The following is a 54,915-nucleotide window of genomic DNA, read 5'->3' as shown; positions in this document are numbered from 1 at the left end:
CCGGGGAACGCGACGGTCACGGTGTCGGCCGATGTCGCGAACTCGACCTCTGAGCGCATGGACGAGACGTACTCCGCGCCCGAGGGAGACCTGAGCGCGTCGGAGCAGACCAAGACCGAGACGTACACCGGCGGTCAGGGCGGGGGCACCGGAGTGCTCGGACCCGACAACATCGCGGTGCCCAACGGTGCCGACGGGAACGGCGCCTACGAGTTCGAGGAGACCTCGCGCAGCAACGCCGTGAACAAGTCGACCGAGAAGACGATCACCCCGGCCGGTGAAGTGACCCGACAGACGGTCAGCATCGCGCTGAACCGTGGAACGGTCACGGGCGTGACCGCGAACCAGATCGAGTCGCTCGTCGCATCGGCCGCCGGGATCGACGTCGAACGCGGCGACGAGATCGCGGTCGAGTTCGTCGAGTTCAGCGAGACCGGAGCCACAGCTGCGCAGACCGCTCTCGCGGCTGCGGAGGCCGAGCGCGACTCGCAGTTCCAGCAGGAGCTGCTGAAGTCGGCGATCATCGGCGGCTCTGTGCTTCTCGCCGTGATCATCCTGATCGTCTTCCTGGTCGTGCGTCGTCGGATGAAGCGCCGTGTGCTGTACACGGACGAAGGTCCGATCGAGTACTTCGCCACGGTCACGGAGAGCGAGGAGCAGAAGCTCAAGTCGCTCCGCGGGCTGAAGGATGCCGATGCGATCGTGCCGACGGCACCGACGAAGCTGCTTCCGTCGGCGATGGTCGACCTCGACGACGAGCCGGAGCCGGACAAGGTGCTCGTCGAGCGTCGGCGGCGCGAGATCGACGATCTTGCCAAGCGCGAGCCCGACGCGATCGCCACCGCCCTGGCCGACCTGATGGATGAGGCGAGGGTATGAGCCTGCTCACGGATGTGCTGGACGCTCAGGCCGACACGGTCGAGGTGTCGACCGCCGCCGTCGCCGCTGCCGCACCGGTTGCCGAGATGAGCGGCCTGCGCAAGGCCGCGATCGTGCTGATGAACATGGACCGCGCCGCCAGCGCTGAGGTGCTGCGTCATCTCGGCGAGGAGCGCGCCGAGATGCTGGCCGCGGAACTCACCCAGCTCGGCGGGGTGGACGTCGCCTCGACCGCGCGCGCACTCGGTGAGTTCCGCCGCATCGCCATCGGCGGAGCGGTGCCGTCCCGCGGCGGGCAGGAGTTCGCGACCGGCCTGCTGGAGACCGCCTTCGGGCGTGAGAAGGCCGTCGGGATGGTCGGACGCGTGATGTCCCAGGGGTCGGTCTCGTTCGACTTCCTGAACGCCGCTGACCCCGCACAGCTCGCCACGATCATCGAGGGCGAGCTCCCGACCACGGTCGCGGTCGTGCTGGCGAACCTTCGCGCCGATCGTGCGGCGGCAGTTCTCGCCGCCCTGCAGGATCCGCTGCGCACCGACGTCGCCCAGGCGATCGCCACGATGGGCACGGCCACGCAGGAGGCGATCTCGATCGTCGCCGACTCGCTGCGTTCGCGCACCGGTGTGTTCGCCATGCGCGACAACCACGAGTCGATCGGGGGCGTGCAGCCCCTGGTCGAGATCATCAACCGCTCGGACACCGCACTCGAGAAGTCTCTGCTCGCGAGCCTCGAGGGGCGGGACCTGGCACTGGCTGAGGACATCCGCAGCCGCATGGTGACGTTCGCCGACATCGCCCGCCTCGAGGATCGCGATGCCCAGCGAGTGCTGCGCGGCATCGACCTGCGCATGCTCGCGCTCGCTCTGAAGGGCGCGGACGAGCAGATCACCGACAAGGTGAAGGGCAATATGACCGAGCGCAACCAGGAGAACCTGGCGGAGGAGACGCGCGTGCTGGGCCCTGTGCGGATGCGTCAGGTCGACGAGGCCCGCGCCGAGATCGTACGCATCATCCGCGAGCTCGAAGCCGCGGAGGAGATCACGATCTCACGCGAGGACGAGGATGAGCTCATCGAGTGAGCCCGCGCACCCGCGTGATTCGGTGCACATGGTTACGGCCGCACACCACTGTCGCGATAGTCGGCAGAGAGCACGGATAGCTCGCCCTTCGGGCCACGGACAGGCCTCGTCATCTGACCCCGAGGTGTCCACCGTGCTCGATTCCGCCTTCACGCCCCTCGTGGTGCCGCGCGTGGGCGAGACTCCGATCGACATCCGCAGCGAGGCCGATCGCGCACGCACCCGCGGATACGCCGACGGGTTCGCGGAGGGGCGGCGGCTCGCGCTCGACGAGGCCGATCTGGCGCAGCACGCGCAGCAGCAGCGGATGCAGGAGCTCCAGGAGCTGTACCTGCACGAGCGCGGCTCCGCGCTGCGCGCGCTGGAAGCCGCGCAGTCGCTTCTCGACCAGCGGATCGATGAGCTGAGCATGCTCACGACGGATCGGATCGAGGAGCTCGCCGTCGGTCTCGCGACGACCATCCTCGGAGCAGAGCTCTCGGACCCGGCGCGATCGGCGGCACACGCCGTGCGACGCGCCATCGCGGAGATGCCCGTGGACCGATGGACCCGGGTGTCGTTCAGCGAGCAGGACGCGCGGATCCTCCGGTCGGACGCTCCGTCGATCGACCCGCTGCGGGGGATCGACATCGTCGCCTCCCACGCCGTGGACGCGGGAGGCGCGATCGTCGAGATCGAGGACGGCGCCGTCGACACGAGGATCACCGAAGCGCTCGCCCGCGCCGCGGCAGCGCATCGCGGAGACGGCGAACTCAGCGCCGAGGTGATCGTGTGACCGTCGCGACGAGCTCCTGGCAGCGGGTCCTCGACGCCGCGAAGCCCGAACGCTCCGGCACCGTCAAGGCCGTACGAGGACTGGGTGTCGAGGTGCTCGGCATCGATGCCGCCGTCGGCGACCGGATCCGCATCGATGCGGCGCACGGTCGGTCGGTCGATGCCGAGATCGTCGCCGTGGACGGGGCCTCCGCACGGTGCATGCCGCTCGGCCGCCTCGACGGAATCACGGCCCGCGCCCGCGTGCGTCACGGGGGAGCGCCGCTGCTGGTGCCGACCGGACGAGGTCTGCTCGGACGCGTGCTGGACGGTCTCGGTCGCCCGATCGACGGCAAGGGATCGTTGGACTCGTCCACGACGCTCGTCCCCCTCGACCACGACGCTCCGAGCATCATGGATCGTCAGCGCATCGACAGCCAGCTCGGCCTCGGCGTGCGGGTGCTCGACACCATGACGCCCGTGGGCACCGGACAGCGTCTCGGCCTCTTCGCCGGTTCCGGTGTGGGAAAGTCGTCGCTCATGTCGATGATCGCGCGCGGCTCGACGGCAGACGTCAACGTCATCGCGCTGGTGGGCGAGCGAGGCCGCGAGGTGCGGGAGTTCCTCGAAGACGATCTGGGCCCTGCAGGGCTCGCCCGCTCGGTCGTGGTGGTGGCGACGTCGGACCAGCCGGCCATGGCGCGACTGCGTTCCGCGTTCGTCGCGACGCGTATCGCCGAGGGGTTCCGAGACGACGGGCTCGACGTCGTCCTCATGATGGATTCCTTGACCCGCGTCGCGATGGCGCAGCGCGAGATCGGGCTGAGCGCCGGCGAACCGCCCGCGACCCGCGGCTACCCGCCGTCGACGTTCTCGGTCCTCGCCCGTCTGCTGGAGCGCGCCGGAACAGGGCCCGTGGGCTCCATCACCGGTCTCTACACGGTGCTCGTCGACGGCGACGACCACAACGAGCCGATCGCTGACGCCGCGAGGGGAATCCTCGACGGACACGTCGTGCTCGACCGAGCGCTGGCCATCCGCGGACACTTCCCGGCCGTCGACGTGCTCGGCTCCGTGTCGCGTGTGGTCTCGAAGATCACCACCGCCGAGCAGCGGCAGGACGCCGTGACCCTGCGGAGCGTGCTGGCCGCTCGTCGCAGCGCGAACGACCTGATCGACATCGGCGCCTATCGGCCCGGCGCGAATCCCCTGGTGGATGCCGCGCTCACGCACGAAGCCGCCATCGCGAGGTTCCTCATGCAGCGGATGGACGACCTCACGGCATCCGACGACTCCTGGCGGCAGCTCGCCGCCCTCACCACCGATTTCGGAGGACTCACCCCATGACCTTCCCCCTGGCCGGTCTTCTCCGGGTACGCGGCGCCCAGGAGCGTGTCGCCGCTGAGATGCTCTCCCGCGCGAGCGCCGAGCGCGCGCAGGCCGAGGCTGCCGAGCAGACCGCGATCTCGAGCCTCGCCGACATCAGCGCGCAGATCGATGACCCCCGCGCACTGATGGCCATGGCAGCTGCCAGAGCCGCCGGCCGCAGCACCCTCAGCGACCTGCAGGCCCTCGTCGACATGCGGCGGGGCGCGGAGTCCGACGCGAAGTCCGCGCACGTCGATGCCCGCCGTGAGCTCAAGGGCCTCGAGCGCCTCGAGAGCACTCACCGGGTCGAGTCCGCGAAGGCGGAGCTCGCCGCGGAGCAGACGGCTCTCGACGAGATCGCCGTGGTGCGCACCTCACGCCGAGAGGGGAGCGCCGCATGAGCGGCCTCGCATCCGTGATCGCGCGCGTCGACGCGATCGAGAGTCAGATCGTCTCACTCGATCCGGTGGCTCGGGCAGCGGCGGCGACCGCGACCGCGTCGACTGCTGAGGCAGGCGCGACGAGTGCGGCCAGCGCGGCGACGTTCTCGGGCGTGCTCGAGGCCGCGAAGGCGGCCGCATCCACCGAGACCACGACCCTCGCTTCTGCGGCGGGCGCGGCGGCGGATGCCACCACGAGCGCGAAGAACGCCGAGCTCGTCTCGGCTCTGCAGACGCTGTTCTCGGCGAACACGTCGGGCTCGGCAGGATCCGCTGCGTCTATGCAGAAGCTCATCGAGATGCTCGGATGACCGCGGTGAGCCTGTTCGCAGTGTCGCTCGGCACCTCGACCGACGGGGATGCCGCCGGGCGCACGTCCGGACACTCGGGATCGTTGTTCGGAGAAGCGCTGACCACCGCGGGGCAGATGCTCGCCGCTCCTGATGGCGAATCCGCGACGTCGCCCGGTGCAGAGGGGGAGAGCGAAGCCGGTGCCGTCGACGGGCGACCCGGCTCGGCAGCCGTCGCCGACCTCGAAGGGGATGCCGCGTCCACCGCTCTGATCCAGCTCGCGGCGCACCTGCGTCCCGCGGCGCCGGGCGAAGAGCCGACTGCGGATTCCGATGTGACGGAGGGCGGCTCCGACGATGCACCGCTCGCAGTGGTCGGCAGCGTCGGGATCTCGGCGACAGCGACAGAGACAGAGACAGTGGCACCGGAGTCGGCAGACGCCTCGGCCATCGTCTCAGCGCAGCCGGAGGGCGAGCGCGTTCCCATGGCAGCGGGCACGATGCTTCCCGCAGCCGCCGCGCCGGTCGACGGGTCGGACGGCGACGCGGCCTCCTCGGCTCCGGCACTCGCCTCCTCGGCATCGGCAGTCGCATCCTCGGCATCGGTCGCATCGGGGGCTCAGCTCTCGTCCGGACCGGAGTCCCCGGGCGTCGAGTCCGCCGGGCGACCTGCTCCGGTCTCAGCCTCCGGCACCACGGCTTCGTCTTCCGGGCTCGCCCTCGGTGCGTCGCACACGAACCCGTCGTCGAACGAGACAGCGGTACGGGTCGAGTCCGGCGAGCGGGCACCGAGCGCGTCGACCCCTCAGACCTCGCCGAGCGCCGCGCCCGTCGCTCCACCCCAGAACTCCGTCACACCTGCGGCGCCCGTGTCGGCCCCGGAGACCGCACCCGCCAATCGTGCCGTCGCGGCCCAGGTCTCGCCGGTGGTCGTGAGCGTCGCCCAGCGACCGATGGGCACCCACCACCTCACCATGACGGTGAACCCCGACAGCCTCGGGCCGGTCACCGTGCGCGCGCACATCAGCGCGAGCGGCGAGGTGCAGGTCGAGCTCAGCGGTGCCACGGATGCCGGACGCGATGCCCTGCGCGGCATCCTCGTCGACCTCCGCCGAGACCTCGCCGCAGTGATGCCGCACGCCACGCTGAGCGTCACCCAGAGCTCCGCGGCGGATGCGAACGGTGACCGCAGCGGCCAGACGGCGGGCGATGCCGCCGCGCGGGAGCAGGGCAGCGGCGACCGCGACGCGAGTCGCGGGCGTTCGGAACAGCGCCCCGGTGCCGAGCGCGCCTCCGACCTTCCCCGCCTCATCCAGACCACACCCCACGCCGGCATCGGCGCGGGGCTCGACATCTTCGCCTGAGAGGACGACCGCATGACCGTCGATGCAGTGAGCGCTCCGAGCTCGATCTACACAGGAGGCACGACCGACCCCGCCGCGCGCAAGCAGGTGCTGGACGGCGAGGTCTTCCTCAAGCTCCTGGTGACCCAGCTGACCCACCAGGATCCGTCGAGCCCGATGGACACCAACGAGATGATCTCGCAGACGACCCAGCTCGCCATGATGGAGCAGCTCACCGCTCTCGCCGACAACGGTGCCGAGGCGTTCGCGCTGAACATGCGCCAGGCGGCGAGCGCCCTCATCGGCCAGGAGGCGAGCTACAAGGATGCCGACGGCAAGACCCTCTCCGGCGTCGTGACCAAGGTGTCGTTCGACGGCCCCGTCCCCCAGGTGACGATCGGCGACAAGACCATCGCCCTCGACGCCATCACCGGCGTCACCTCCAAGACCACCACTGCCGTGCCGAACCCGGCCGCAGCCTGACCTCCGTCTCACACAGGAAGAGAGAATCACATGCTTCGCTCGCTCTACTCCGGCATCTCCGGACTCCGCTCGCACCAGACCATGCTGGATGTGACCGGCAACAACATCGCCAACGTCAACACGGCGGGCTTCAAGGGCTCGTCCGTGCTGTTCCAGGACTCGCTGTCCCAGCTCATCGGCAACCCGGGCATCCCGGACGACGAGGTCGGCGGACGCAACCCCGCTCAGGTCGGCCTCGGGGTGCAGGTCGCCGGAGTGCGCACGAACTTCGCACAGGGCTCTGCTCAGGCGACTGGGCGCGGGGGAGACCTGATGATCTCGGGCGACGGTTTCTTCGCGGTCCGTTCGGGCGGAGAGACGCTGTACACGCGTGCAGGCGGCTTCTCGTTCGATCCGACGGGCAAGATGGTCACCGCCGACGGTGCTGTCGTGCAGGGCTGGTCGGCGCAGAACGGCGTCGTCAACACTGGTCAGGCGACGGGGAACATCGTGCTGCCGCTCGACGCGGTCTCGCCGGCGAAGGCGACGACCGGTGCCACGGTCACCGGCAACCTGCCCTCGACCGCGGCCGACGGTGACGAGCTCGTCCGCGACGTGACCGTGTACGACGCGCAGGGCACTCCGTCGACCCTGAGCCTGACGTTCACGAAGACCGCGACCGGCTGGGACGTCACAGAGCCGGTGAGTGGAGCGACCGGCTCGCTGACCTTCACCGACGGCAAGCAGGCGGGAGCCGGTCTCACGCTCGCGGCGGGGGCCGTGAGCGTGAACCTCGGTGCGGTCACCGGCTACGCGAACATGTCGACCGTCGCCGTCTCGGAGCAGAACGGCTCGGCGGCGGGCTCACTGAAGTCGTACAGCATCACGGGTGACGGATCGATCGTCGGCACGTTCAGCAACGGTGCCACCCAGACGCTCGGCAAGATCGCGATGGCGACGTTCGCGAACCCCGAGGGACTCGAGAAGGCCGGCGGCACCGCCTACCGGGTCTCGGTGAACTCGGGTGCTGCCCGCATGGGCGAGCCCGGTCAGGCGGGCTTCGGCAACCTGGTGTCCGGCGCGCTGGAGATGAGCAACGTGGATCTCTCGCAGGAGTTCACGAACCTCATCGTCGCGCAGCGCGGCTTCCAGGCCAACGCGCGCATCATCACCACCAGCGACGAGGTCCTGCAGGAGCTCACCCAGCTGAAGCGCTGATCGGAGGCTCGAGTTCGAGCGCATCCGCCCGTCGACGCGGCCCGCCCCTGGTTACCGGGGGTGGGCCGCGTCGCGATAGTCGGGGCAGACTTCCCCCTCTCGTCCGAAGCCCGGAGACCCCGCGATGATCATCGTCACCCGCCTCGACCGCACCCGGTTCGCGGTGAACCCCGACCTGATCGAGCGCATCCTCTCTTCGCCGGACACGACTCTGCACATGGTCGACGGCAAGGTCTATGTGATCGAGGAGACGCTGGACGCCGTCATCGACCTGGTCGTCGCCTACCGGGCGCGCGTCCTCGGCGCCGCCCATGCACTGACCCCGCAGACGGGGGCGTGAGCGTGGATCCCGCATTCATCATCGGCGTCATCCTGGCGTTCGGTGCTCTCGTCGCGATGATCACCATGGAGGGCGCGAGCTTCGAGGCTCTGCTCATCCCCGCTCCGATGATTCTCGTGCTCGGCTCGACCATCGGCGTCGGTATCGCGAGCCACACGCTGCGCGACACGATCCTCGCCGTGAAGAGCCTCGGACGCATGGTGCGAGGGCCGAAGATGACTCCCGAGGCGGTGATCCCGTTCCTGGTCGGCTACGCCGAGAAGGCACGTGGTGAGGGCCTCCTCGCGCTCGAACAGGAGCTCGACAGCGCACCTGACGCGTTCACCCGCCAGGCGCTGCAGGCGCTCGCTGACGGCACGGATGCCGAGGACCTGCAGATGGTGATGGACGACGAGATCGCCGCCACCTCCTCGCGCAACCGCGTCGCCTCCAAGTTCTTCGGCTCCCTGGGCGGCTACGCGCCGACGATCGGCATCGTCGGCACGGTCGTCTCCCTCACGCACGTGCTCGAGAAGCTCGACGAGCCCGACCACCTCGGCCCCATGATCGCCGCCGCGTTCGTGGCCACGCTGTGGGGTCTGCTGTCGGCGAACTTCATCTGGAACCCGATCGCCGGTCGCCTCAACCGCATCGGAGCCGTCGAGCTCGAGCGGATGACACTCGTCTCGGAGGGCATGCTGGCCATCCAGGCGGGAAGCGCGCCGCACCTGTTGCAGGAGCGCCTCGAGGCGCTTTCGGGCGTGAAGACGAAGGCCAAGAAGCAGAAGCGGGAGCAGGAGTCTTCCGTGGAGGACATCCTGTGAGCCCGGCCCGCCGCGCCCGCGGCCGAGGACACGAGGACGACTCGCACGACGAGCCGGACGAGCGCTGGGCCGTGTCGTACGCCGACATGGTGACGGTGCTGATGTGTCTGTTCATCGTGCTGTTCGCCGTGTCGAACGTCGACAAGACGAAGTTCGAGCTGCTCGCCAACAGCCTTGCGACGGGCTTCGGCCAGGAGAGCACCGAGGGCGGGGCGGACAGCGCTGAGGGCCTGATCGTGCCGCCCGAGCTGCAGGATGACGACGGCGTGGTGGATCTCGCCGCCCGCGCCGAGGCCGAGTACGAGTCCTTGGAGGAGCTGCGTGATCGCATGAGCGCCGCGCTCGCCTCCCAGGGACTCCAGGACACCGTCTCGTTCGTCATCGACGACCGAGGCCTGCAGGTCGGGCTGGTCGGCGCCGAGACGTTCTTCGCCGACAACAGCACCGAGCTCTCGGCGAAGGCGGATGCCGTGCTCAACGCGATCGGCGACGTGCTCGTCACCGTCGACAACCAGGTCAGCGTCGAAGGACATGCCGATCACCGCGTGTCGGCCTCCCCGTTCCCCACCAACTGGGAGCTCTCCGGAGGGCGTGCCACCCAGGTGGCCCGTTTCCTCGTCGAGCACGAGGGCATCGTCGGGCCGAGGGTGAAGGCGACCGCGTTCTCGGACACGCGCCCGATCGTGCAGGGCGACAGCCCGCAGGCGCTGGCCAGCAACAGACGCGTCGACATCGTCGTCGAGTCCACAGAAGAAGAGCAGGTGCGAGCGCTGATCCCGGCCCTCGCAGCCGCCGCACCAGCGAGCTGAGCACACGTGAACACCACCGTCGAGGAGACCCCCATGACCGCATCAGCCGTGCTCGAGGACCCGGTCGCGCGCTACCCCGCCTACGACTTCGGCCGCCCCGCGCAGCTGGGACGGGAGAGCACGCGTCATCTGGAGGCGGCGTTCGAGTCGTTCGCGCGCCTGTGGTCGTCGCAGCTGACGGCGAAGATCCGCGTGCGCGCCCACCTGACGCTCGAGTCCGTCGACCTGGTGTCGTACGAGGAGTACGCCGATACGCTGCCCGGCACGACCGCCATGGTGGTGGGCGCCTTCGCGGATCGCGAAGAGCCCTGTGTGGTGCAGTTCGGTCTCGACAGCGCGCTCCTGTGGGTCGTGCAGATGATGGGAGGTCGCAGCACCTCACTGCCGGAGGCGCGCACATTCACTCCCATCGAGCTGGCTCTCGTGCGCAACCTGATGGAGGGCACGTTCGAGCACCTCCATGCGAGCCTCGACGCGCTGCTCCCCGGGGCGCCGCGATTCAGCGCCGTGCACTACAACCCGCAGTACATGCAGGTGATCGCAGCGACCGCCGCGGTGATCGTCGCTCGATACACGATGCGTCTGGGTGACGCCGAGACGACGGCGACGGTCATGCTCCCCGCCTCCGCGGTCGTCGACCGCCTCGCCGCGACGGGCTCGGATGCGGGTGCCGCTCACACGGCGGAGCAGACCCTGGAGCAGCTGCGCAGCACTCCGATGGAGATCACACTGCGCCTGGCGCCCATCACGATCGGCACGGGTGAGGTGCTCGACCTCGCGCCCGGCGATCTTCTGCGTCTGCCGCATCCGGAGACCAGACCGTACGAACTCGTGGCAGGGGAGACTCCGATCGCCCTCGCCACCCCTGGGAGCAGAGGCTCACGCCTCACCTGCAAGATCACGACCACACCTGAGGAGACCCACTGATGAGCACTTTCCACGAGACCGCCATCGCCGCGGCTATCGCCGGCAAGCTGCCGTTCGGATACCCCGTCATCCCCGCGCCGTCCACAGACCCTGGGGCTTCCGGGGAGGCCGTCGCGGTCACGTTCGCTGGCAGCCCGGGTGCCCGCCTCGCGATCCAGGTCGCCGATCCGTCGCAGCTCGAGGACGGCTCGAAGAACGCACTCCTGGCCGATCGACTGCATCCGATCTTCGAGGCGGCAGTCGCCGTGCTCGGCAGCGGTGCCCTCGGCGACGGTGAGCTGGTCGCCGCCGCCGACGTCTTCACCGACGCCGGCACCCAGGTGTTCGACATGGTCGACGCGGCGGGCACCGTCGTCGCGCGGGCGGCGGTGCGCATCGACGGCGCACGGGCAGCGGCAAGCTCCGGACCGCAGCGTCTGAGCCGTATCGCCGGCGTCGAGATGGAGCTCGTGGTCGAGATCGGTCGCACACGGATGCCGGTGCGCGACGTGCTGTCCCTCGAACCCGGCCGTGTCGTCGAACTCGACCGTGCGGCGGGCTCGCCTGCCGACATCAAGCTCAACGGCCGCCTGATCGGGCACGGCACCGTCGTGGTCGCGGAGGGCGACTTCGCCATCCGCGTCGAGCGCATCCTCGACGGCGCAGAGGCCGTCTGACCCATGGACGACATCCTCGTCGCGCTGCGTGCGATCGTCGCCCTGGGGGCGGTGCTCGGCCTGCTGCTGTTCCTCAGCCGTCGACTGCAGAAGTCGCAGGCGAAGGGCGTGAGCCCGCTCGCGGGGCTGATGCCGAAGAGACTCGCGCGACTCACCGAGATCAGGCCGTCGCGCCCGGCGGCGGGTCCGAAGCCGCGCCCCGAGAAGATCACGGTCGTCGCGCGGTCGGGCATCGGCGGGAAGGCACAGCTCGTGGTCGCCGAGTTCGGGGGCATCCGTTACGTCCTCGGTGTGACCGAGCACGGGATCAACGTCGTCGACACCCAGGAGGCACCTCCCGTCGAGGAGGAATCGACGACGGAGGAGTCGCCGGTCACGGACGACCTGTCGAACGACATCGTCGACCGGGCACTGAAGTCCGTCGCCTGACGCCGACGGGCTCTGCGCGACCGCACCACGGTTACGCGCACGCTGTCGTGTCGCGATAGTCGACTTCGAGCACGGATCGCTCGCCCCCCTGGCTACGGATCGGCCACGTCACCCATCTTCGGAGTGCCGCCGTGCCCGTATCCGCCGCCGCTGCCACCGCGCCGCTCGCGCGTGTGCCGCGCCTCCCGCGGCGTGCCTGGATCCTGATCGCGGCAGCCCTCGGCGTCGCGGCCGTGCTGGTGGTGCTCGACGCGACGGGCGCGCACGCGGCATCCGCTCTGCTCCCCACGGAGACGGGTGACGGTGAGGGCGTGACCATCAACGGCATCAACGGCACGCCGTCCGACAGCATCATGACGCTGCTCGGGATCACGGTCCTCAGCGTCGCTCCCGCGCTGCTGCTGATGATGTCGAGCTTCACGAAGATCTTCGTGGTGCTGGCTCTCACCCGCAATGCGCTCTCGCTGCCCTCGATCCCCCCGAACCAGGTGCTGGCAGGACTCAGCCTCTTCCTGACCCTGTTCATCATGTGGCCGGTGCTGACCGACATCAACGTGGTGGCCGTCAGCCCGTTCACCGAGGGGCAGATCGACTTCGGCCGCGCGTTCGAGCTCGCCCAGGAACCGCTGCGCGAGTGGATGCTCTCCTACACGCGCGAAGAGGACATCGCCCTGATGTACCGGGCCGCGCAGATGGACAACCCCACCGACCCTGCCAGCATCCCGCTGCAGACCCTCGTGCCGGCCTTCATGATCAGCGAGCTGCGGGCCGCCTTCCTGATCGGGTTCATCATCTTCGTGCCGTTCCTCGTCATCGATCTGGTCGTCGCCAGTGCGCTCATGTCGATGGGCATGATGATGCTCCCGCCGGTGATGATCTCGCTGCCGTTCAAGATCCTGCTGTTCCTGCTCATCGACGGCTGGGGCATGGTCATCACCGCCCTCGTGCAGTCCTACAACGGGGGTGGCTGATGAACCCGGAAGCGGTCATCGACATCGGACAGGCGGCGCTCATCGTCGGCGCCAAGCTCTGCGCCCCCCTGTTGATCACGGCGCTCGTGGTCGGGTTCGCGATCTCGCTGCTGCAGTCGATCACCCAGGTGCAGGAGATGACCATCTCGTTCGTGCCCAAGCTCGTCGCCGTGGGCATCGCGCTGCTGATCAGCGGGCACTGGATGATCGCCGAGATGATCGCCTTCTCGAACGAGATGTTCGCCCGGATACCGTCGCTGCTGAACGGCGGCGGATGAACATCCCCATCGACTTCACCTGGCTCGAGGCCACGTCGCTCGCGTGCGTGCGCATCACGGCCTTCTTGGTGCTCGCGCCGCCGTTCAGCCACGGCACGATCCCGATGCGGGTCAGGGCGATGCTGGGCGTCGGGCTCGCCTTGGCCGTCTCGCCCGTGGTGACCGTGGGCTACGAGCGTCTCGACACCGGCGGATTCATGCTCGCTCTGGCAGGGCAGGCGCTCACGGGTGCGCTGCTCGGATTCCTCGTGATGGTGCTCTTCAGCGCCATTCAGGGCGCCGGCCACCTGGTCGACACGTTCGGCGGATTCCAGATGGCTCAGGCGTTCGATCCGGGGATGGCGATCAACGGTGCCCAGTTCACGCGCCTCTTCCAGATGACCGCGATCATGCTGCTGTTCGCGTCCGACGGCTACCAGCTCGTGCTCGGCGGTCTGTTCCGCTCGTTCGACGCCGTGCCGGTGACCGGCATGATCGACCTGGGCAAGCCCGCGGAGGCGCTGGTGGGAGCAGCCGGGCAGATGATGCTCAGCGCCGTGCAGATCGCGGGGCCGCTGCTGATCGTGCTGTTCCTCGCCGACGTCGGGCTCGGTCTCGTCAGCCGGGTCGCACCGGCCCTGAACGCGTTCGCGATGGGCTTCCCCATCAAGATCGGCCTGACCCTGCTGCTCGTGGGCTTCGTCTACGCCGCGCTTCCCAGCGTCGTCGCGGTCATCGCCGAGGACGCGGCACGGCTCTTGCTGGGGGTGACCCGATGAGCGAGACCGACAGCGGCGAACGCACCGAGAAGGCGACCGAGCGCCGCCTCAAGGAGGCGCGCAGGAAGGGTCAGATCGGCCGCAGCCAGGACTTCACGGCGTGGGTGTGCATCGCCGCTGCCGCCGTGATGATGGTGCCGACGATCGCGTCGGGCACCCAGGTGCTCACCGAGCTGTTCCTGGCCGTCACCCCGGTGGCGAAGAATCCCACCGACGGTGCCGCGCTGGATGTTCTGGGGTCTGCGATCTCGTCACTCGGGGGTGTTCTGCTGCCGATGCTGGTGGTCGTGCTGCTCGCCACCACCGCGACGGCGGTGGCCCAGGGCGGCATCCATCTGCGGGGTGTGACGATGCGCACCGAGCAGTTCAACATCGTGTCGGGGCTCAAGCGCGTGTTCGGGCAGCAGGCGCTGTGGGAGGGCGCGAAGGCGCTGCTCAAGACGGCCGCCATCGGCGTCGCTCTGTGGATCGTGGTGTCGGGTCTCGTGCCCGTGCTGATGGCGAGCGGCAGCCACAACATCACCTGGCTTCTCGAACAGGCCGCCGGGGGAGCCGTCGCGCTGCTGCAGGTCGCCGTGGCCGTGGGCATCCTGCTGGCGGCGATCGATGTGGCCGTGGTCATGCGACGCAATCGCAAGCACACGCACATGACCAAGAACGAGGCGAAAGACGAGCACAAGAAGAGCGAGGGCGACCCGCTCGTGCGTTCCCAGCGCCGTTCGCGGCAGCTCGCCATGAGCCGCAACCGGATGATCGCCGCGGTCGGTGACAGCGACGTCGTGCTCGTGAACCCCACGCACGTGGCTGTCGCGCTGCGCTACGAGCCGGGCAAGTCCGCGCCGAGGGTCGTGGCGAAGGGCGCCGGCGTCGTGGCGCAGAAGATCCGTGAGAAGGCCGAGGAGACAGGAGTCCCAATGGTCCGAGACATCCCGCTCGCTCGCGCGCTGCACTCGGCGTGCGACATCGGCCGCGAGATCCCCGAGGAGCTCTACACCGCCGTGGCGCAGGTGCTCGCGTTCATCGAGCACCTGAAGCGCCGCGGTTCGGCGCGGGGCACCCACACGATGCCTTTCGACAGCACCAGGGATCGCGGCCTCTGAGCCGCCGGATCCGCACCTGAACGAGTAGAGAGAACGAGAAGGCGAGACGCATGTTCGGTCAGATCCTGTCCAAGGGCGCGGTGCCCGTCGGCGTGGTGGGCATCATCCTGCTCCTCATCGTCCCGATCCCCACGCCGCTGCTCGACGTGCTCATCGTTCTGAACATCTCGTTCGCACTCCTGATCCTCCTCACCGCGATGTTCGTGAAGAAGCCGCTCGACTTCTCGGTCTTCCCCAGCCTGCTGCTGGTCGCGACCCTGTTCCGACTCGGCCTCAACGTCGCCTCCACCCGCCTCGTGCTCAGCGAGGCGCATGCGGGTCAGGTGATCCAGGCGTTCGGGCAGATCACGATCAGCGGGTCGCTCGTCATCGGTGCCGTGATCTTCCTCATCCTCACCGTCATCCAGTTCGTCGTGGTGACGAAGGGCGCCGAGCGAGTCGCCGAGGTCGGCGCGCGGTTCACCCTCGATGCCATGCCGGGCAAGCAGATGGCGATCGACGCCGACCTCAATGCCGGGCTCATCACCGACACCGAGGCGCGCAGGCGCCGCGCCGAGGTCGCAGCCGAGGCCGACTTCTACGGCGCCATGGACGGTGCATCGAAGTTCGTCAAGGGTGACGCGATCGCCGGCATCGTGATCGTCGTCATCAACTTCGTCGGCGGCATCATCATCGGCATGGTTCAACACGGCATGGAGATGGGGGATGCGCTCGAGACCTACAGCATCCTCACGATCGGCGACGGCCTGGTCACGCAGATCCCCGCGCTGCTGATGGCCGTGTCCACCGGCATGATCGTGACCCGCGAGAACGCCGAGACCGAGATGGGGCAGGCGGCAGGCCGCCAGCTCATGCAGTCGCGCAACGCGCTCGTGATCACGGGACTCGCAGCGATCGCGATGGGATTCATCCCGGGGATGCCGCTGCTGGTGTTCCTGGTGATCGGTTCGATCCTGCTGTTCGCCGCATCCCGGGTCAAGGCGAACGAGGACCGCGACGCCGCGCTCGAGGCCGATGCGCTGCAGCAGGAGGCCGTCGAGGCGGGTGTCGAGGGGCCCGAAGAGCTGATGGACCGGATGCGGGTGCACGCCCTCGAGATCTCGCTCTCGCCCGACATCGTCGATCTGGCTTCCGGGGGAGCGGGTGACCTGCTCACCAGGGTGAAGTCGCTGCGGCGAAAGCTCGCCCTCGACATCGGCATCCTGATGCCTCCGGTGCGCACGAGGGACAACATCGACCTGCCCGCTCAGACCTACTCGATCCTGATCGCCGGGGTCGAGGCGGGGCGCGGATCCGTGCCGCGGGGCCACGTGCTCGCGATCGGCACGGGGTTGGAGCAGCTCCCCGGGTCTGCGGTGGTCGATCCGGTCTTCGGTCTCGAGGGCAAATGGGTGCCCGCCGAGATGTCGCACGCCGCCGACATGGCCGGCGCCACCGTGATCGACCGTGCGAGCGTGATCATCACCCACCTCTCCGACATCGTGCAGAGTCAGGCCGACCGGCTGCTCTCGCTCGAGGACGTGCGTCAGCTGACCGAGCACCTCAAGCAGTCGAGCCCTGCGACCGTCGAGGAGCTGACGCCGGCCGTGCTGTCGCTCGCCGGCATCCAGCGGGTCCTCGCAGGCCTTCTGGCAGAGCGGGTGCCGATCAACGACCTCGCCCGCATCTATGAGGCTCTCGCTCTGCGCGGAAAGACATCGACCGAGACGGCGGGCCTGATCGATGCGGCGCGAGCAGCTCTGGGCCCCGCGATCGCCGCACGATTCGCCGAGGACGGACGCATTCGCGTGGTGATGTTCGAGCCGATGCTCGAGCAGCAGATGCTCGAGGGGATGCGCGTGATCGACGGGAACCCGCAGATCGTGCTGACGCCGGAGGCGACGATGCACGTGCTCGAGAACGTCCGCCGAACGGTCGCAGACCTCGAGCAGGTCGGGCCGGAACCGGTGCTCGTGTGCGCGCAGTCGCTGCGCCAGGCCGTGCGCCGGATGGTCTCTTCGCAGGTGAGTGGACTCCCGGTGCTCTCCTACGACGAGGCTGCAGCCGGAGGACTCGCGACCGACGTGGTCGGGGTGGTCCGGATGACGCAGTCCGCTCTGCCCAGCCCCGCGGTGTAGCGCCAGGATCTGCTCATTTACGAGTCGAGTGCGATACGTTTGTGAGCAGAGGGCGCATCGGCGCTCACGCCATGGAAGGCAGACGACGCATGCTGGTACTCACGAGACGCGCCAATGAGAGCATCGTGATCGGCGATGACATCACCGTGACGATCCTGGCGGTGACGCCGAGCGGAGTCCGCGTCGGCATCGACGCCCCGCGAGACAAGCGCATCAATCGTGCCGAGATCGTCATCGCGGTGAGCGACGCGAACCAGGAAGCCGTCCAGGCGTCGTCGGACGAGTCGGCCGAGTCACAGCTGTTGGGCGCGCTAGGGCGCGCCGGCACCGCGTCCTGAGCCGTACTCTCGCCGTTCTCCCTCGCGCTCGGAGTTACTGTCCTGGGGGTTGTCGCGATAGTCGTGGATGTGACGGGCGATCCCGTCACGGAAACCGTGACATGACGAGGTGACGAATCGTGGCCGCTCACGACCTGAGCATGCAACTGATGCGAGAGCGCGATCTGCTGGAGGTGCTGCTCTTCAAGCTCGACGAACAGCAGATGCTGCTGGCGACCGGGCGCAACCGCTGGATCCACCATGCGGCGAACGAGATCGAGCGCGTGCTCGCTGCGATGCCGACGGTGGCCCTCTCGCGCGACACACTCGTCATCTCGGTGGCGGACGAATGGGGAGTGCCCGAGGCGACGACGCTTCGTGAGCTGATCGACGCCGCGCCGACCGATGCCTGGCGCGAGGTCCTCTCCGGCCATCTGGATGCCATGACCGCCCTCGCCGACGAGATCGGCGACATGAAGAAGGTCAACGAGCAGCGCCTGCGCACCGCAATCCGGGTCACACAGGAGACCATCGCAGGCCTCGGCGTGCCCACCGGCGAATACGACCCCCAGGGCGGCGTCGTCCGCGACGGTGACGCCCGACTCCTCGACACGAGGGTGTGAGACGCCATGTCTTCGTTCGCAGGGCTCCGTCTCGCCGAATCCGCTCTCTCCGCCGCCCGCGCGGGGATGACCGTCACCGGTCAGAACATAGCCAACCAGACCACCCCCGGCTACACCCGTCAGCGGGTCGACCAGGTTCCGATCTCGGCTCCCGGTCAGACCGGACTGTGGCCCTCAGGGCTCGGCATCGGCGGCGGTGTCGGCGTCACCGGCATCGCCCGGCTCGGCGACGACATCCTCGACGCCCGAGTGCGCGACGCGCTGTCGACCTCCGGTTTCTGGGCGGCAAGGGCGACGGCCGCCGGCCAGGCGGAGGCCGTGATGGCCGAACCGACGAAAGACGGTCTCGCTGCGAACCTGAACCGGTTCTGGGCGGGCTGGTCGGACCTCACCAACACCCCGGATTCGGCGGCTGCGCAGGTCGTGCTCACCAACGCGAACGTCCTGATCGGGCAGATCGCGGCTGGGTACCAGTCGATCGCAGGGCAGTGGACCGACCTCCGTGGTCAGGTCGACAGCCAGATCGCCGACGTCAACGCCATGGCGGGGCAGGTGGCCACACTCAACGGGCAGATCCGAGACGCCCTGCAGTCGGGCCGCAACGCCAATGAGCTGATCGATCAGCGCAACGTCCTCGCTCAGCAGCTGTCGAGCGCGGTCGGAGCCAAGGGCAACGTCGAAGCCGATGGGACCCTCACGCTCCGCGTCGACGGGAACGCGCTCGTCACCGCCGACAGCAGCCGTGCCCTCGTCGCGAGCGGACCGCGGGACATCGCGGACGCCGGACGCATCAGGGTCGCGTGGGCGGACCGTCCCGGCCTGCCCGTGACGATCACCGGCGGGCTGGTAGGCGGCACCATCAGCGCGCTGGCGCCCGCCGCCGACGGTGGGACTCTGGCCGGAGTCGCCGCCGCCTACAACGAGACTGCGACCGCTCTCGCGACAGCCGTCAACGACGTCCACCGCACGGGTGTCACACCGTCGGGCGCTGTAGGCGGAGACTTCTTCTCGATGAGCGGCACCGGGCCGGCAGCCCTCGGGCTGGGCGTCGTTCCCACGGGACTGGACGACCTCGCTCTCGCCGCACCGGGCGCGGGCGCCAAGGACACCACGATCGCCGATCGCATCAGCGCGCTGGGTGCATCGGCGACGGGGCCGAGCAAGACGTGGTCGAGCTTCGTCACGGGCTTCGCGGTCGCGGTCGCCGGTGACGTGCAGCGCGCCGACATCGCCGACATGGGGGCCGTGGCCGCCGTCACCGCGCAGCAGTCGAACGCCTCGGTCGACGGCGACGAGGAGACGATCAACCTCCTGACCTACCAGACCGCCTACCAGGCAGCGGCGCGCGTGCTGACCGCCGTGGATGAGGCGCTGGACGTTCTGATCAACCGCACCGGCCTCGTCGGCCGCTGACTCTGGGGAGAGCCATCATGATCGGCCGCATCACGAGCAACACCATGACGCAGCAGTCGCTGCGGACGCTGCAGACGAACCTCGCGGATCGCGAGCGGCTGCAGAACCAGGCCGCCTCGCAGCGTGCCTTCCGCTCGCCGAGCGAGGACCCGGCCGCGGCCGCGACAGCGCTCGGCGTGCACGGCGACCAGTCGCGCGTCGCGCAGTTCGCGCGCAACCTCAGCGACGGGATGGCGTGGGTGACCACGGTCGACACCGCTCTCGGGGCGAGCGTCGACCTGCTCAACCGCGCCAGGGATCTCACCGCCCAGGGCGCGAACTCGGGTGCGCTCAGCCCCACGGCCCGCGAGTCCATCGCGCAGGAGCTGGAGTCGATCAGCGCCGAGCTGCTGGCGAAGGCCGACACCACCGTCCTCGGTCGCAGTGTCTTCGCCGGCACCAGTGATTCGGGCGCGGCGTTCGATCCGGGAACCTTCACCTTCAACGGCAGCCCGGGAGCCGGAGTGCAGCGCCGCATCAGCGACAATGAGACGGTTCGCGTCGACTTCGACGGCTCGCAGGCGTTCGGCGACGGGGCGAACAGCGCGTTCGCGCTGCTCAACGACATCGCTGCCGAGCTGCGCGGCGGCGGCGAGGTCGGTGCCCGCATCGCCGACATCGACGGGCGTCTGAAGGATGTCATCGCGGCGCGGGGCGCGACCGGCGCGCGCCAGGTGCAGCTCGAGCGGGCCTCGTCTCAGAACCTCTCGACCTCGATCGATCTCGAAGCGCGACGCGCGGAGGTCGAGAACGTGGACAGCCTCGAGGTTCTCGTGCGTCTGCAGTCGGCCGAGCTCGTCTTCCAATCCGCTCTGCAGGTGACCGCGAAGTCTCTGCAGACCAACCTCCTGGAGTTCATCCGATGACCGCGACGTCCGCTGAGACGACGGGTTTCGCCGTCGAGTTCACCACGCCGATGCTCGGCCTGAGCCCGCACAGGAAGTTCACGCTCGAGCAGATCGCTGGCGCGGAAGGGCTGTACGCGCTGCGTGCCGCGGATGCCGACGTGCGGCTGTTCCTCCTGGATCCGCTCTCGGGCGACTACGGCTATGCGCCTGCCCTGCCTGCGGACGTGCGGTCCGAGCTCGGCGCTTCCGAGGAGTCGGAGGTCCGTGTGTTCGTGGTGGCGAATCCCGCCGACGACGGCGTGTACATCAATCTCCGCGCCCCCGTCCTGGTCCATCGCGAGACCGGTCGGGCCGTGCAGGTCATCCTGGACGACCAGGCGTACCCGATCCGCGCGCTTCTCGGCAGCTGAGACCGACGCAGCGCGAACACCCAGTGATCGGCGTGCCACGACGAGCCGCTGACCAGAACGCACAGGAGAGATGACGTGGTCGATCTGCGATCGAAGATCCATGGTGCCGGCGCGACCCAGGCGGTGAACCTCGTGGTGATGGCCTATCACGACCGCGTCGCCTCCGACGCCGACGGCGTGGTCACCACGCACTATCTCGACGCCCGGGTGCATCCGGGCGATCGGCGGGCACCAGGGCAGACGAGTCTCGCGCTCGTGTCGAAGAAGGAGGCGAGGTCGACGACGGGCTTCGCGAACTCGGCACGGTACACACCGGTGCAGCTGGCGTCGATCGAGCAGGCGGCGGCCGACAACGTCACCGATCTGACCGATGAATCGGGGAGGGTGGTCGGGCGAGCGTTCGGTGTCAGGGCGGACCTGCTCATCAACAGCGGAGAGGTCGTCGTGAACACCAGGACGTTGGCGCCCACCGAGCTCTCCGTCGGCGAGGACACGGACGGTCGCGACATCCGCGCGCAGATCGTCGAGTCGGTGACGGCAGCGAGGCGGGCGCGCGACGCGGCGCGCGCCCTCGTGAGCGAGACCGTGGGCAGCGCGGTCCCGCGGGGATAGCCGGGAGCGCAGTGAGCTGGTGAAAAGCAAAGAAAACCGAGATTCACCGCATATACCAAGGAAGAGCCTCTAGGCTCTGAGAGCACAGGCTGGGGTACTGGCAGATCCCGGCGTCGTCGCAGGAGATGGGAAACCTGCGCGCGCTGCGGATGCGGCTGGTAGGGGTACAGCGCAAAGAAGCCCGGTGACGGGCGACATTCCATGGGACGGAAGACGACATGAGCACATCAAGGACGCTCGAGACGAACAGGGTGAGCAAGCGCGAGTTCGTGCAGCGATTCGCGCGACGAGGGGGCATCTCGGTCCCGGCCGCGCAGACGGCCTACAACGCGATGATCGACGAGCTGCTCGACCTGGTCGGCCGGGGGAACACGGTGACTCTCACCAACTTCGGCAAGTTCTACCCGCAGACGCACAAGGGACATCGCGTGCAGTTCGCGAAGGATGAGGGCGACGCCGAGGTCAACGACTACACGGTGCTGAAGTTCTCCGCGACGCGCGAAGTGAACCGACGCGTGAAGGTGAACGATTAGCCATCGTTATCTGAACGTAAACGAGAATCCCCGAAGGTTTCGACCTTCGGGGATCTTTCTTGCCCGTTGCGCCCCTAGCATGTAGTTGAATGTAGTTCTGGCCGCTGGGGAGGGGCCTCGCTGTGAGTCGCTGGGGAGGGCTTGCACTTACAGTGAAAGAGACGGAACTCGATGCCGATGCGCGCACGGAACCAGCTCGTGGTCGAACACCTGCACATCGTCGGTGCGGCGACGGCGTATGTGGCGTCCCGCCTCACACAGGTCTCCCGCGATGACCTCGCCTCGGCGGGTGCGTTCGCGCTGGTCCGCGCGGCCGAGAAGTTCGATGCGACTCTCGGTGTGCCCTTCGGAGCCTTCGCGCGCGGACGCATCAACTGGGCGCTGAAGGACGAGCTGCGGTCGATGGACTGGGCCCCTCGCGACATCCGGGTGCGGGCCAGGGAGACGACGAAGGTGCGGCAGACGTTGTCGGCGGCTCTCGGGCGCACTCCCACCGTCGCCGAGATCGCGGCGGCGATGGGGGTCGACACCGGATCTGTGCGGGAGGGGCTGGCCGATGCCGAGCGTATGCTCCTGAGCCTCGACGCCCCGGATGCGCCCGAGATCGTCTGGACCGGATATCTCCCCGAGGAGCAGGCGATCGCATCCGAGCGTGACGAGTTCCTCCGCCGAGCCGTCGACGCGCTCCCGGAGCGCAAGCGCGAGATCATCCGCGCGATCTACTTCGAGGACCGCAGCGTGAAGGAGCTGGCGGACGAGTTCGGCGTCTCGCACGCTGCCGTGTCGCAGCAGCGCGCCGAGGCGGTGCGGATGCTCCGCGATGCCCTCGACCGTCACTACGCCGATGCGCCTCTCGGTGAGACCGCGCCGACGTCGCGCTCCTCCGCATCCGCTCTCGAGGCGTACTTCGAGCGGCTCGCGAGCGGAGGTCAGCGTTTCACGCGGGCGATCCTGTCGCACGCTGTCGGCGCCTGACCGCACGCGCCGCGCGGCCCTCGGCATCGGCCCTTCGGTACCCGCTCAGAGACCGAAGCCGTAGCTGGCCTGCCCGACCAGGATCAGGCTGACCGTGGTGGGGTAGACCTCCGGCTCTTCGTCTTCGTCATCGAGCAGGTCGAGCTTGTGGATCGGCACGAAGATGCTGCCGTCCGGCTCGAAGATGAGATCCTTCGGCACGAACGAGGCGAAGATCGAGCGCGTCGAATTGCGCAGCTCGTAGGTGCGCCCCACATCGCCGCGCTCGAAGAGGTTCATCTCGACCTCGTCCGACCAGACCTTGCCGTCGGGGAACCGGGCCTCGATGCGGTAGGTGCTCGGCTCGACCGACTTGATGTTCAGGTCTTCGACGATCTCCGAGAACAGCGTGTCCGGCTGCTCGAGCTCGAACGCGATGGCGCGGAGGTGGTCGTAGTTCAGTCGCGCGCGTCGTGAGAACAGCGCCACGTTCTCGATCTCGTCCGGGTTGGCGTTCGGCGCCTGGTCGATCAGGTACTGCCTGACCTCGTCCGGCCCCGGGTACTCGAAGCGCATGTGGTAGTGGAATCGTCCTGGCCGGTTGACGATATAGGTGCTGACGTCGGCGATGTCGTTCACCGTGAGGCAGTAGATGCGCTTCACGGACGAGAGTCCATCGAACAGCGACAGGAACTGGTTCTGCCGGTTGCTTCCGTCTCCGCCGCCGCGGCGGCCGGCGGGGAAGATCTTCTCGAACTCGTCGAAGATGATCAGGCACTCGTCGAGCGTGTCGAGGAACTCGACGATGCCGTCGTTGTCCTCCGAGACGATCACGACCGGAAGGCACTGCTCACGGGCCTCCTCGGCGACCATGCGCAGGAAGAGCGTCTTGCCGATGCCCTTGTCGCCTGACAGCATCACGCCCAGACTGCGGTCGGTGAGGGCATAGGAGCGGAAGATCTTGTCGACCTTCCTGTCGCGACCGCCGTAGATGCGCTCAGTGCCGACGGTGAGGTCGTCGATCTTGATGAGGCTGAAGCCCTCTTTCGAGGTGAAATGCACCCGGTAGGTGCCGAGAGGGAACACCTGATGCGTGCGGACGGCGTCGTCGTAGACACGGACGTGTCCACCCGTCTCGATGTAGGTGCTGGTCAAGGTCCTCCTCCTTCGCTCCCCGTTGTAGATATCGGTCGAGATCTGCGCGCCGTAAGTCGATCGTGAAGGGATTTTCGCAGTAACCTGAGCGGATAACGGGCGTGGGGACGTCCGGGGTCTGGGGGCCGTCATGGGTGGGTACGCAGGTGTGGAGCAGCCGGTCGACGGTTCGATCGTCATCATGGTCGAGGCGGCGCCTCAGGGGCTGATGCAGTACACGCTCGATCCGGACGCCAGACAACCCGTGTGGCGCGCCGTCCTCATCGCGCACGACGACGCGGTGATCGGTACCGCGACGTCTCCCGAGCAGACCGCCGATCTGCTCGTGCGCGGCAGTGTCGAGTGCATCCGGCGGAGCATTCCCAGCCTGGATGTGGGCGGGCTGACGATGCGCCCCGAGGTCGGACCGAACGACAACGCCCAGATCGTGGCCGCGGGGGACGCGAGGTTCCTGCGATCCGAGTGGGATGCGGTCGTCCGCGAGGCGGAGCAAGAGCTCGACGGGGCGTAGCGGGCGCCCCTCAGCCGTCGACGAGGTAGGCGTCGACCATCAGTGATCCGCGGACGTCACGCAGAGCCTCGATCACGCGGTCGATGCCGCGCGCCGTGACGGACGGCATCTGCAGATCGTGTGGCCCCAGCGGTTCGAGCGTGCCCGTGCGGATGCGGATGACCTCCCAGCCGGCGGCTCGCAGGGCCCGATCCTTGCGCAGGTCGGCGTCCTGGCGCTTGCCGACGTGCTCGAGTCCGTATCGGCCCACCGTGTCGTACTCGAGCGCGACCCGGAGCTCGGGCACGAGGATGTCGGGCCAGACCTCGGTGTGGCGGAAGAACGGCCGCGAGACCTTGACGGCATTGACGCCTGTGGTGAAGCGGAGCCGGGACTCGAGCGCCGCGCGCAGCTTCGCCTCGGCGGCGGACGCCGGTGCCGGTGCGCACACGCTCAGAAACGCCTCGCCGACGGGGAGGTCGGGGGTCTTCGCGCACAGCGTCGTGGGCGGCTTGGGGCGCCTCGGGATCGCGCGGGCTTCGCCGAGGATCACGGGCTGCGGTCGCGCGAGAGACGAGCACTCCGGGCACCAGGATGACTGTCTGCGCACCCGCCCAGGGCGCTCGCGCTGTTCGGTGGGCGTGGCAGCGAAGCGGTGACCCATCCGGCATTCCCAGCACAGCAGCACGTCGGCCGCGAGCGGCACCTGCGACAGCGCGATCCCATGGTTGAGCTCAGGGTGGTACTGGCGGACCAGCTCGGGATACGCGGCCCAGGCCGCACGGTAGGTGCCCTTCGCATAGGGCACGTCGCGTCCGCGCGAGAACTGGCGTCTCGCCCACCACGACTGCACGGGTTCGGTCACGCGAGGACGCTACCTGCGGCCGCCGACATCGCGGGGAGGCACCGGACATGACAGACTCGCGGAGACGGACGAGTCCGGGACACGGACAGAGGGAGCAGCAGTCATGGCGCAGCGGATCGTGATCAGCGGTGCATCGGGTCTGATCGGAACGGCGCTCGCTTCATCGCTGCGCGCCGACGGCGTGGAGGTGACGACTCTCGTGCGCCGGACGCCTCGGGTGCCGTCCGAGGTCGAGTGGTCGCCCGGTGAGCGTGAGCTCGACCCCGACGTGCTCGCGGGCGCTGACGCCGTCGTCTCTCTCAGCGGCGCGAGTGTCGGCCGGCTTCCGTGGACCCGCCGGTATCGCCGCGAGCTCGTCGAGTCCCGCCTCACGACGACCCGCACCCTCGCGACGGCCGTGCGCACGCTGCGCGACGACGCACCGGCGTTCATCTCGGCCTCCGCGGTCGGCTATTACGGCTCGGCGCCGGGGGAGACCCTGACCGAGGAATCGCTCGCAGGAGACACCTTCCTCGCGCAGCTCTGCGTCCGCTGGGAGCAGGAGGCGCAGCGCGCGGGAGAGCAGACCAGGGTCGCGCTGCTGCGCACCGCGCCGATCATCCACCGTGAGGGGGTGCTCAAGCCGATGATCCAACTGACCCGGTTCGGGCTGGCAGGGCCCCTGGGCCCCGGTACCCAGATCTGGCCCTGGATCTCCCTCGACGACGAGGTCCGCGGCATCCGTCATGTGATCGACGCCCGTCTCGAGGGCCCCGTCAACTTCACCGGTCCCACGCGGGCGTCGGCGAATGACATCGGTCGGGCGCTCGCGAAGAGGATGCGTCGCCCGTTCTGGATCCCCGCGCCCGGTTTCGCGCTCCGTCTCGCGCTCAGCAGATCCGCCGCCGACTCGCTGCTCCTGTCGGATGCGGATGTGCGACCGACGGCGCTCGAGAGGTCGGGCTTCGAGTTCACGCATACGACTGCGCAGCAGGCGGTCGACGCGGCGATCTGATCGCGTCCGATCGACCGCCCTGCCCGGTCAGTTCCCGTGCGGGTCGCGTCGGTTGAGTGTCTCCACGACCTGGGCGTAGTCGCCCCGCGCTTCGCCGTAGCGCAGGAACTTCACGTTCTCGACCTGGATCTCGGTCGCGTCGGGCTGGGTCTCGATCAGCCCGACGACCTCGTCGACGAAGTCGTCGAGAGGCATCGCGAAATCACTCGACTCCTGGCCGGGCATGAGAGACGTGCGCACGGCCGGCGGCTCGAGCTCGAGCACCTTCACGGTGCTGCCCTCGAGCTGCAGGCGCAGCGACTCGCTGAGCATGTGGATCGCCGCCTTCGTGGCGTTGTACGTCGGCGTCACCCGCAGCGGCGCGAAGGCCAGGCCTGACGAGACTGTCATGATCGTCGCGTCGGGAACGGTGCGCAGGTGCTCGATGAATGCCGCGATCAGACGGATCGGGCCGAGCAGATTGGTGCTGACCGTCGCCTCTGCGGTCTCGAGGAACCCTGCTGGCGTCGTCCAGTCCTCGGCACGCATGATGCCCGCCATGGTGATCACGACGTTGAGGTCGGGATGAGCGGCGATCACGGTCTGCGCCGCGGCACGGATGCTGTCGGCATCCGTCGTATCGATCGTGACCGTGTCGATACCGGGGTTCTCGGCGGCGATCCGATCGAGCAGCTCGGTGCGGCGTCCGCCGACGATGACCGTGTTGCCGCGCTCGGCGAACTTCTGGGCGAGAGCGAGCCCGATGCCGCTGGTCGCCCCGGGGATGAAGATGGTGTTTCCGCTGATGTTCATGCCTCCACTCTTCGTCCGACGGGGTCGGCCCACCAGAGAGCGCTCATCCAGGGAGCCGCGATCCCTGGATCGCCCCCGTCGCGCACGGGATACTCGAGAGGTGGACAGAGAAGCACTGGCAGAATTCCTCGTGCGTCGCAGAGAGCAGCTGAAGCCGTCGGACGTCGGTCTCGGCGCCGGAGCGCGGCGCCGCACACCCGGCCTCCGCCGAGAAGAGGTCGCGCAGTTGGCGGCGATGTCGACCGACTACTACGCCCGTCTCGAACAGCAGCGAGGGCCGCAGCCGAGTGTGCAGATCCTCGCGTCACTGGCGAGGGCGCTGCGACTGACCCCCGATGAGCGGGACTACCTGCATCGCATCTGCGGGCACAGTGCACCCGACCGCACGATGTTCACCGACTACGTGCACCCCGGCATGCTTCGGGTGCTGGACCGCCTCGACGACACACCGGCCTTCGTGGTGTCGGTGCTCGACGAGGTGCTCATCCAGAACGACGCCGCGCGTGCTCTGCTCGGCGACTCGAGCGGACTGGAGGGACTCGAGCGCAGCGGCATCTACCGCTGGTTCGCGCGCCCCGACGACGAGCGCGGGCGATACCCGCTGGCCGACCATGCGCGGCATGGCCGCGCGCTCGTCGCCTCGCTGCGCGCCGCCCACGGAGCGCTCGGCGAGCACTCGCGGGCAGGGGACATCGTGCGGGAGCTCTCCTCCCGGAGCGCGGAGTTCGCGGAGCTCTGGGACGTGCACGAGGTCCGCAGGCGCTTCGAGGATCACAAGGTGCTCATCCACCCGGAGATCGGACCCATCGAGGTCGACTGCCAGGCATTGTTCACCGAGGACGAGTCGCAGGCTCTCATCGTGCTGACCGCCGCGCCGGGCAGCGATGCCGAGAGTAAGCTCGAACTTCTCAGAGTGCTCGGGACTCAACGGGTCTGACGGGCACCCAGCACGCCACGCGGCTGCGGTAGGCGGCGAACTCGGATCCGAAACGGGACTCCAGGCCGGCCTCCTCGAGCGGTCGGACGACCGTGTTCCAGAGGATCGAGCCGAACATCGAGTAGGCGACGACCATCCACGATCCGAGCAGCAGACCGACAGCCACCCCCTGAGCGATGCCGGCCACGGCCATCGGGTTGCGCACGTAGCGGTAGGGGCCGGTGATCACGAGTCGGTGGGCCATCTGCGACGGAAGCGGCGTTCCCTCGCCCTTCACCGACATCGACACGGCCGACCAGATCCCGAGTGCCGTCGCGCAGACGAGCAGCACACACCCGGCGATCCGCACGCCGAGGGGGACCTCGATGCGGAGCATCCAGCGCGCCTCGACCAGCGAGACCACGACGGGGATCACCAGCAGGAACGTTCCCCAGAAGAAGAGCGTCTGCAGGCCGGTGCGGGCGAGCAGCCGCCCTGTACCGACGCGATCGGCGGACCGGAACGCGAGCGGGCCGATGACCATCCACTCCACCGGAGCCCTGCCGAGGAGCAGGATGATCGCCGACACGATGCTCGCTCCGGCGGCGACGACCATCAGCAGGGCGCCCCACCCGGCGAGCGAGGTGAGCGTGGCATAGACGCACATCGCCGCCGCCACCAGTGCCGTCCAGGGTGCGACCACCCAGAGCGCCCAGCGGAACCCGGCGGCCACCAAAGCGGACGCGACGACGAAGAGCGGGATGTCGAGCATCGCCACGGGTGCGACCGGAAGGTCTCCGAGCGTGGCACGACGGACCGCGTCCGACAGCGGGACCGCGATCCACCAGAGCGCTCCGGCGAGGGCCTGGAGGGCGAAATACACCCGTGCCGTCACCGGAGTGATGCGGATACCTGCGATGACGGGCATGGCTGCCAGTCTACGAGCGAGAGCCGATCACGACTCCTCATGCGTGGCCGGGTCGGCGTCGAAGAGGCGCCCGTCGGGGCGTCCGAGCGCGGTGATCGCCTCGACCTCGGCGGCGGAGAGCACGACCTCGCCGGCCGCGAGGTTCGATGCCTGATGCTCGAGCGTCGACGCCTTGGGGATCGCGACCGTCTCGCGGGCGACGTGCCACGCGAGCACGGTCTGCGCGGGGGAGATTCCGTGCGCGGCGGCGACCTCGCCGATCACTCGCTCCTGGATCAGCTCCTTCGCTCGGCCCAGCGGGCTCCAGGCCTCGGTGATGATCCCGTGTTCGCGGTGATACGCGAGCTGCTCGTCCTGCGGGAAGTACGGGTGGACCTCGATCTGGTTCACGACCGGGCGCACTCCGGTCTCGCGTTCGATGCGCTCCAGATGCTCGGGGAGGAAGTTCGAGACGCCGATCTGAGTGACCGTCCCGCGCTGCTGTGCCTCGACCAGCGCCTCCCAGGCCTGCACGTACTCGTCCTGGCGAGGGTTCGGCCAGTGGATCAGGTGCAGATCGATCGCGTCGACGCCGAGACGCGAGCGGCTCTCCTCGATGCTCGTGCGCGCCTTCTCGCGCGGGTGATGGCGACCGGGGAGTTTCGTCGTGATGATGATCTCCGCACGGTCGACCTCGGCCGCGCGCACTCCGCGGCCGACGGATCCCTCGTTCTCGTAGTTGAAGGCCGAATCGAGAAGGCGGTAGCCCGCACCGATCGCCGTGGCCACGGAGTCTGCCCCCGCATCGCCGTTGAGGGCGTAGGTGCCGAAGCCGAGCGCGGGAAGAGCGAAGCCGTTATGTGCGGTGAACCGAGGAAGAGCCGTCATGCCGCCAGCGTACGCTTGTGGCATGACGGGAGCGCGAAGTATGGCGGTCGATGACGGCGGTGTCCCGGGTGACGCGAGCCGGTGTCCGTGCGGGTCGGGTGACGTCTTCGGCGGATGCTGCGGGCCGCTGCTCGCCGGGTCTTCCGCCCCGACGGCCGAGCGTCTGATGCGGTCGCGATTCACGGCCTTCGCGCTGCACGATGCGTCGTATCTCCGTGCCAGTTGGCATCCGTCGACACGCCCGGCGACGATCGACGTCGACGACGACCTGGTCTGGACGCGGCTCGTGATCGTCGATCGTGTCGCAGGCGGCCCCTTCGACCGCGAGGGCGTCGTCGAGTTCGAGGCGTTCTTCCGAGAGGGCGCGGAGCGCGGTTCGCTGCGTGAGCGCAGCCGCTTCGTGCGGGAGGGGCGATCGTGGCTGTACCTCGACGGGCAGGTCGGGTGATGCACGCGACCGGGCAGCGACTAGATTTGAGAGTGTGAACGCCAGCCCAGAACACCAGCGCATCCTGCTCGACGTCGCCGACCTGGACCGGCGCATCGCGCAGGCGGAGCGCGCACGCACCAAACCCGCGCAGGCGGCTCGGATCACCGAACTCGTCGCCATCCGCCAGGAGCAGCTCCGCGAGCTGACCAGCCTGACCGGCACGCGTGACGACGTCCGCACCGAGCTGACTCGACTCGAGTCCGACGTCAAGCTCGTCGAGCAGCGCCGCGCCCGCGACGCGGACCGTCTCGCCGTCGCGACCAACCCCAAGGACGCGCAGGCGCTCGAGCACGAGATCGCCAGCCTCACGAAGCGTCAGAGCGACCTCGAGGACATCGAGCTCGACGTGATGGGACGGGTCGAGGATGCCGATGCGGCAGTCGCCGCCCAGCAGGCGCTGCTCGCGACGACCACTGCCGAGGGCTCGGAACTCACCGCGCAGGCCAAGGCCGACGTCGCGGCGGCCACCGAGCTCGGTGCCCAGCTGACGCGCGACCGTGAGGCCGTGACAGCGGTTCTCCCCGCACCGCTGCTCGCCGAATACACGCGCCGTGCCGCCAACAGCGCGGGCGCCGCTCGTCTCTCGCGCGGCACTTGCGAGGGCTGCCGCATGCTTCTTCCCGGCACCGACCTGAACGACATCCGCAACGCGGCGGACGACCTCGTGGTCTCGTGCCCCGAGTGCGGCTGCATTCTCGTCCGCACAGAGGAATCCGGGCTGTGATCTCCGCGCCGCGTGCGCGCCGGCGGTGAGCTCGCGGCAGCAGACCGAACGCCGTGTCGCGTTGCTGGCCCGGGCCGGCGGGTACACGGCGGTGGAACTCGCCGCAGACGATTCCGAGGCCGGACGAGTCGAGCTCACCGCTGCCGAGATGCCGGCGTGGGTGTCTGAGCAGGAGGCGTCGAACGCGCCGCGCTGGGTGATCCGCAGCGCGCGGGAGATCTATCCCGCGCTGCTCGATGCGGGTGTGCTGCTCGGCCGCTCGCATGACCTGCTGCTCTGCCACGCCATCCTCCGCGACACCGACAAGGTGGCGAGGCCGCTCGCGCCCTCCCCATCGTGGGTGCGACGTGAACCCGTCGACGAAGCGCCGGCTCTCTTCGACGTCGTCGAGGAGAGCGAATCCGGCGACCCCGTGGGCGACGCGCTCGAGCAGTATCGAGAGCAGCGCCGCGTGCTCCGAGACGGCAAGGACGGGCGGCTGACGCTGCTCACCTCCGCGGAATCGGCGGGGGGACTGATCGCTGAGGAGATGCGGGCCGCGGGAGTACCGTGGAACGAGGCGGTGCACGACGCGATCCTCACCGAGATTCTCGGCACGCGCCCCGCCGCAGGGGGTCTGCCCAGCCGGATGGTGGCGCAGGGTGAGCGGGTGCGTGCCATCCTCAGCGACCCGACGTTGAACCTCGAGAGCCAGCCGAAGCTCCTCCGTGCACTGCACCGGGTGGGGGTGCAGGTCGAGTCCACCGGCCGATGGGAGCTCGGCCAGCACAGCCACGCGGTCGTCGAACCTCTGCTGGCGTACAAGAAGCTGTCGCGCCTGCTCAGCGCCAACGGGTGGGCGTGGCTCGCCGAGTGGGTGCACGAGGGGCGCTTCCGACCGATCTACATCACCGGCGGCGTCGTGACCGGACGCTGGGCGTCCGCGGGCGGCGGTGCACTCCAGCTGCCGCGCAACCTGCGCGCGGCCGTGCGTGCGGACGAGGGGTGGACGCTCGTCGTCGCCGACGTCGCGCAGCTGGAACCGCGGATGCTGGCGGGCATGGCGGGCGACCGGGCGATGGCCAAGGCCGCCCAGGGCAAAGACCTCTATGCCGGCGTCGTGGAGTCCGGGGCCGTCGCCACCCGCGAAGAGGCGAAGTACGCGGTGCTCGGCGCGATGTACGGAGCGACCACCGGCGACAGCGGCCGCCTCGTTCCACGGCTGCGCAAGGTGTATCCACGGGCGATGGCACTCGTCGACAAGGCCGCGCGCTTCGGAGAGGACGGGGGAGTCGTCTCGACCTGGCTCGGACGCTCCTCTCCTCGTCCATCCACCGAGTGGGAGGAGATGCAAGCGCGGGCGAGCGATGCCGACGCCGATCCCGCAGACGTCGCCCTCGCGCGGCGACGAGCGAGGGACTGGGGCCGGTTCACCCGCAACTTCGTGGTGCAGGGGACGGCTGCGGAGTGGTCGCTGATCTGGCTGGCCGAGATCAGGCACCGCCTGCAGGCGCTGCCCGATGCGGAACGGCCGGCGACGGCATCCGGAGTATTCCGCTCCCGCGCGCACCTCGCCTTCTTCCTGCACGACGAGGTGATCCTGCATGTTCCGGCCGATCAGGCGGAGGCGGCGGCGGATGCCGTTCGCGACGCCGCAGCGGTCGCGACCCGGCGGCTCTTCGGCGGCTTTCCGATCGACGTGCCGCTGGATCTGCGCATCGCGGAGTCGGCCGAGAAGTAGTCGCGCGCCGACGTAGACTGGGAGAGCGAATGGGTCGGCTGGACGGCCGCGTGGCGGGCAACCGCACCGAGGAACGTCCGGGCTCCTCAGGGCAGGACGGTGGGTAACGCCCACCCGGAGCAATCCGCGAGAAAGTGCCACAGAGAGCAGACCGCCCCGCAAGGGGTAAGGGTGAAAGGGTGGTGTAAGAGACCACCGGGGGCCATGGTGACATGGCCCGCCAGGTAAACCTCGTCCGGAGCAAGGTCAGACAGAGGATGTTGACGCGGCTCGCCGAGTCCTCGGGTAGACCGCTAGAGTGCCACGGCAACGTGTCGCCGAGAGAGATGGCCGTCGAAGGGGCGAAGAACCCCGGAACAGAACCCGGCGTACAGGTCGGCCCATTCGCCCAGACATGCAGAAGGCCCCGCTGATCCAGCGGGGCCTTCTCTGTGGTGTCGAAGGAGTGTGATCAGTCGCCGGCGAGGGACGCCGCGCCGATGATGCCCGAGTTGTTGCGGTGGATCGCCGGGACGATCGGGGTCTTGAGGTCGAGCAGTGGCAGGAAGTCTCCTGCGTTCTTCGACACGCCGCCGCCGACCACGAACAGGTCGGGGCTGAACAGGAACTCGATGTGCGAGTAGAACGCCTGCAGACGCTCGGCCCAGTCGGCCCAGCTGAGACCTTCACGCTCGCGTGCCGAGGTCGCCGCGAACGTCTCGACCGACTCGTACTTGCCGAAGTTCAGGTGGCCGAGCTCGGTGTTCGGAAGAAGAACGCCGTCGTAGAGGAAGGCCGATCCGATGCCCGTGCCGAGGGTCGTGAGGAGGGTGAAGCCGCGCACGTCGCGCGCCGCGCCGTGGCGAGCCTCGGCGACGCCGGCGGCATCCGCGTCGTTCACGAAGACGATGTTGCGCCCGAGACCGTCGCGGAAGAACCGCTCGGCGTCGAAGTCGATCCACTCCTTCGAGACGTTGGCGGCCGAGAGCGTCTTGCCGCGCTTGACGATCGCCGGGAACGCCACGCCGAGGGGGAGAGTCGTGTCCTTCACGTCGAGCGTCTTCAGAACCGTCTGCACGGCCTGCAGGACGTCCTGCGGTGATGCGCCCTCAGGAGTGGGCACACGCACCCTGTCCGAGGCCATGGTGCCGTGCTCGAGGTCGACCAGACCTGCCTTGATACCCGTGCCGCCGATGTCGACGCCGATCGCTTTTGCCATGGTGGTTAGCTTAGCGACCGCGCTCAGCGCCAGTAGGATCGATGACACCACGTGATGAAGGGGATCTGCCATGTCGAACGGCGATGAGAAGTACTGGTACAACCTGGAGACCGGTCAGGTGGAGTTCGGCATGATCTCCGCATCCGCCGATCGTGTCGGGCCCTTCGACACGGAGGCCGAGGCCTCCCGTGCTCCTGAGAAGCTCAAGGAGCGCTCGCGCGCCTGGGCCGACGAGGAAGCAGCCGAGAGCGGCTGGGACTCCGGCATCGGCAAGGGCGCAGAGTAACCGTGGACAAGCAGAGGGATTTCGTCCTCCGGACGATCGAGGAGCGCGGCGTCAAGTTCGTGCGTCTGTGGTTCACCGATGTCATCGGCACGCTCAAGTCGGTCGCGATCGCTCCGGCCGAGGTCGAGGGAGCATTCGCCGAGGGGATCGGCTTCGACGGCTCTGCGATCGAGGGCCTCACCCGCAGCTACGAGTCCGACCTGCTGGCGCAGCCCGACCCCACCACTTTCCAGACCCTGCCGTGGCGCGGCGAGATCGACCCCACCGCGCGCATGTTCTGCGACATCACCACGCCCGACGGTCGTCCGGCGGTCTCCGACCCCCGCCACGTCCTCAAGCGCACGCTCGCCAAGGCGGCGGACGCCGGGTTCACGTTCTACACGCATCCCGAGATCGAGTTCTACCTGCTGAAGTCCTCGTCGTTCGGCCCTGAGGGGCCCGTGCCCGTCGACTCGGCCGGCTACTTCGACAACGTCCCCGGCGGCACGGCGCACGACTTCCGTCGTCGCTCGGTGCGGATGCTCGAGGACCTCGGCATCTCGGTCGAGTTCAGCCACCACGAGGGCGGCCCCGGCCAGAACGAGATCGATCTCCGTTACGCGGACGCGCTGACCATGGCCGACAACGTGATGACGTTCCGCACCGTCATCAAAGAGGTCGCGATCGAGCAGGGCGTCTACGCGACGTTCATGCCGAAGCCGCTGAGCGGTCACCCGGGAAGCGGCATGCACACTCACATGTCGCTGTTCGAGGGCGAGCGCAACGCGTTCTACGAAGAGGGCGCCAAGTACCAGCTCTCGAAGACCGGACGACACTTCATCGCGGGCCTCCTGCGGCACGCCAACGAGATGGCCGCGGTGACGAACCAGTTCGTGAACTCCTACAAGCGTCTCTGGGGCGGCGACGAGGCCCCGAGCTTCGTGACGTGGGGCCACAACAACCGCTCGGCTCTCGTACGCGTACCGATGTACAAGCCGAACAAGGGTGGCTCGTCTCGCGTCGAGTACCGCGCGCTCGACTCCGCGGCCAACCCCTACCTCGCCTACGCGCTCATGCTCGCGGCCGGCCTCAAGGGCATCGAGGAGGAGTACGAACTGCCTCCCGAGGCCGAGGACAACGTGTGGTCGCTCAGCGACGCCGAGCGACGCGCTCTGGGCTACTCGGCGCTGCCGGCGAGCCTCGACCACGCGCTGGAGTACATGGAGAGCTCCGAGCTCGTCGCCGAGACCCTCGGCGAATCGGTCTTCAACTACGTGCTGCTCAACAAGCGCAAGGAGTGGGAGGCCTACCGTGGCCAGGTCACGCCGCTGGAGCTGAAGAACAACCTCGAGCTGCTCTGAGCGTCGCGCATGGCCCGTTCGGACGACTCCGTCTCTCTCTCCGCGCTGGCCAGGCTCGGTTTCGCCGAGCTCAGCGAGGCTGCCGCCAACCTCGCTGAGCTGGCGACCCTTCTGGGGGTCGAGAGATCACTCCTCCTCGGTGAGGCCGACGGCGCCGACCCCGATGCCGCGGTCGAGGGGATGCTGCGCGTGGCGCGCCGCGATCCGGCCCCGCTCGCCACATTGTTCGGCGATGCGGTGTCGCGTCGACGGGTCTGGCGGGTGTTCGGCGCATCGCAGGGTTTCGCGGACTTCTTCCTGAGGCACCCGGATGAGATCACGGTGCTGGGAGAGGTGTCGAGCGAGCTGCCTTCGGCACACGAGCTACGCGAGCGGCTGCTGGACGCGGTGGGGGCGCGGGACGGTTTCGCCGAGTCCGCGGGCGATGCGGCGGTGGTGGCCTTGCGCGTCGCCTACCGGCGCAATCTCGCCGAGATCGCCGCGTTCGACCTCACAGCGCACAGCCCCGTGCGCATTGTGGGTGACGTCGCAGCGGCGCTGGCCGACATCGCGGGAGCAGCGCTCGAGGCCGCACTCGCGATCGCCCGTCGGCGGCTCGCCGACACCCTGAGTCGGGAGCAGGTCGCGGCGACGCAGCTCGCGATCATCGGCATGGGAAAGGCGGGTGCGCGCGAGCTGAACTACGTCAGCGATGTGGACGTCATCTTCGTCGGCGGCACGACCGACGAAGAGGTCGTGTCCGAGGCGCGGGCGATCGACATCGCGACGCGCCTTGCCCGAGAGACGATGCGCGGGCTCAGCGGGATCGAGGTCGAGCCGCCGCTGTGGGAGGTCGACGCGGCGCTCCGTCCCGAGGGCAAGCAGGGCGCTCTGGTGCGGTCGCTCGCCTCGCACCTCGCGTACTACGACCGCTGGGCCAAGAGCTGGGAGTTCCAGGCCCTGTTGAAGGCACGGCCCCTCGCGGGCGACCCCGACCTCGGTGCGGAGTACATCGCCGCCGTGCAGCCGAAGGTCTTCTCGAGCGCCGCTCGCGAGAACTTCGTCGACAGCGTGCAGCGCATGCGCGAGCGCGTCATGGAGCACATCGATCCGGAGGATGCCCCGTACCAGCTCAAGTTGGGCTCGGGCGGGCTGAGGGACATCGAGTTCACCGTGCAGCTCCTGCAGCTCGTCCACGGCCTCACAGACCCCCGGTTACGGACGAGGGGCACCCTCGAGAGCATCGATGCCCTGGTCGAGGGCGGCTACATCGGCAGGGCCGAGGCCGCGTCGTTCGCCGACGATTACTGCATCCTGCGGTTGATGGAGCACCGTCTTCAGCTGAAGGAGCTCAGTCGTACCCACCTGATGCCGCGAACGCCCGCAGGGCTTCGCGTGCTCGCGCGCAGCACGGGCCTGGGCGAATCGGGAGAGGCGATCTGGGCGCGGTGGGAGAGCGTGCGTCGCGAGGTGCGCGACATCCACACCCGGCTGTTCTACCGCCCCCTGCTCAGCGCCGTGGCCGCACTCCCCGAAGAGGAGCGCACGCTGTCGACGGCGCAGGCGCACGACCGCCTCATGGCGATCGGCTTCCGCGACCCCGCCGGAGCCCTCCGTCACATCGGCGCGCTGACCACCGGCCTCAGCCGGAAGGCGACCATCCAGCGTCACCTGATGCCGGTCATGGTGCGCTGGTTCGCCGACGGCAGTGATCCCGACTACGCCCTCATCGCGTTCCGCCGGATCAGCGAGCGACTTGGCGACACGCCCTGGTTCCTCCGGATGCTCCGCGACTCCTCTGGTGCCGCGGAGAGTCTGACGCGGCTCCTGTCGTCGTCCCGGTACGTCGGCGAGCTCATGGAATGGATCCCCGAATCCGTCGCATGGCTCGACAGCAGCGATCTGCTGCGCCCGCGCAGTGGTGCCGCGATCGACGAGGAGGCGCGGGCGATCCAGACCCGCCACAAGAGCGTCGGCGATGCTCTGCAGGCTGTCCGCGCTCTCCGTCGCCGCGAGCTGCTGCGCACGGCCATGGGCGGCGTGCTCGATGTGCTCTCGATCGAGCAGGTCGCCACCTCGCTCACCGAGATCACCGACGCCACCATCCAGGCCGCACTCCGTGCCGTGCGCCGTGAGCTCGTCCCGCCGGAGGACGAGGCGCTCGACTTCGCCGTGATCGGCATGGGGCGTTTCGGCGGTGCGGAGCTGGGTTTCGGCTCGGATGCCGACATCCTCTACGTGTACGACGCGAACGGCGTCGACCCGCAGCGTGCCCAGAGTCTCGCCACCCGCATCGTCTCCGGGCTGCGCGAACACCTCACGGATCATCGGGTGCCGTTGGACCTCGATGCGGATCTGCGCCCGGAAGGACGCAATGGGCCCGTCGTGCGAACGATCGACGCCTACGCGGAGTACTACCGGCGCTGGTCGTTGTCGTGGGAGGCGCAGGCACTGTTGCGCGCACGCGGCGTGGCCGGCAGCACGACGCTCATCGAGAAGTTCACCGCCCTCGCCGACAGCATCCGGTATCCCACCGAGATCGATCTGCAGGGCACCAGGGAGATCAAGCGCATCAAGGCCCGCGTCGAGGGGGAGCGGCTGCCCCAGGGCGTCGATCCGCGGCGCCACCTCAAGCTGGGCCCCGGCACTCTGAGCGACGTCGAGTGGTTGGTCCAGCTGCTTCAGCTGCAGCACGCCCACGAGGTGCCCGAGTTGCGCACGACATCGACGCTCGGGGCACTCGAGGCGACAGTCGCCGCGGGGTACGTCCCGGCAGAGTCGGCTGCTCTGCTGCGCGATGCGTGGCTCCTGTCGAGCCGACTGCGTTCGGCGATCACGCTGTACACGGGCAAGACGAGCGACGTGCTCCCGACCGACCCCCGCGAGCTCGACGCGATCGGCCGGCTGCTCGGCTACCCCGACCGCTCGGCGAGTGTGCTCGACGACGACTACCTCGGTGTCACTCGTCGTGCGCGGCGGGCGTTCGAGCACCTCTTCTACGGGTAGGTAGTGCGGTGCGAGTCAAGGGCGGGCGCGTCATTTGCTTTTCGCCTGCTCGTCGCTCAGGCTGAGCGCATGACGATCTCGAAGCTCGGTGTGATCTGGAACCCCTCGAAAATCGATGAGGGCAAGCTGCGCGCCGCCGTGTCCGACACATTCACCTCGGACGTCGAGTGGTGGGAGACCAGCGTCGATGACCCGGGTCGCGGAATGGCCACCGAGGCTGTCGAGGCCGGCTGCGACGTCGTCGTCGCGGTCGGGGGCGACGGCACGGTGCGCGCAGTTGCCGAAGCACTCGCAGGCACTGAGACGGCTCTCGGAATCGTCCCGCAGGGCACCGGCAACCTGCTGGCCCGCAACCTCGAGATCCCCCTCAACAACATCCCTGCGGCTCTGAAGCGCGTCCGCGACGGACAACCGCGCAAGATCGACATCGGCTGGGTCGAGCTCGACGGAACCGAACACGGATTCGTCGTGATGGTCGGCTTCGGGATCGACGCGCAGATGCTCGTCGAGACGGACGACGACCTCAAGGACAAGGCGGGCTGGCTCGCCTACGTCGAAGCGATGGGCCGCGCACTCGCCGGCACCGAGATGACTGACATCACGGTGACTCTGGACGATGGCGAGGCTCAGGAGCTGCGCGGTCACACCATGCTGATCGGAAACTGCGGAATGGTGCAGGGCGGCATCCGTCTGCTTCCCGATGCGGTCCTCGACGACGGTCTGCTGGACATTCTGCTGGTGAGCGCCGATGGACCGCTGCAGTGGCTCGACACGGTGCGGACGTTCGTCTGGGAGAACGGCATCCGTCGCATCCTCGGAGGCGTCGACGAAGCTGTCAGCAGCGAGTCCACGCGACACATCTCCGCCGAGAAGGCGACGATCGAGCTGTCGTCGCCACTGGCCTTCGAGATCGACGGCGAAGAGGTCGGCGAGGTCTCGAAGTTCTCGGTGCGGGTTCAGCCCGCGGCACTCATCGTTCGCTGAGCGTCCCTGGGGGCACGACCTTGCGGTCCTGCGTCGGGAAGACGACCTTCTGCACGATGATGATGACGCTGGCCGCGACCGGGATGGCGACCAGTGCGCCCAGGATGCCGCCGAGCGCTCCACCGGCGACCGCCGCGATGACGACGAGGGCGCCGGGCACGGCCACAGCCTTGTTCATGATGCGGGGCGACAGGATGTATGCCTCGATCTGCATGTAGACCAGGTAGTAGATGAAGGCGATCAGTGCGGTGACCGGGCTCACGATGAGACAGATCAGCGAGTTGATGATCGAGGCGCTCAGAGTTCCGACGAGGGGGATCATCGAGCCGATGAAGGCGATCAGGGCGAGTAGCGCCGGCACCGGCGCGCCGATGATGCTCAGCACGATCAGGCTCAGGACGCCGTTGACGAGGGCGAGGCTCGCCTGACCGATCACGTAGCGACCGACAGCACCTGACACATCGTCGAGGAGACCGCTGAACGTGTCGCGCTGGTAGGCGGGGACGAAGCGCGCGGCCACCTTCTTCATGCTGCGCAGCGATGCCATGAAGTACAGCGTGAGGATGAGCACGATAGTCACCCCGGTGAAGCCACCGGCGATGCCGGCGCCGACGGCGAAGACCCCGCCGCCGATGTCTGCCAGGTTGCCCGGATCCTGCAGGAACGACAGGATGCCGTTCGCGGCATCCTCGAAGGTAGAGCCGAACTGGTCGTTGAGGTCCTTGAACCAGTCCGAGGCCATGATGTCCTTGACCATCTGCGGACCGTTCTCGATCAGGTTCGCGACCTGCTCCACGAGGATCGGGACGATCGCGAGGATGATGCCTGCGAACGCGAGCACGACTCCTGCCACCACGATGGCGACGGCTGCGGGCCGGGGGAGCTTGCGCTCGAGGAACGAGACGATCGGATCGAGGCCGAGTGCGAGGAAGATCGCGACTCCGATGTAGACGAGTACCGTCGCGAGCTGATTGACGATGCCGCCGAGCATGAGTGCGACGAGAACGCCGAGTGCTCCGAGCAGGCCGTACATGAACGGATTGATGCGAGCGATGGCGGCGGCGGCGGTCTTCGGCTGCGCCGGGGGAGTCTCGGTCGTGTGCCTGAGCTGATGCTTCTCGGTCTTCCGGCGCATGGCGTCGTCCCCTCTGTAGTTTCCGACCTCTCAGTGCACCACCCGTAGCCCTTCGACGCAAGCGCGACACGGTCGCCGGAGGTCGCGACGTCGACGGGAACAGCGGCGGACACCCGAACAGGCGTGGTCGCGAGGGCGTCGATGAGAGTCTTACGCGGCGCCGGGCGTCGGATCCGGAGGACGCGGCACGGTCGGTGCCGTCTCCGAAGGAGCGATCGGGGCGGCAGCTGCGTCGTCGGCGTCAGCAGGCGCATCCCTCGTCGTGCCGTGGAGTGCTGCGTCCAGTCTCGCGGCCTTCTCGGCGACGAAACGCGGCTGCCGGCGTCGGCCCACGAAGACGCCGAGCAGGACGACACCCAGCGTGAGCACGTGGAGAAGCATCGCTGCGAGATAGTACGGGATCAGATCCGCAGCGCCGATCGATGTGAGGGTGACCGCGAGGATCACGACACGAGCGGCGAGCATTCCCACGACGGCCAGCGTCGCCATCGCGTAGGGGTTGGTACCCAGGTAATGACCCGCGTACATGGCCATCACGAAGGCGCCCGCGTAGGTCACGAGCATCGCGATCCAGGACAGCGCTTCGATCCCGGCCACGGCAGCGGCGCTCCCGAAGATCGCACCGGTGAGCGAATCCCACGCAAGCAGACCCACAGCCAGGATCACGACCACGAGAGCGACGGGGCGTCGCAGCTCGCCGTCCCTCAGCCGAGCGAGGTCGGCGGCCCTGTCGCGATTCTTCCGGCTCCGATAGAGGCCGATGCCCGCAGGGATCGCGCCCGTCGCGCTGACCAGAGTGCCCGATATCTCCGGTGACACGGCGGCGAACGAGCAGGCGAGGCCGACGACTACCGCCGCGATCACCGCGACGAGGGCGAGCTGATTGGCCGCTGCTTGCGAGGACGTCACTGTCACTCATTGCTATCACCCCCAGTGATGATCAGTCGTGCTCGCGCTGTCGAGGCGTCTTGTCAAGAACCGATATTCCGCAGGTTCGGCGGATCTTGACGCGCGATGCGAGGAGGAGGACCATGGGGCGCACAGCCAAGCTGTTCGGGTGGACAAGGGTCTGGGGGCCTCGTCACTTGGTGTCTCAGCGAGGAGAGATCATGGGCGGACAGCACAGCACGGATGTGGTCAACAGCGTCATGGACGGTGAGATCATCGATCGGATACCGATCCCTGCACCACGGGAGGCGCGTGAGCGGCTGGGCTTCGAGGACACCGTCGCATGGCTCCGCGACGACACGAAGACACAGTCGCCCGTCAGCTTGCTGGGGCGCGTCTACTACAAGTTCGAGGGTGACGAGGAACTGCGAAGTCACGCCTACAGCATGGAGCTCGAGATCGATCCGGAGTCGGTGCTGAAGAAGCCGGTCACCCGGCAGGAGCTCCTCGTCAATCACGAGACCGCTGCCGAGGCGGGTTTCCTCTCCTTCGTGTCCGCGAAGGTCGGCGCGACCGAGATGCTCGAGATGAGGGTCGTCGACAATGCCGCGGCATCGGCGAGAGTCGTCGGCACGCAGTGGATGGGGGAACTGGACAAGTGGTTCGCGCGGCAGAAGAAGCAGCCCATCGCCGGGGGGGGAGAAAGCTGCTCTTCTGCGCAGTCGTCACCGGCGTCGTCCAGAAGTACGTCTCCACGAAGCGATTCAGTGAATTCGAAGCGTCGGGCAAGGGCGGGGGATACGGCGTCAACGTGGGCGGACGGCTGTACGTGAGTTCATCGGGGTTCGAGTTGGACATCGTTCATGGGCTGTCGCTGCAGGACCTGTTGCCGTTCATCCAGTCCGCGGACGACGTCGACGAAGACGCGGTCGAGATGGCACGAAAAGCGGCGGAGGGCAGCATCGACCTCGACGTCGATCTGAAGGACTTCGGTGTCACCCCCGGTCCCGTCGTATCGAGGATGTTCGAAGACGAGGTACTGGCGGCACCGAGCTTCGAGTTCTGAGCCGTCGGTCGCGCGAGGTCTCGACAGTCTAGAGGTCGACAGATCGAGCACGCGCTGGGATCGTGTGAGCATGGAGACTCTCACTCTCAGACGCTGGTCCGCCGGGGATCTCGACCTGCTCCGACTCGCGAACACCGCCGAGATGACCGCGCACCTGAATGGCGTCGAGACCGAGCAGCAGCTCATCGACCGCAGTGAGCGCTATCTGCGGCTGTGGAGAGCAGGTGAGGCCCGGATGTTCGTCGTCGAAGACGAGCATGATCGCCCGGTGGGATCGATCGGGTTCTGGTACGCCGACTGGCGCGGAGAGGGGGCTCTCGAAGCCGGGTGGTTCGTCGTGCCCGAAGCGCAGGGCAGGGGAATCGCCTCGGGAGCGCTGCGGCTTCTGATCGACGACGCTCGGGATCACCGTGGCGTGCGACGATTCCTCGTCGCCTTCCCGTCGGTCACCAACCCCGGATCGAACGGCGTCTGCAGACGAGCCGGGTTCGAGCTGGTGGGCACGTTCACCGAGCAGTTCCGCGGTGCCGAACTGGTGATGAACGAATGGGTACTCGACCTCAGGAAGTCCAGTAGTTCTTCCTGACCGATACGCCGGTCAGCGTGACGCCGCTGTTGAGGGCCATGACCTGCACGAAGAGGCGCATCGGACCGACCAGTTGATACGACTGGGAATGTTGCCCCTGGGTCGGGCTGCCTGCGGCGGCGGTGGCCCGGATCTCGGTCACCGGCTGGACCTGTGTCGAGACGACAGGCCCCGAGTTGGAGGCGAGCTTCTCCGCGACGAGTCTCACCTGGAGGCCCGTCGTGAGGCCGTTGGCTTTGAGATTGAGGGACACGTCGCCGGTCTCGACGATGCCCACGCCGGCGATCCCGAGGTAGACCTGCCCGTAGGAGACGGCGATGGTGGTCCACGCGTTCGCGGGGAGAGAGACGTTGTTGGCGAAGTCGGTCGACTGATGGGTGGGCACGGGGTCGTCCTCCGGGTAGATGGGTAGGGGGCCCCCTTCGACGAAGTTCTCGAAGTTGACGGTGTTGGTGAACCCCAGCTGGTTCGGCGTGCCGCCGATCCAGAGGGAGACATGGACGTGGGAGCCGTATCCGGTCTCGCTGCCGAAGCCGGACGCGCCCGAGTAGGCGATGATCTGACCTCGGCTGACCCGGGTTCCGTTGGGGACGGAGCTGGAGGTGAGGTGGAGGTATCGGATGTAGTTGCCGTCGTCCGCGCGCAGGGCGATGTACCGCCCGGTGGCAGAGTCCGTCGTGTCCTTGCGGCCGACGATGACGCCGGCGGTCGCTGCACGGATCGGCGTGCCGCGGGGGACCGCGTAGTCGGTTCCGGGTTCTCCCGAAGGGGGCTTCCGATTGCGGTGTCCCGTCCACGTGCTGGAGATGGGGACGTCGCCGCACGGGCGGAGGTAGCTGCCCGCTGCAGACGCGCGCAGGGGCGAGGAGAACATGTCCACGCTGAGCGCGGTCGCTCCGAACGCCAGCCCCGTCGCGAGGAGGACCGTCCGACGCGAGAGACCCCGTCGCGGCTCGCGGTCCGGTGGGGATGCATCCCCGTCGGTGTCGCACATCAGGGATTGGTCCCTTCGTTCTCTCCCCGGATCAGCCTCTGGATCTGCTCCTCCGGCAGGACATCGATCGACCCTGAGGCCATCTCGACCACGGGGGAGTCGGGTGTCCCGCCGATCGTGCACAGCGATCGCGCGTCCAGACCGCCGGTCCGCGCCGGGACGATGACGAGCCATTCCGGAGTCACGGTGCGTCGTTCGATGCGTGTGCTCCCCGCGTCGAAGGTCACATCCGTGCTGAACGTCGAACGCGTCTGGTCGATGCAGATCTGCGCCAACTGGTCACCGGAGAAGTCGCCGAACGCGGGAGGCATGGCTGAGGGGGTCGGTGTCGTGGTGGGGGCGGGGTCGGTGGGTGAGGCGATGGGCGTCGCGGTGGACGTGGGCGCCGGTGCGGCTCCGGGCATTGTCGCGCAGCCGGACACCACGAGTGCGACAGCCATCGCTGCGGTGCTCGCGAGCAGTCGCGAGACGAAGTGGGGACTCATAAGTCCGACGGTACCGCGTGGAGTCCGCCTCGCCCCGGACCGCGGCGCGATGGCGCAAGCGTGTTTCTCGGAGGCGCGTGTGCGGTCAATCGTTCCACGCGCCGGATGTGGCCGGACAGCGAGACGAAAAGCCCCCAGCAGGGTGACCTGCTGGGGGCTTTCTAGATTTCTCTGCGCACTCGACGCGGACGAGACGCGGGAATCCCGCGTCATCCGATCAGACGCCGAAGTACAGCTCGTACTCGAACGGGTGCGGGCGCTGAGCCATCGGCAGGATCTCGTTCTCGTACTTGTAGGAGATCCAGGTCTCGATGAGCTCCTCGGTGAAGACGCCGCCCTCGAGGAGGAACTGGTGGTCTTCCTTCAGAGCCTCGAGCGAATCCAGCAGGGAGTTCGGAACCTGCGGGATGTTCTTGGCCTCCTCGGGGGGAAGCTCGTAAAGGTCCTTGTCGACCGGCTCGTGCGGCTCGATGCGGTTCTTGATGCCGTCGAGGCCGGCCATGAGCTGCGCGGCGAAGGCGAGGTACGGGTTGCCTGATGCGTCGGGCGCACGGAACTCGATGCGCTTGGCCTTGGGGTTCGAGCCCGTGATCGGGATGCGGATCGCAGCCGAGCGGTTTCCTGCCGAGTAGACCAGGTTGACCGGAGCCTCGAAGCCCTTGACCAGACGGTGGTAGCTGTTCAGGGTCGGGTTCGTGAAGGCGAGCACCGCCGGGGCGTGCGCGAGCAGGCCGCCGATGTACCAGCGAGCGATGTCGCTGAGCTGGCCGTAGCCGGCCTCGTCGTAGAACAGCGGCTTGCCGTCGTTCCACAGCGACTGGTGCGTGTGCATGCCCGAGCCGTTGTCGCCGTACAGCGGCTTCGGCATGAAGGTGGCGACCTTGCCCCACTCTTCGGCGGTGTTCTTGACGATGTACTTGAACTTCAGGATGTCGTCCGCCGAGTGCACCATGGTGTCGAAGCGGTAGTTGATCTCCTGCTGGCCGGCGGTGCCGACCTCGTGGTGCGAGCGCTCGAGGATGAACCCGGCGTCGATCAGCTTCAGGGTGATGTCGTCACGCAGGTCAGCGGTCTTGTCGACCGGGCTGACGGGGAAGTAGCCGCCCTTGTACGGGGTCTTGTTGGCGAGGTTTCCGCCTTCTTCCTCACGCCCGGTGTTCCAGGCGGCCTCTTCCGAGTCGACCTTGTAGAAGCTCTCGCCGGCGGTGACCGAGTAGCGGACGTCGTCGAAGATGTAGAACTCGGCCTCGGGGGCGAAGACCGCGGTGTCGGCGATGCCGGTCGAGGCGAGGTACTTCTCCGCCTTCTTGGCGACCTGACGCGGGTCCTTCGAGTAGATCTCACCCGTGCGCGGGTTGTAGATGTCGAAGACCATCACGAGGGTGCTCGCCTCACGGAAGGGGTCGACGTAGGCCGTGGTCACGTCCGGGATGAGCTGCATGTCGGATTCGTGGATGCTCGCGAAGCCTCGGATCGAGGAGCCGTCGAACAGCTGACCGTTGACGAAGAAGTCCTCATCGACGGTGGAGGCGGGGATGTTGAAGTGCTGCTGGACACCGGGGAGATCAGTGAATCGGATGTCAAGGAACTTGACGTCGTTCTCCTGGATGTAGGACAGCACCTCGGACGAATCTTTGAACATGTACGACTCCTGGATTGCGGATCGATGGCTTCACGGCCATTGTGCACAGTACGTGCGGGGCGTTACTCCACGGTATCCGCTTTGTTTCCGGCATGTTACGCGCCGGTAGGCTTGATACGTGACGGACGCTGTGAACACGTACCCCGGAGAACGACTCGGAATGCCGCAGACGGGGACCGGCAGCATCGCCCGCCCCGGCCGGCGGATCGGTGCTCTGCTGATCGACTATCTCGCGGCGACGATCATCGCGACCGGCTTCCTCGGATACGACCAGTTCGCGCTTCCCAGTGAGGCGGGACTCACGCAGTTCGCCCCGATGGCGGTCTTCGCCGTGCTGCAGATCCTGTTCATCCCGACAGCCGGCGGAAGCCCCGGGCACCGAATCCTCGGCATGCGGGTCGTGCGTCTCGACGGCGGATGGGTGGGGCTGTGGCGTCCACTCGTGCGCACGCTGCTTCTCGTGGTCGTGATCCCGGCAGTCATCTGGGATGCCGACCAGCGCGGTCTTCACGACAAGGCAGCGGGGCTCGTGCTCATCCGCGCCTGAGCGCAGTCACTCCTTGCCGCGGTTGCGGCGTCTGGCCTCGCGAGGCGCTCGTCCGCCGAGGAACGACCGGGCCGGATCCACCGTGTACCCCTGGCGCAGGGCTTCGCGGCCGATGAGCATCCGGAATCCCATTTCGTCCCGATTGCTCAGAGTGACCTCCGCGAGCACCTCGCGGTCGTGAAGTCGGATGAGCATCTCGACCACGAGTCGTTCCTGCGCGTGCCCTGACGAGCTGCGGATCGCGCGGCGATCGTGCACAGGGGATTCGACGACCACCGCGTCCTCCTGGCTGTCCTGCCAGGGCTTCACCCGGAAGCGCACCCACGACACGCCGTCGCGCTCGAACTCCTGGATCTCGAATGCGTGCAGCGAGGAGGTTCGCGCACCGGTGTCGATCTTGGCTTTGAGCCAATCGACGCCGAGATCGGGCAGGCTCACCCATTCTCGCCACCCGATAAGAGTGTTTGAATGGGATGACTTACTCACCCGACCATCCTGGCAGGAAATCCCCCGTGAAGATCGCAGTGCTCTCTCGCGCGCCGCAGGCGTACTCCACCCAACGACTGCGTGCCGCCGCGCTCCAGCGTGGTCACACCGTCAAGGTGCTGAACACGCTGCGCTTCGCGATCGATCTCACGTCCGACGAACCGGATCTGCACTACCGCGGGCGTCAGCTCAGCGACTACGACGCGATCCTGCCGCGCATCGGCAACTCGATCACCTACTTCGGCACGGCTGTAGTCCGGCAGTTCGAGCAGATGGACGTGTACACGCCCAACACGGCGAACGGCATCTCGAGTGCGCGTGACAAGCTCCGCGCCAATCAGATCCTCTCCCGTCACAACATCGCGATGCCGCCCACCGCGTTCGTCCGCAACCGCGCCGATGTGCGTCCGGCGATCGAGCGTGTCGGCGGCGCCCCCGTGGTCATCAAGTTGCTCGAGGGCACGCAGGGTATCGGCGTGATCCTCGCGCCGCAGGTCAAGGTGGCCGAGGCGATCATCGAAACGCTGCACTCGACGAAGCAGAACGTGCTCATCCAGAAGTTCATCTCCGAGAGCCGCGGACGCGACATCCGTGCACTCGTCGTCGGAGATCGAGTCGTGGCGGCGATGCGCCGTTCGGCTGCGGGAGACGAGTTCCGCTCCAACGTCCATCGCGGCGGATCCGTCGAGGCCGTCGAGCTCGATCCGATCTACGAGCGGGCAGCTGTGCGCTCCGCCCAGATAATGGGACTGCGGGTCGCCGGCGTCGACATGCTGGAAGGCGACGACGGGCCTCTGGTGATGGAGGTCAACTCGTCGCCGGGGCTGCAGGGCATCGAGATGGCGACGAAGCTCGACGTGGCCGGCGCCATCATCGACTACATCGCCGGGCAGGTCGCCTTCCCCGAGATCGACGTGCGTCAGCGCCTCACCGTCTCCACGGGCTACGGCGTCGCGGAGCTCATGGTGCACGGCGCGGTCGACCTCGTCGGCAAGACGCTCGGCGAAGCGGGTCTCTGGGAGCGCGACATCACGGTTCTCACCCTGCACCGGGGGGTCTCGGTCATTCCGAACCCCCGTAAGCACGTCGTCCTCGAAGCGGACGATCGGCTGTTCTGCTTCGGCAAGCTCGACGAGATGCGTTCGATGGTTCCCGAGCGTCGCCGTCGCCGCGCCAAGGTGCGCCGACTTCCGCGCCAGCCGCTCTCAGAGTGAACGAAGAAGCGCGGCCGCTCCTCATCCGAGGTGCGGCCGCGCTTCTTCGTATGCAGGCTGGATCAGCGCGGGCGCTGCGCCCTGACCTTGGTCGGGTCGATCCCCTTGGGGATCGGCAGCGACGAGATCGACTGCGACACGGACTCGATGCGTCGGATGACGGCACCCATCGTCGCCTTGTCGATCACCTTGGGAAGCTTCTTGATGGTCTTGGCGAGGTCGGCGATCGCCACGTCGTCGTCGCCGTGTCCGACGTAGATCACGGTCACGGGAACACCGTGGGCCACGCGGGCGGCCTTGCTGCGCTCGTCGTTGACCAGGCGGGTCAGGCGTCCGCGAGAGCCTTCGCCGACCACCACGACGCCGCCACGGCCGACAGTGCGGTACACCGCATCCTGCGTCTTCGGGTTGATGCCGACCGGCGTCTCAGAACCCTGCCAGTTGCGTCCGAGGCTCGTGCTGATCACGTGGCCGGTGGCGCCGGGCATGCCGTCGATCTTCTGGTACATCGCAGAGGTCGACAGCCGGGTCATCAGGAACATCGCGCCGAGGATGCCGAGCATCAGGCCGGAGATGCCCCAGAGGATGAGTGTCCACACCTGGAACGGCGGGATGAGGTAGCCGACGATGAGTCCGATCAGGACGCCGAGAACCAGCAGCGCGATCTGTGCCCAGGGAAGCCAAGGGTAGATCTCCCTCGTGAACTTGAAGAGGGACTTGATCTGGGAGAAGAACCCCGGACGCTTCTCGGGCGCGGACGAACGGTTTGCCATGTCCATAAGAATACCGACTCCCGGCCGCGCTCACGTCGTCGTTCGCGTCAGGCGGATTCATGCACAAGGCACCCGTCCTGCACAGCGTGGAAAGGACTCGGATCCGTTCACATCGCCCGGTTCGAGACCACAGCGGTCGAGCGATGCGATGACATGGGCGCATGACAGTCGGAGAAGTGCCCGTTCGCGGTGCGTCGCTGGTACCCGGAGCGCACCGCGTGATCAGACAGCTCGACGCCGAGGAAGGCCCGTATGCGGGAGCGCTCGTCACGCGCGGGGAGTCCGTGGCGGTTCAGATCGACTGCGAGACGCTGGCCGGATGGACGGGCTGGGAGCACGCGGGTGACGAGCACGTCGCGGGTCCGATCGACGTCGTGCGGCGCCACGACGGCCACGACGTCCTGCTTCCCTGGTGCACGGAGCGGGTCGGTGCCTTTCTCGGACGCCGATCAGCCGCCGACGTCGCGTTCGCCGCGGGTGAGCTGACCACCATGGTGGCGAGTCTTCTGAGAGGTCTGGGTGAACTCGCTCGCGCAGACGGCCCCGCCGTCACCGGGGACTGGTGGTTGACGGACGACGGGCGCCCGACGTTCGTGATCGGCGCAGGCGATGATGCGCGGTCGGCCACGCGGCGTCTGATCGAGAGGATGCAGCGGGACTGCAGCGATCGTTCGTTGGGCCGCTTGCTCGGGGAGATCAGAGACGGGCTGCAGAAGAGCGGTGAGCGTCCGTGGATGCCGGTTCGGCAGCTCGAGCGGTGGGAGTCGGAGCTGTTAGCGACCGCGGCCTCGCGGCCGCTCAGGCGCGACGTGCATGCGTCGGAGAATGCACGGGATATCGACGTCGCCCGCCGCGTCGTACCGGTGCCCGGGACGAGACGTGAGGCGCGGGGAGGGGGATCGGATCGCTGGACGGATCGGGGACTCCGGGGTGCGATCGATCGAGCGATCGAGTGGGCGAGGCATCGGTCGGAGGAGTGCAGGACTGCTTTCGAGGGACGATGGAGCCGGCGGGGTCTCAAGACCGGCAGAGACAGGCCACCCAGGCGCGAGAAGAAGCTCTCAGACGTCGTCGCCGGTGATGTCGGTCCGGTGCCTCGGCGCCGTGGACGCAGACTGGTCGTGGCTGGCGCTGCGGCAGCGGTCGTGCTCGGTGGGGGCCTGCTCTGGCCGGGTGGTGCGACCGGGGAGCCCGCGGCGGGGAAGGGCCGACCGTCGCCTGCGGTGAGTCGGAGTGCTGCAGCTCCGCCGACGGCCGCGCCGACGGCGCCGGCATCTCCGATCCCGGCCGCAGAGCCGACAGATCAGTCGACCGGCTCCGAGGACCCGGTCGTGGCGGCGCGGGCGCTTCTGCTCGCCATCCGGCACTGCGCCGAGACGGGGGACCTGGCGTGCTCCGTCGCGGTGGCTCCCGGCGCATCTGGAATCGTGGAGGCGCTCGCGGGGGCGGCATCGGGGGAGAAGGAAGCGGAGCTGGCCGAGGTCGACGAGTACGGCGATGTCGCGGTCATCCGCGTCTCGTCGATCGCGGTGATCGGTGAGGGGCCGGCTCCGCAGCGGATCGAGCAGATGGTCGTGGTCGTGCAGGTCAATGAGAAATGGCTGGTCCGCGACGCCTACGACGTCGCGGACCAGCCAGGGTGATGCTGTGGTCAGGCTCCGAGCTGAGCGGCGAACTGGGCCGACTCGAGGCGGGCCTTGACAGCGCCCAGGAAGCGGGCGGCGTCGGCGCCATCGATGATGCGGTGGTCGTACGAGAGTGCGAGGTACACGTACGAGCGGACGGCGATCGCGTCTGCGCCGCCGACCTTGACGAGACCGGGGCGCTTGACGACCGTTCCGGTGCCGAGGATCGCGGACTGCGGCAGGAACACGACGGGGGTGTCGAACAGTGCGCCACGCGAACCGGTGTTGGTCAGCGTGAAGGTTCCGCCGGCGAGCTCGTCGGGCTTCAGCTTGTTGTCACGCGTGCGCGCTGCGAGGTCGGCGATCTCGTGGGCGATCTCCGCGATGTTCTTCGATGCGGCGTCGCGCAGGACCGGCGTGAGCAGACCGCGCTCGGTGTCGACGGCGATCGACACGTTCTCGGAGTCCGGGTAGACGATGTTCTCTCCGTCGACCGTGGCGTTCACGATCGGGAAGGCGCGCAGCGCCTCAGCGGCAGCCAGAGCGAAGAACGGCAGGAACGACAGCTTGTCGCCGGTCTTCTCGAGGAACGATCCCTTGACGCTGTCGCGGTACTCCGCGAGAGCGGTGACATCGACCTCGACCACGGTGGTGAGCTGAGCGGTCTGCTGCATCGACTCGACGGCGCGCTTCGCGAGGACCTTGCGCAGACGCGACATCGGCTGCGTGGTGCCACGCAGCGGCGAGACCTCGAGCGGAGCCGGTGCGGCAGGAGCGGCGGCTGCAGCGGGTGCAGACGACGCGCTCTCGGCGGCCTTGAGGACGTCTTCCTTGCGGATGCGTCCGCCCACGCCGGTGCCGGTGACGCTGGCGAGGTCGACACCCTGCTGTGAGGCCAGGCGGCGCACGAGCGGGGTCACGTACAGGTTGTCGCTCTCCGTGGGGAGGGACAGCTTCGGCTCGGCCGGAGCAGGAGCAGCGGCCGGAGCAGGAGCAGCGGCGGGTGCCGGAGCAGCGGCGGGTGCCGGGGCGGCAGCGGGAGCCGGAGCAGCGGGAGCCGGAGCAGCGGGAGCCGGAGCAGCGGGTGCCGGAGCTTCTGCCGCCGGAGCGGGAGCTTCTGCCGGAGCCGCGGGAGCAGCACCGGAGCCGACACGGGCGAGCACGGCGCCGACGGCGACGGTCTCGTCTTCAGCGGCCACGATCTCCTGCAGCACGCCGGCGACGGGCGACGGGATCTCGGTGTCGACCTTGTCGGTCGAGATCTCGAGCAGAGCCTCGTCGACCTCGACGGTGTCGCCGATCTGCTTGAGCCAGCGCGTGACGGTGCCCTCGGTGACACTCTCGCCCAGCTCGGGGAGGACGATGTCGGTGGCATCGCCGGCCGGAGCGGCGGCGGGCGCGGCCTCAGCGGGAGCGGCAGCCTCAGGCTCTGCCGGTGCGGCGGGTGCCTCGGCCTGCGCTGCGGCCGGCTCGGGCGCCTGTTCGGCGGCCGGAGCCGCTGCAGCAGGAGCATCGTCGGCAGGGGCCGGGTTGCTGCCGTCGCCGATGCGCGCGAGCAGCGCGCCGACCTCGACGGTCTCGTCCTCGGCGACGAGGATCTCCTCGATCACACCGGTGATGGGCGAGGGGATCTCGGTGTCGACCTTGTCGGTCGAGATCTCGAGCAGGCCCTCATCCGCCTGAACGGTGTCTCCCACCTGCTTGAGCCAGCGGGTGACCGTACCCTCTGTGACGCTCTCGCCGAGAGGAGGGAGGACGACGGATGTGCTCATGACTGAGTCTCCTTCAAGAAGTTAAATGACGCGTGTCTAGCTTAGTGAACTGTTCACCGGTTGGTGTTCAGAGGGCGTGCAGTGGCTTTCCGGCGAGCGCGAGGAAGGCTTCGCCGAGTGCCTCGCTCTGAGTCGGGTGAGCGTGGATCAGGGGTGCGATGTCCTCGGGGTGAGCCTCCCACGCGACGGCCAGCTGGCCCTCGGTGATGAGTTCGCCCACGCGGTCGCCGAGCAGGTGGACACCGATCACGGGTCCGTCCTTGAAGCGGACTACCTTCACGAGCCCGCCCGTGCCGATGATCTCGCTCTTGCCGTTTCCGGCGAGGTTGTACTCGTAGGCGACGACGGCATCCGCGCCGTGCTCGGCGATGGCCGCCTCTTCGGTGACGCCGACCGACGCGACCTCGGGGCTCGAATAGGTGACCTTGGGGATCTGGATGTCGGGGATGTTCGTGGGGGAGAGTCCGGCGATCCGCTCCGCGACCGCGATGCCCTGCTGGAAGCCGCGATGTGCGAGCTGCAGACCCGGGGTGATGTCTCCGACGGCCCACACTCCGGGGACGCCGGCGCGGAGGTCCTGATCGACAGCGACGAAACCACGATCGAGGGCGACGCCCGCCTCCTCGAAGCCCAGGTCGGAGGTGACCGGACCGCGTCCGACAGCGACGAGGAGATAGTCGGCGGAGAACTCCTTGCCGTCCTCGAGGGTGACGGTGACGGAGGTGTCGTCCTGCGTGGCGGTCTGGAACCGGATTCCGAGCGAGTACTGGATGCCGCGGCGGCGGAAGGCGCGCTCGAGGCCCTTGCTCATCGCGATGTCCTCGTTCGGGACGAGATGCGGGAGGGCTTCGATGATCGTGACCTCGGCGCCGAACGAGCGCCAGACGCTCGCGAACTCGACGCCGATCACGCCGCCGCCGAGGATCAGCAAGCGCTCGGGGATGACGTCCAGAGCCAGCGCCTGCTCACTCGTCAGGATCCGCCCGCCGATCTCGAGGCCGGGAAGGGTCCGGCTGTACGACCCTGTCGCGAGGATCACGTCCGTGCCGACGTAGACGTCGTCTCCCACGCTGACCGAGCGGTCGGCGTTCAGGTGACCGGTACCGGCGACAGTCGTGATGCCTCGGGCCTTGACGAGGCCTTCGAGGCCCTTGTACTTCTTCGCGACGATGCCCTCCCGGTAGGCGCGCACGCCGGCGGGGTCGATGCCCTCGAGCGTCGCGGAGATGCCGACATGAGCTGCGCCACGCACATGCTCCGCCACCTCTGCGGCGTGCAGGAGCGCCTTGGTGGGGATGCATCCCCGATGCAGGCAGGTGCCGCCGACCTTGTCCTTCTCGATCAGCGCGACGGACTTGCCGAGCTCGCTCGCTCGCAGCGCTGCGGCGTATCCGCCGCTTCCGCCGCCCAGGACGACGATGTCGAAGGTGTGCGTGGTCATGGTCATGCCTCCGTGTGGGATGCTTCGGCGAACGCGATGATCGATCGGACCATCGCGCCCGTGGGGCCCTTGTCGGTGAAGCCGTAGGGCGCACCGTTGTGCTCGCCGGATCCGGCGATGTCGAGGTGCACCCAGGGGATGCGAGGGGCGTCCTTCTCGTCGGAGACACGTCCGACGAAGCGTCGCAGGAAGAGCCCTGCATACGACGCACCGCCCATGCGGTCGCTCATGTTCGCGTTCTGCATGTCGGCGATGGGGGAGTCGAGCGAGTCCTCCATGTGCTCGGGCAGAGGCATGTGCCAGGCGAGCTCGTCCGCGGTCCGCGCTGCGGTCAGGAACTCGGCGACCGCGTCATCGGCGCCGAACACGCCCGTGTGACGGTGGCCCAGCGCCATGACGATCGCACCGGTGAGGGTCGCGACGTCGATGATCACGTCGGGATTCTCCCGGCTCGCGGCGACCAGGCCGTCCGCCATGACCAGACGGCCCTCGGCATCCGTGTTCGGGACTTCGACGGTGGTGCCGTCGAGCATCCGGATGACGTCACCGGGGCGCAGCGCGCGACCTGAGGGCATGTTGTCGGTGATGCAGAGCCAGGCAGTGACGTGCACGGAAAGACCGAGCGCGGCGATCGCACGCAGTGCGGCGACACTCGTCGCGGCGCCGGCCATGTCGAACTTCATCCCCACCATCGATGCCGCGGGCTTGAGCGAGAGTCCGCCGGTGTCGAACGTGATCCCCTTGCCGACCAGCGCGAT

General features: G+C 68.2%; 60 protein-coding genes and 1 other RNA gene (2 of these 61 cut by a window edge). 45 read left to right on the top strand and 16 right to left on the bottom strand.

Going from position 1 to position 54,915, the window contains the following annotated elements:
- From fliF to OD997_RS03990, 28 genes are all read left to right on the top strand, one after another.
- Positions 1-879: the 3' portion of a flagellar basal-body MS-ring/collar protein FliF gene (gene fliF, locus OD997_RS04125; protein ID WP_434330471.1), read on the top strand. 762 nt of this gene lie to the left of the window's left edge; 879 of the gene's 1,641 nt are visible here — the last part of the coding sequence; its start codon lies off the left edge, out of view; its stop codon occupies positions 877-879.
- Positions 876-1,958, top strand: coding sequence for a flagellar motor switch protein FliG (fliG, locus tag OD997_RS04120; RefSeq protein WP_434330470.1), 1,083 nt, complete (start codon positions 876-878; stop codon positions 1,956-1,958). The genes fliF and fliG overlap by 4 nt, the downstream gene beginning before the upstream one ends.
- Positions 1,959-2,091: 133 nt before the next feature.
- The gene (locus OD997_RS04115) at positions 2,092-2,733 is read left to right on the top strand and encodes a FliH/SctL family protein (RefSeq protein WP_434330469.1); all 642 of its coding nucleotides are present in this window, start codon (positions 2,092-2,094) and stop codon (positions 2,731-2,733) included.
- On the top strand, positions 2,730-4,058 hold the full coding sequence (locus OD997_RS04110; RefSeq protein ID WP_434330468.1) for a FliI/YscN family ATPase: 1,329 nt from the start codon (positions 2,730-2,732) through the stop codon (positions 4,056-4,058). The genes OD997_RS04115 and OD997_RS04110 overlap by 4 nt, the downstream gene beginning before the upstream one ends.
- Complete coding sequence (locus OD997_RS04105; protein WP_434330467.1) at positions 4,055-4,480, top strand: hypothetical protein; 426 nt, start codon at positions 4,055-4,057, stop codon at positions 4,478-4,480. The genes OD997_RS04110 and OD997_RS04105 overlap by 4 nt, the downstream gene beginning before the upstream one ends.
- Entirely contained in the window at positions 4,477-4,830 is a 354-nt protein-coding gene (locus OD997_RS04100) for a hypothetical protein (RefSeq protein ID WP_434330466.1), read from the top strand. The genes OD997_RS04105 and OD997_RS04100 overlap by 4 nt, the downstream gene beginning before the upstream one ends.
- Before the next feature lie 5 nt (positions 4,831-4,835).
- Entirely contained in the window at positions 4,836-6,173 is a 1,338-nt protein-coding gene (locus tag OD997_RS04095; protein WP_434330465.1) for a hypothetical protein, read from the top strand.
- A 12-nt stretch (positions 6,174-6,185) separates the two neighbouring features.
- The gene (locus OD997_RS04090) at positions 6,186-6,635 is read left to right on the top strand and encodes a flagellar hook capping FlgD N-terminal domain-containing protein (protein WP_434330464.1); all 450 of its coding nucleotides are present in this window, start codon (positions 6,186-6,188) and stop codon (positions 6,633-6,635) included.
- A 30-nt stretch (positions 6,636-6,665) separates the two neighbouring features.
- Complete coding sequence (locus OD997_RS04085) at positions 6,666-7,832, top strand: flagellar hook protein FlgE (protein WP_434330462.1); 1,167 nt, start codon at positions 6,666-6,668, stop codon at positions 7,830-7,832.
- A 124-nt stretch (positions 7,833-7,956) separates the two neighbouring features.
- Complete coding sequence (locus OD997_RS04080) at positions 7,957-8,172, top strand: flagellar FlbD family protein (RefSeq protein ID WP_434330461.1); 216 nt, start codon at positions 7,957-7,959, stop codon at positions 8,170-8,172.
- Positions 8,169-8,975, top strand: coding sequence for a motility protein A (locus tag OD997_RS04075; RefSeq protein ID WP_434330460.1), 807 nt, complete (start codon positions 8,169-8,171; stop codon positions 8,973-8,975). Before OD997_RS04080 ends, OD997_RS04075 begins: the two co-directional genes overlap by 4 nt.
- Positions 8,972-9,784, top strand: coding sequence for an OmpA/MotB family protein (locus tag OD997_RS04070; protein WP_434330459.1), 813 nt, complete (start codon positions 8,972-8,974; stop codon positions 9,782-9,784). The genes OD997_RS04075 and OD997_RS04070 overlap by 4 nt, the downstream gene beginning before the upstream one ends.
- 33 nt (positions 9,785-9,817) lie before the next feature.
- A complete protein-coding gene (locus OD997_RS04065) occupies positions 9,818-10,711 on the top strand; it encodes a flagellar motor switch protein FliM (protein ID WP_434330458.1) in 894 nt (297 codons plus the stop codon).
- Positions 10,711-11,367, top strand: coding sequence for a FliM/FliN family flagellar motor switch protein (locus OD997_RS04060; protein WP_434330457.1), 657 nt, complete (start codon positions 10,711-10,713; stop codon positions 11,365-11,367). Before OD997_RS04065 ends, OD997_RS04060 begins: the two co-directional genes overlap by 1 nt.
- Positions 11,368-11,370: 3 nt before the next feature.
- On the top strand, positions 11,371-11,796 hold the full coding sequence (locus tag OD997_RS04055) for a flagellar biosynthetic protein FliO (protein WP_434330456.1): 426 nt from the start codon (positions 11,371-11,373) through the stop codon (positions 11,794-11,796).
- Positions 11,797-11,927: 131 nt separating this feature from the next.
- Positions 11,928-12,767 carry a flagellar type III secretion system pore protein FliP gene (gene fliP / locus OD997_RS04050; protein ID WP_434330455.1) on the top strand — a complete coding sequence of 280 codons (840 nt, stop codon included), beginning with the start codon at positions 11,928-11,930 and terminating at the stop codon, positions 12,765-12,767.
- The gene (gene fliQ / locus OD997_RS04045; RefSeq protein ID WP_434330454.1) at positions 12,767-13,045 is read left to right on the top strand and encodes a flagellar biosynthesis protein FliQ; all 279 of its coding nucleotides are present in this window, start codon (positions 12,767-12,769) and stop codon (positions 13,043-13,045) included. Before fliP ends, fliQ begins: the two co-directional genes overlap by 1 nt.
- A complete protein-coding gene (locus OD997_RS04040) occupies positions 13,042-13,803 on the top strand; it encodes a flagellar biosynthetic protein FliR (RefSeq protein ID WP_434330453.1) in 762 nt (253 codons plus the stop codon). Before fliQ ends, OD997_RS04040 begins: the two co-directional genes overlap by 4 nt.
- The gene (locus OD997_RS04035; protein ID WP_434330452.1) at positions 13,800-14,903 is read left to right on the top strand and encodes an EscU/YscU/HrcU family type III secretion system export apparatus switch protein; all 1,104 of its coding nucleotides are present in this window, start codon (positions 13,800-13,802) and stop codon (positions 14,901-14,903) included. Before OD997_RS04040 ends, OD997_RS04035 begins: the two co-directional genes overlap by 4 nt.
- A 50-nt stretch (positions 14,904-14,953) precedes the next feature.
- The gene (locus OD997_RS04030; protein ID WP_434330451.1) at positions 14,954-17,020 is read left to right on the top strand and encodes a flagellar biosynthesis protein FlhA; all 2,067 of its coding nucleotides are present in this window, start codon (positions 14,954-14,956) and stop codon (positions 17,018-17,020) included.
- 89 nt (positions 17,021-17,109) lie between these two features.
- On the top strand, positions 17,110-17,358 hold the full coding sequence (gene csrA, locus OD997_RS04025; protein ID WP_434330450.1) for a carbon storage regulator CsrA: 249 nt from the start codon (positions 17,110-17,112) through the stop codon (positions 17,356-17,358).
- A 119-nt stretch (positions 17,359-17,477) separates the two neighbouring features.
- Positions 17,478-17,960 carry a flagellar export chaperone FlgN gene (gene flgN, locus OD997_RS04020; protein WP_056307424.1) on the top strand — a complete coding sequence of 161 codons (483 nt, stop codon included), beginning with the start codon at positions 17,478-17,480 and terminating at the stop codon, positions 17,958-17,960.
- Positions 17,961-17,966: 6 nt separating this feature from the next.
- Positions 17,967-19,373 carry a flagellar hook-associated protein FlgK gene (flgK, locus tag OD997_RS04015; RefSeq protein ID WP_434330449.1) on the top strand — a complete coding sequence of 469 codons (1,407 nt, stop codon included), beginning with the start codon at positions 17,967-17,969 and terminating at the stop codon, positions 19,371-19,373.
- Between the two features lie 17 nt (positions 19,374-19,390).
- Entirely contained in the window at positions 19,391-20,278 is an 888-nt protein-coding gene (locus OD997_RS04010) for a flagellin (protein WP_434330448.1), read from the top strand.
- Positions 20,275-20,670 (top strand): flagellar assembly protein FliW, encoded by a 396-nt coding sequence (locus OD997_RS04005; RefSeq protein WP_434330447.1) that lies wholly within the window; start codon positions 20,275-20,277, stop codon positions 20,668-20,670. The genes OD997_RS04010 and OD997_RS04005 overlap by 4 nt, the downstream gene beginning before the upstream one ends.
- A gap of 75 nt (positions 20,671-20,745) precedes the next feature.
- Positions 20,746-21,282, top strand: coding sequence for a hypothetical protein (locus OD997_RS04000; RefSeq protein WP_434330446.1), 537 nt, complete (start codon positions 20,746-20,748; stop codon positions 21,280-21,282).
- Between the two features lie 218 nt (positions 21,283-21,500).
- Entirely contained in the window at positions 21,501-21,815 is a 315-nt protein-coding gene (locus OD997_RS03995) for an HU family DNA-binding protein (RefSeq protein ID WP_056307433.1), read from the top strand.
- Positions 21,816-21,986: 171 nt separating this feature from the next.
- Entirely contained in the window at positions 21,987-22,790 is an 804-nt protein-coding gene (locus tag OD997_RS03990) for a sigma-70 family RNA polymerase sigma factor (protein WP_434330445.1), read from the top strand.
- Positions 22,791-22,835: 45 nt separating this feature from the next.
- Here OD997_RS03990 and OD997_RS03985 read toward each other — a convergent pair whose 3' ends face one another.
- On the bottom strand, positions 22,836-23,924 hold the full coding sequence (locus OD997_RS03985; RefSeq protein ID WP_434330444.1) for an AAA family ATPase: 1,089 nt from the start codon (positions 23,922-23,924) through the stop codon (positions 22,836-22,838).
- 130 nt (positions 23,925-24,054) lie between these two features.
- Between OD997_RS03985 and OD997_RS03980 the strand changes: the two genes are divergently transcribed.
- A complete protein-coding gene (locus OD997_RS03980; RefSeq protein ID WP_434330443.1) occupies positions 24,055-24,435 on the top strand; it encodes a hypothetical protein in 381 nt (126 codons plus the stop codon).
- Between the two features lie 10 nt (positions 24,436-24,445).
- On the opposite strand, the gene OD997_RS03975 is transcribed toward OD997_RS03980, so the two are convergent.
- A complete protein-coding gene (locus OD997_RS03975) occupies positions 24,446-25,279 on the bottom strand; it encodes a zinc-ribbon domain-containing protein (protein WP_434330442.1) in 834 nt (277 codons plus the stop codon).
- A 103-nt stretch (positions 25,280-25,382) separates the two neighbouring features.
- Between OD997_RS03975 and OD997_RS03970 the strand changes: the two genes are divergently transcribed.
- Positions 25,383-26,273: a TIGR01777 family oxidoreductase gene (locus tag OD997_RS03970; RefSeq protein ID WP_434330441.1), complete on the top strand. Its 891-nt coding sequence runs from the start codon at positions 25,383-25,385 to the stop codon at positions 26,271-26,273.
- Between the two features lie 27 nt (positions 26,274-26,300).
- Here OD997_RS03970 and OD997_RS03965 read toward each other — a convergent pair whose 3' ends face one another.
- Entirely contained in the window at positions 26,301-27,065 is a 765-nt protein-coding gene (locus tag OD997_RS03965; RefSeq protein WP_434330440.1) for an SDR family oxidoreductase, read from the bottom strand.
- Positions 27,066-27,165: 100 nt separating this feature from the next.
- On the opposite strand from OD997_RS03965, the gene OD997_RS03960 reads away from it, so the two are divergent.
- Positions 27,166-28,002 carry a helix-turn-helix transcriptional regulator gene (locus OD997_RS03960; protein ID WP_434330439.1) on the top strand — a complete coding sequence of 279 codons (837 nt, stop codon included), beginning with the start codon at positions 27,166-27,168 and terminating at the stop codon, positions 28,000-28,002.
- Here the strand turns inward: OD997_RS03960 and OD997_RS03955 are convergent.
- Entirely contained in the window at positions 27,974-28,909 is a 936-nt protein-coding gene (locus tag OD997_RS03955; protein ID WP_434330438.1) for a methyltransferase family protein, read from the bottom strand. The genes OD997_RS03960 and OD997_RS03955 overlap by 29 nt on opposite strands.
- A 27-nt stretch (positions 28,910-28,936) precedes the next feature.
- Positions 28,937-29,776, bottom strand: coding sequence for an aldo/keto reductase (locus OD997_RS03950; protein ID WP_434330436.1), 840 nt, complete (start codon positions 29,774-29,776; stop codon positions 28,937-28,939).
- A 22-nt stretch (positions 29,777-29,798) separates the two neighbouring features.
- On the opposite strand from OD997_RS03950, the gene OD997_RS03945 reads away from it, so the two are divergent.
- The 4 genes from OD997_RS03945 to rnpB all read left to right on the top strand — a co-directional run bounded on the left by OD997_RS03945 (position 29,799) and on the right by rnpB (position 33,097).
- The gene (locus tag OD997_RS03945) at positions 29,799-30,224 is read left to right on the top strand and encodes a YchJ family protein (RefSeq protein WP_434330434.1); all 426 of its coding nucleotides are present in this window, start codon (positions 29,799-29,801) and stop codon (positions 30,222-30,224) included.
- Between the two features lie 34 nt (positions 30,225-30,258).
- Positions 30,259-30,990: a zinc ribbon domain-containing protein gene (locus OD997_RS03940; protein WP_434330433.1), complete on the top strand. Its 732-nt coding sequence runs from the start codon at positions 30,259-30,261 to the stop codon at positions 30,988-30,990.
- A gap of 25 nt (positions 30,991-31,015) precedes the next feature.
- A complete protein-coding gene (locus tag OD997_RS03935) occupies positions 31,016-32,710 on the top strand; it encodes a bifunctional 3'-5' exonuclease/DNA polymerase (RefSeq protein WP_434330431.1) in 1,695 nt (564 codons plus the stop codon).
- Positions 32,711-32,740: 30 nt separating this feature from the next.
- Positions 32,741-33,097: RNase P RNA component class A (rnpB, locus tag OD997_RS03930), an RNA gene on the top strand.
- 64 nt (positions 33,098-33,161) lie between these two features.
- On the opposite strand, the gene ppgK is transcribed toward rnpB, so the two are convergent.
- Positions 33,162-33,908 carry a polyphosphate--glucose phosphotransferase gene (gene ppgK, locus OD997_RS03925; protein ID WP_434330430.1) on the bottom strand — a complete coding sequence of 249 codons (747 nt, stop codon included), beginning with the start codon at positions 33,906-33,908 and terminating at the stop codon, positions 33,162-33,164.
- A 70-nt stretch (positions 33,909-33,978) separates the two neighbouring features.
- On the opposite strand from ppgK, the gene OD997_RS03920 reads away from it, so the two are divergent.
- The 4 genes from OD997_RS03920 (at position 33,979) to OD997_RS03905 (ending at position 39,503) form a co-directional block, all read left to right on the top strand.
- The gene (locus OD997_RS03920; RefSeq protein ID WP_241795390.1) at positions 33,979-34,194 is read left to right on the top strand and encodes an SPOR domain-containing protein; all 216 of its coding nucleotides are present in this window, start codon (positions 33,979-33,981) and stop codon (positions 34,192-34,194) included.
- Positions 34,195-34,196: 2 nt separating this feature from the next.
- Entirely contained in the window at positions 34,197-35,534 is a 1,338-nt protein-coding gene (gene glnA / locus OD997_RS03915; RefSeq protein ID WP_042541155.1) for a type I glutamate--ammonia ligase, read from the top strand.
- Between the two features lie 9 nt (positions 35,535-35,543).
- Positions 35,544-38,519 (top strand): bifunctional [glutamine synthetase] adenylyltransferase/[glutamine synthetase]-adenylyl-L-tyrosine phosphorylase, encoded by a 2,976-nt coding sequence (locus OD997_RS03910; protein ID WP_434330429.1) that lies wholly within the window; start codon positions 35,544-35,546, stop codon positions 38,517-38,519.
- Between the two features lie 69 nt (positions 38,520-38,588).
- Positions 38,589-39,503, top strand: a complete 915-nt coding sequence (locus tag OD997_RS03905; protein WP_434330427.1) for a diacylglycerol/lipid kinase family protein — start codon at positions 38,589-38,591, stop codon at positions 39,501-39,503.
- Here OD997_RS03905 and OD997_RS03900 read toward each other — a convergent pair.
- The gene (locus tag OD997_RS03900) at positions 39,490-40,638 is read right to left on the bottom strand and encodes an AI-2E family transporter (RefSeq protein WP_434330426.1); all 1,149 of its coding nucleotides are present in this window, start codon (positions 40,636-40,638) and stop codon (positions 39,490-39,492) included. The genes OD997_RS03905 and OD997_RS03900 overlap by 14 nt on opposite strands.
- Before the next feature lie 150 nt (positions 40,639-40,788).
- Positions 40,789-41,547, bottom strand: coding sequence for a hypothetical protein (locus OD997_RS03895; RefSeq protein WP_434330425.1), 759 nt, complete (start codon positions 41,545-41,547; stop codon positions 40,789-40,791).
- A 95-nt stretch (positions 41,548-41,642) separates the two neighbouring features.
- Between OD997_RS03895 and OD997_RS03890 the strand changes: the two genes are divergently transcribed.
- From OD997_RS03890 to OD997_RS03880, 3 genes are all read left to right on the top strand, one after another.
- Positions 41,643-42,359 carry a hypothetical protein gene (locus OD997_RS03890; RefSeq protein ID WP_434330423.1) on the top strand — a complete coding sequence of 239 codons (717 nt, stop codon included), beginning with the start codon at positions 41,643-41,645 and terminating at the stop codon, positions 42,357-42,359.
- Positions 42,360-42,376: 17 nt separating this feature from the next.
- The gene (locus tag OD997_RS03885; RefSeq protein WP_434330422.1) at positions 42,377-42,592 is read left to right on the top strand and encodes a hypothetical protein; all 216 of its coding nucleotides are present in this window, start codon (positions 42,377-42,379) and stop codon (positions 42,590-42,592) included.
- A 70-nt stretch (positions 42,593-42,662) separates the two neighbouring features.
- Entirely contained in the window at positions 42,663-43,178 is a 516-nt protein-coding gene (locus OD997_RS03880) for a GNAT family N-acetyltransferase (protein ID WP_434330421.1), read from the top strand.
- Here OD997_RS03880 and OD997_RS03875 read toward each other — a convergent pair.
- The 3 genes from OD997_RS03875 to glnA (OD997_RS03865) all read right to left on the bottom strand — a co-directional run bounded on the left by OD997_RS03875 (position 43,153) and on the right by glnA (OD997_RS03865) (position 46,299).
- Positions 43,153-44,172, bottom strand: a complete 1,020-nt coding sequence (locus OD997_RS03875; protein ID WP_434330420.1) for a M23 family metallopeptidase — start codon at positions 44,170-44,172, stop codon at positions 43,153-43,155. The two genes, OD997_RS03880 and OD997_RS03875, sit on opposite strands and share 26 nt — an antisense overlap.
- The gene (locus tag OD997_RS03870; protein WP_434330419.1) at positions 44,172-44,657 is read right to left on the bottom strand and encodes a hypothetical protein; all 486 of its coding nucleotides are present in this window, start codon (positions 44,655-44,657) and stop codon (positions 44,172-44,174) included. Before OD997_RS03870 ends, OD997_RS03875 begins: the two co-directional genes overlap by 1 nt.
- 217 nt (positions 44,658-44,874) lie before the next feature.
- Positions 44,875-46,299, bottom strand: coding sequence for a type I glutamate--ammonia ligase (gene glnA, locus OD997_RS03865; protein ID WP_434330418.1), 1,425 nt, complete (start codon positions 46,297-46,299; stop codon positions 44,875-44,877).
- A 160-nt stretch (positions 46,300-46,459) separates the two neighbouring features.
- Here glnA (OD997_RS03865) and OD997_RS03860 point away from each other — a divergent pair, with 160 nt between their 5' ends.
- Complete coding sequence (locus tag OD997_RS03860) at positions 46,460-46,846, top strand: RDD family protein (protein WP_120493660.1); 387 nt, start codon at positions 46,460-46,462, stop codon at positions 46,844-46,846.
- Positions 46,847-46,852: 6 nt separating this feature from the next.
- On the opposite strand, the gene OD997_RS03855 is transcribed toward OD997_RS03860, so the two are convergent.
- On the bottom strand, positions 46,853-47,332 hold the full coding sequence (locus OD997_RS03855) for an ATP-dependent zinc protease family protein (RefSeq protein WP_056307478.1): 480 nt from the start codon (positions 47,330-47,332) through the stop codon (positions 46,853-46,855).
- A gap of 26 nt (positions 47,333-47,358) precedes the next feature.
- Here OD997_RS03855 and OD997_RS03850 point away from each other — a divergent pair, with 26 nt between their 5' ends.
- A complete protein-coding gene (locus OD997_RS03850) occupies positions 47,359-48,546 on the top strand; it encodes a RimK family alpha-L-glutamate ligase (protein WP_434330417.1) in 1,188 nt (395 codons plus the stop codon).
- 62 nt (positions 48,547-48,608) lie between these two features.
- On the opposite strand, the gene OD997_RS03845 is transcribed toward OD997_RS03850, so the two are convergent.
- The gene (locus tag OD997_RS03845) at positions 48,609-49,319 is read right to left on the bottom strand and encodes a DUF4191 family protein (protein WP_056311620.1); all 711 of its coding nucleotides are present in this window, start codon (positions 49,317-49,319) and stop codon (positions 48,609-48,611) included.
- 161 nt (positions 49,320-49,480) lie between these two features.
- Between OD997_RS03845 and OD997_RS03840 the strand changes: the two genes are divergently transcribed.
- Positions 49,481-50,962: a hypothetical protein gene (locus OD997_RS03840; protein WP_434330416.1), complete on the top strand. Its 1,482-nt coding sequence runs from the start codon at positions 49,481-49,483 to the stop codon at positions 50,960-50,962.
- An 8-nt stretch (positions 50,963-50,970) separates the two neighbouring features.
- Here OD997_RS03840 and sucB read toward each other — a convergent pair whose 3' ends face one another.
- From sucB to OD997_RS03825, 3 genes are all read right to left on the bottom strand, one after another.
- Positions 50,971-52,716 (bottom strand): 2-oxoglutarate dehydrogenase, E2 component, dihydrolipoamide succinyltransferase, encoded by a 1,746-nt coding sequence (gene sucB, locus OD997_RS03835; RefSeq protein ID WP_434330415.1) that lies wholly within the window; start codon positions 52,714-52,716, stop codon positions 50,971-50,973.
- Between the two features lie 67 nt (positions 52,717-52,783).
- Complete coding sequence (gene lpdA, locus OD997_RS03830; protein WP_434330414.1) at positions 52,784-54,157, bottom strand: dihydrolipoyl dehydrogenase; 1,374 nt, start codon at positions 54,155-54,157, stop codon at positions 52,784-52,786.
- Positions 54,158-54,159: 2 nt separating this feature from the next.
- On the bottom strand, positions 54,160-54,915 hold the 3' portion of the coding sequence (locus tag OD997_RS03825; RefSeq protein WP_434330413.1) for a leucyl aminopeptidase. Its footprint extends 717 nt past the window's final position; only the last 756 of its 1,473 coding nucleotides appear in the window; the start codon falls outside the window, past its right edge; the stop codon is at positions 54,160-54,162.

Source organism: Microbacterium sp. CGR1 (assembly GCF_051062835.1).
In the GTDB taxonomy this organism is placed as follows: Bacteria; Actinomycetota; Actinomycetes; order Actinomycetales; family Microbacteriaceae; genus Microbacterium.
The sequence above is the reverse complement of the archived record's forward strand: the minus strand, read 5'-3'. Positions and strand labels throughout refer to the sequence as shown.

Bases quoted from the DNA above. Each gene is read 5' to 3' on its own strand.
- fliG (WP_434330470.1), top strand. From the start codon at position 876: ATGAGCCTGCTCACGGATGTGCTGGACGCTCAGGCCGACACGGTCGAG.
- OD997_RS04105 (WP_434330467.1), top strand. From the start codon at position 4,055: ATGACCTTCCCCCTGGCCGGTCTTCTCCGGGTACGCGGCGCCCAGGAG.
- OD997_RS04100 (WP_434330466.1), top strand. From the start codon at position 4,477: ATGAGCGGCCTCGCATCCGTGATCGCGCGCGTCGACGCGATCGAGAGT.
- OD997_RS04090 (WP_434330464.1), top strand. From the start codon at position 6,186: ATGACCGTCGATGCAGTGAGCGCTCCGAGCTCGATCTACACAGGAGGC.
- OD997_RS04085 (WP_434330462.1), top strand. From the start codon at position 6,666: ATGCTTCGCTCGCTCTACTCCGGCATCTCCGGACTCCGCTCGCACCAG.
- OD997_RS04080 (WP_434330461.1), top strand. From the start codon at position 7,957: ATGATCATCGTCACCCGCCTCGACCGCACCCGGTTCGCGGTGAACCCC.
- OD997_RS04065 (WP_434330458.1), top strand. From the start codon at position 9,818: ATGACCGCATCAGCCGTGCTCGAGGACCCGGTCGCGCGCTACCCCGCC.
- OD997_RS04060 (WP_434330457.1), top strand. From the start codon at position 10,711: ATGAGCACTTTCCACGAGACCGCCATCGCCGCGGCTATCGCCGGCAAG.
- OD997_RS04055 (WP_434330456.1), top strand. From the start codon at position 11,371: ATGGACGACATCCTCGTCGCGCTGCGTGCGATCGTCGCCCTGGGGGCG.
- fliQ (WP_434330454.1), top strand. From the start codon at position 12,767: ATGAACCCGGAAGCGGTCATCGACATCGGACAGGCGGCGCTCATCGTC.
- OD997_RS04040 (WP_434330453.1), top strand. From the start codon at position 13,042: ATGAACATCCCCATCGACTTCACCTGGCTCGAGGCCACGTCGCTCGCG.
- OD997_RS04035 (WP_434330452.1), top strand. From the start codon at position 13,800: ATGAGCGAGACCGACAGCGGCGAACGCACCGAGAAGGCGACCGAGCGC.
- OD997_RS04030 (WP_434330451.1), top strand. From the start codon at position 14,954: ATGTTCGGTCAGATCCTGTCCAAGGGCGCGGTGCCCGTCGGCGTGGTG.
- csrA (WP_434330450.1), top strand. From the start codon at position 17,110: ATGCTGGTACTCACGAGACGCGCCAATGAGAGCATCGTGATCGGCGAT.
- flgK (WP_434330449.1), top strand. From the start codon at position 17,967: ATGTCTTCGTTCGCAGGGCTCCGTCTCGCCGAATCCGCTCTCTCCGCC.
- OD997_RS04010 (WP_434330448.1), top strand. From the start codon at position 19,391: ATGATCGGCCGCATCACGAGCAACACCATGACGCAGCAGTCGCTGCGG.
- OD997_RS04005 (WP_434330447.1), top strand. From the start codon at position 20,275: ATGACCGCGACGTCCGCTGAGACGACGGGTTTCGCCGTCGAGTTCACC.
- OD997_RS03995 (WP_056307433.1), top strand. From the start codon at position 21,501: ATGAGCACATCAAGGACGCTCGAGACGAACAGGGTGAGCAAGCGCGAG.
- OD997_RS03990 (WP_434330445.1), top strand. From the start codon at position 21,987: ATGCCGATGCGCGCACGGAACCAGCTCGTGGTCGAACACCTGCACATC.
- OD997_RS03980 (WP_434330443.1), top strand. From the start codon at position 24,055: ATGGGTGGGTACGCAGGTGTGGAGCAGCCGGTCGACGGTTCGATCGTC.
- OD997_RS03970 (WP_434330441.1), top strand. From the start codon at position 25,383: ATGGCGCAGCGGATCGTGATCAGCGGTGCATCGGGTCTGATCGGAACG.
- OD997_RS03965 (WP_434330440.1), bottom strand. From the start codon at position 27,065: ATGAACATCAGCGGAAACACCATCTTCATCCCCGGGGCGACCAGCGGC.
- OD997_RS03955 (WP_434330438.1), bottom strand. From the start codon at position 28,909: ATGCCCGTCATCGCAGGTATCCGCATCACTCCGGTGACGGCACGGGTG.
- OD997_RS03950 (WP_434330436.1), bottom strand. From the start codon at position 29,776: ATGACGGCTCTTCCTCGGTTCACCGCACATAACGGCTTCGCTCTTCCC.
- OD997_RS03945 (WP_434330434.1), top strand. From the start codon at position 29,799: ATGACGGGAGCGCGAAGTATGGCGGTCGATGACGGCGGTGTCCCGGGT.
- ppgK (WP_434330430.1), bottom strand. From the start codon at position 33,908: ATGGCAAAAGCGATCGGCGTCGACATCGGCGGCACGGGTATCAAGGCA.
- OD997_RS03920 (WP_241795390.1), top strand. From the start codon at position 33,979: ATGTCGAACGGCGATGAGAAGTACTGGTACAACCTGGAGACCGGTCAG.
- OD997_RS03910 (WP_434330429.1), top strand. From the start codon at position 35,544: ATGGCCCGTTCGGACGACTCCGTCTCTCTCTCCGCGCTGGCCAGGCTC.
- OD997_RS03905 (WP_434330427.1), top strand. From the start codon at position 38,589: ATGACGATCTCGAAGCTCGGTGTGATCTGGAACCCCTCGAAAATCGAT.
- OD997_RS03900 (WP_434330426.1), bottom strand. From the start codon at position 40,638: ATGCGCCGGAAGACCGAGAAGCATCAGCTCAGGCACACGACCGAGACT.
- OD997_RS03880 (WP_434330421.1), top strand. From the start codon at position 42,663: ATGGAGACTCTCACTCTCAGACGCTGGTCCGCCGGGGATCTCGACCTG.
- OD997_RS03875 (WP_434330420.1), bottom strand. From the start codon at position 44,172: ATGTGCGACACCGACGGGGATGCATCCCCACCGGACCGCGAGCCGCGA.
- OD997_RS03870 (WP_434330419.1), bottom strand. From the start codon at position 44,657: ATGAGTCCCCACTTCGTCTCGCGACTGCTCGCGAGCACCGCAGCGATG.
- glnA (WP_434330418.1), bottom strand. From the start codon at position 46,299: ATGTTCAAAGATTCGTCCGAGGTGCTGTCCTACATCCAGGAGAACGAC.
- OD997_RS03860 (WP_120493660.1), top strand. From the start codon at position 46,460: ATGCCGCAGACGGGGACCGGCAGCATCGCCCGCCCCGGCCGGCGGATC.
- OD997_RS03845 (WP_056311620.1), bottom strand. From the start codon at position 49,319: ATGGCAAACCGTTCGTCCGCGCCCGAGAAGCGTCCGGGGTTCTTCTCC.
- OD997_RS03840 (WP_434330416.1), top strand. From the start codon at position 49,481: ATGACAGTCGGAGAAGTGCCCGTTCGCGGTGCGTCGCTGGTACCCGGA.
- sucB (WP_434330415.1), bottom strand. From the start codon at position 52,716: ATGAGCACATCCGTCGTCCTCCCTCCTCTCGGCGAGAGCGTCACAGAG.
- lpdA (WP_434330414.1), bottom strand. From the start codon at position 54,157: ATGACCACGCACACCTTCGACATCGTCGTCCTGGGCGGCGGAAGCGGC.